The organism is Chryseobacterium sp. CBTAP 102 (assembly GCF_003201365.1).
GTDB lineage: Bacteria > Bacteroidota > Bacteroidia > Flavobacteriales > Weeksellaceae > Chryseobacterium > Chryseobacterium candidae.
The window spans coordinates 1-45,787 of record NZ_QICX01000005.1 but is presented as its reverse complement, the minus strand read 5'-3'; the positions used below and the strand labels follow the sequence as shown (position 1 = coordinate 45,787).

At 37.1% G+C, this 45,787-nt stretch carries 39 protein-coding genes, 1 tRNA gene and 1 pseudogene; 24 read left to right on the top strand and 17 right to left on the bottom strand.

Annotated elements, in window-relative coordinates:
* The 3 genes from C8D70_RS08505 to fmt all read left to right on the top strand — a co-directional run.
* Window positions 1–838, top strand: an 838-nt coding sequence (locus C8D70_RS08505) for an OmpA family protein (RefSeq protein WP_146212871.1), incomplete at its 5' end; no start/stop codon positions are given.
* Between the two features lie 78 nt (window positions 839–916).
* The gene (locus tag C8D70_RS08500; protein WP_110367038.1) at window positions 917–2,824 is read left to right on the top strand and encodes an ATP-dependent DNA helicase RecQ; all 1,908 of its coding nucleotides are present in this window, start codon (window positions 917–919) and stop codon (window positions 2,822–2,824) included.
* 128 nt (window positions 2,825–2,952) lie between these two features.
* Window positions 2,953–3,900, top strand: coding sequence for a methionyl-tRNA formyltransferase (fmt, locus tag C8D70_RS08495; protein ID WP_110367037.1), 948 nt, complete (start codon window positions 2,953–2,955; stop codon window positions 3,898–3,900).
* 77 nt (window positions 3,901–3,977) lie between these two features.
* Here the strand turns inward: fmt and C8D70_RS08490 are convergent, their stop codons facing one another.
* From C8D70_RS08490 to C8D70_RS08480, 3 genes are all read right to left on the bottom strand, one after another.
* Complete coding sequence (locus C8D70_RS08490) at window positions 3,978–4,559, bottom strand: Crp/Fnr family transcriptional regulator (protein ID WP_076595862.1); 582 nt, start codon at window positions 4,557–4,559, stop codon at window positions 3,978–3,980.
* Window positions 4,560–4,659: 100 nt separating this feature from the next.
* Window positions 4,660–5,781 carry a 3,4-dihydroxy-2-butanone-4-phosphate synthase gene (gene ribB, locus C8D70_RS08485; RefSeq protein ID WP_110367036.1) on the bottom strand — a complete coding sequence of 374 codons (1,122 nt, stop codon included), beginning with the start codon at window positions 5,779–5,781 and terminating at the stop codon, window positions 4,660–4,662.
* Between the two features lie 68 nt (window positions 5,782–5,849).
* Window positions 5,850–6,854: an LLM class flavin-dependent oxidoreductase gene (locus C8D70_RS08480; RefSeq protein WP_110367035.1), complete on the bottom strand. Its 1,005-nt coding sequence runs from the start codon at window positions 6,852–6,854 to the stop codon at window positions 5,850–5,852.
* A gap of 259 nt (window positions 6,855–7,113) precedes the next feature.
* Between C8D70_RS08480 and C8D70_RS08475 the strand changes: the two genes are divergently transcribed.
* Window positions 7,114–7,962 (top strand): M12 family metallopeptidase, encoded by an 849-nt coding sequence (locus C8D70_RS08475; protein ID WP_181416107.1) that lies wholly within the window; start codon window positions 7,114–7,116, stop codon window positions 7,960–7,962.
* A 37-nt stretch (window positions 7,963–7,999) separates the two neighbouring features.
* Here the strand turns inward: C8D70_RS08475 and C8D70_RS08470 are convergent, their stop codons facing one another.
* The gene (locus tag C8D70_RS08470; RefSeq protein ID WP_110367033.1) at window positions 8,000–10,126 is read right to left on the bottom strand and encodes a helix-turn-helix domain-containing protein; all 2,127 of its coding nucleotides are present in this window, start codon (window positions 10,124–10,126) and stop codon (window positions 8,000–8,002) included.
* Window positions 10,127–10,208: 82 nt separating this feature from the next.
* Here C8D70_RS08470 and C8D70_RS08465 point away from each other — a divergent pair, with 82 nt between their 5' ends.
* Window positions 10,209–10,661, top strand: coding sequence for a hypothetical protein (locus C8D70_RS08465; RefSeq protein WP_076595857.1), 453 nt, complete (start codon window positions 10,209–10,211; stop codon window positions 10,659–10,661).
* Window positions 10,662–10,833: 172 nt separating this feature from the next.
* Here C8D70_RS08465 and C8D70_RS08460 read toward each other — a convergent pair whose 3' ends face one another.
* A complete protein-coding gene (locus C8D70_RS08460) occupies window positions 10,834–11,370 on the bottom strand; it encodes a gamma carbonic anhydrase family protein (protein ID WP_110367032.1) in 537 nt (178 codons plus the stop codon).
* Window positions 11,371–11,532: 162 nt separating this feature from the next.
* Here C8D70_RS08460 and C8D70_RS08455 point away from each other — a divergent pair, with 162 nt between their 5' ends.
* The 3 genes from C8D70_RS08455 to hemH are packed head-to-tail and all read left to right on the top strand — an operon-like array spanning window position 11,533 to window position 13,994.
* Window positions 11,533–12,411 carry a NifU family protein gene (locus tag C8D70_RS08455; RefSeq protein ID WP_076595855.1) on the top strand — a complete coding sequence of 293 codons (879 nt, stop codon included), beginning with the start codon at window positions 11,533–11,535 and terminating at the stop codon, window positions 12,409–12,411.
* Window positions 12,412–12,422: 11 nt separating this feature from the next.
* Window positions 12,423–12,950, top strand: a complete 528-nt coding sequence (locus C8D70_RS08450) for an NADPH-dependent FMN reductase (protein WP_110367031.1) — start codon at window positions 12,423–12,425, stop codon at window positions 12,948–12,950.
* 15 nt (window positions 12,951–12,965) lie between these two features.
* On the top strand, window positions 12,966–13,994 hold the full coding sequence (gene hemH, locus C8D70_RS08445) for a ferrochelatase (RefSeq protein WP_076595853.1): 1,029 nt from the start codon (window positions 12,966–12,968) through the stop codon (window positions 13,992–13,994).
* An 81-nt stretch (window positions 13,995–14,075) separates the two neighbouring features.
* On the opposite strand, the gene C8D70_RS08440 is transcribed toward hemH, so the two are convergent.
* Both C8D70_RS08440 and C8D70_RS08435 read right to left on the bottom strand, forming a co-directional pair.
* Window positions 14,076–16,028, bottom strand: a complete 1,953-nt coding sequence (locus C8D70_RS08440; RefSeq protein ID WP_110367030.1) for a M4 family metallopeptidase — start codon at window positions 16,026–16,028, stop codon at window positions 14,076–14,078.
* Between the two features lie 346 nt (window positions 16,029–16,374).
* The gene (locus tag C8D70_RS08435; protein ID WP_110367029.1) at window positions 16,375–17,595 is read right to left on the bottom strand and encodes a DUF5103 domain-containing protein; all 1,221 of its coding nucleotides are present in this window, start codon (window positions 17,593–17,595) and stop codon (window positions 16,375–16,377) included.
* 70 nt (window positions 17,596–17,665) lie between these two features.
* Here C8D70_RS08435 and C8D70_RS08430 point away from each other — a divergent pair, with 70 nt between their 5' ends.
* Entirely contained in the window at window positions 17,666–18,304 is a 639-nt protein-coding gene (locus C8D70_RS08430) for an MBL fold metallo-hydrolase (RefSeq protein ID WP_076595912.1), read from the top strand.
* A 327-nt stretch (window positions 18,305–18,631) separates the two neighbouring features.
* Here the strand turns inward: C8D70_RS08430 and C8D70_RS08425 are convergent, their stop codons facing one another.
* From C8D70_RS08425 to C8D70_RS08415, 3 genes are read right to left on the bottom strand one after another with little or no spacing between them, the layout of a single operon-like run.
* Complete coding sequence (locus C8D70_RS08425) at window positions 18,632–21,061, bottom strand: TonB-dependent receptor (RefSeq protein ID WP_110367176.1); 2,430 nt, start codon at window positions 21,059–21,061, stop codon at window positions 18,632–18,634.
* Window positions 21,062–21,083: 22 nt separating this feature from the next.
* A complete protein-coding gene (locus tag C8D70_RS08420; protein WP_110367028.1) occupies window positions 21,084–22,565 on the bottom strand; it encodes a trehalase family glycosidase in 1,482 nt (493 codons plus the stop codon).
* A gap of 2 nt (window positions 22,566–22,567) precedes the next feature.
* Entirely contained in the window at window positions 22,568–23,797 is a 1,230-nt protein-coding gene (locus C8D70_RS08415; protein WP_110367027.1) for an MFS transporter, read from the bottom strand.
* A 123-nt stretch (window positions 23,798–23,920) separates the two neighbouring features.
* On the opposite strand from C8D70_RS08415, the gene C8D70_RS08410 reads away from it, so the two are divergent.
* Window positions 23,921–24,826, top strand: a complete 906-nt coding sequence (locus C8D70_RS08410; RefSeq protein WP_076595847.1) for an AraC family transcriptional regulator — start codon at window positions 23,921–23,923, stop codon at window positions 24,824–24,826.
* Between the two features lie 378 nt (window positions 24,827–25,204).
* Here C8D70_RS08410 and C8D70_RS08405 read toward each other — a convergent pair whose 3' ends face one another.
* Window positions 25,205–25,759: a thioredoxin family protein gene (locus C8D70_RS08405; protein WP_034694944.1), complete on the bottom strand. Its 555-nt coding sequence runs from the start codon at window positions 25,757–25,759 to the stop codon at window positions 25,205–25,207.
* Window positions 25,760–26,077: 318 nt separating this feature from the next.
* On the opposite strand from C8D70_RS08405, the gene C8D70_RS08400 reads away from it, so the two are divergent.
* The 4 genes from C8D70_RS08400 to C8D70_RS08385 all read left to right on the top strand — a co-directional run bounded on the left by C8D70_RS08400 (window position 26,078) and on the right by C8D70_RS08385 (window position 33,004).
* Window positions 26,078–26,674 carry a TetR/AcrR family transcriptional regulator gene (locus C8D70_RS08400; RefSeq protein WP_076595846.1) on the top strand — a complete coding sequence of 199 codons (597 nt, stop codon included), beginning with the start codon at window positions 26,078–26,080 and terminating at the stop codon, window positions 26,672–26,674.
* A gap of 363 nt (window positions 26,675–27,037) precedes the next feature.
* On the top strand, window positions 27,038–28,198 hold the full coding sequence (locus C8D70_RS08395) for an efflux RND transporter periplasmic adaptor subunit (RefSeq protein WP_110367026.1): 1,161 nt from the start codon (window positions 27,038–27,040) through the stop codon (window positions 28,196–28,198).
* Window positions 28,199–28,238: 40 nt separating this feature from the next.
* Window positions 28,239–31,421, top strand: coding sequence for an efflux RND transporter permease subunit (locus C8D70_RS08390; RefSeq protein ID WP_110367025.1), 3,183 nt, complete (start codon window positions 28,239–28,241; stop codon window positions 31,419–31,421).
* A gap of 170 nt (window positions 31,422–31,591) precedes the next feature.
* Window positions 31,592–33,004: an efflux transporter outer membrane subunit gene (locus C8D70_RS08385; RefSeq protein ID WP_110367024.1), complete on the top strand. Its 1,413-nt coding sequence runs from the start codon at window positions 31,592–31,594 to the stop codon at window positions 33,002–33,004.
* A gap of 258 nt (window positions 33,005–33,262) precedes the next feature.
* Here the strand turns inward: C8D70_RS08385 and miaA are convergent, their stop codons facing one another.
* Window positions 33,263–34,183 carry a tRNA (adenosine(37)-N6)-dimethylallyltransferase MiaA gene (gene miaA / locus C8D70_RS08380; RefSeq protein ID WP_110367023.1) on the bottom strand — a complete coding sequence of 307 codons (921 nt, stop codon included), beginning with the start codon at window positions 34,181–34,183 and terminating at the stop codon, window positions 33,263–33,265.
* Between the two features lie 160 nt (window positions 34,184–34,343).
* Here miaA and C8D70_RS08375 point away from each other — a divergent pair, with 160 nt between their 5' ends.
* From C8D70_RS08375 to nadA, 3 genes are all read left to right on the top strand, one after another.
* The gene (locus C8D70_RS08375; protein ID WP_076595841.1) at window positions 34,344–35,201 is read left to right on the top strand and encodes a YicC/YloC family endoribonuclease; all 858 of its coding nucleotides are present in this window, start codon (window positions 34,344–34,346) and stop codon (window positions 35,199–35,201) included.
* A gap of 81 nt (window positions 35,202–35,282) precedes the next feature.
* A complete protein-coding gene (gene gmk, locus C8D70_RS08370) occupies window positions 35,283–35,846 on the top strand; it encodes a guanylate kinase (RefSeq protein WP_110367022.1) in 564 nt (187 codons plus the stop codon).
* Window positions 35,847–35,950: 104 nt separating this feature from the next.
* The gene (gene nadA, locus C8D70_RS08365; protein WP_034694934.1) at window positions 35,951–36,970 is read left to right on the top strand and encodes a quinolinate synthase NadA; all 1,020 of its coding nucleotides are present in this window, start codon (window positions 35,951–35,953) and stop codon (window positions 36,968–36,970) included.
* Window positions 36,971–37,140: 170 nt separating this feature from the next.
* Here the strand turns inward: nadA and C8D70_RS20660 are convergent, their stop codons facing one another.
* From C8D70_RS20660 to C8D70_RS21185, 4 genes are all read right to left on the bottom strand, one after another.
* On the bottom strand, window positions 37,141–37,344 hold the full coding sequence (locus C8D70_RS20660) for a bacteriocin-like protein (RefSeq protein WP_076595839.1): 204 nt from the start codon (window positions 37,342–37,344) through the stop codon (window positions 37,141–37,143).
* Between the two features lie 84 nt (window positions 37,345–37,428).
* Window positions 37,429–37,554: a bacteriocin-like protein gene (locus C8D70_RS21190; protein WP_262484564.1), complete on the bottom strand. Its 126-nt coding sequence runs from the start codon at window positions 37,552–37,554 to the stop codon at window positions 37,429–37,431.
* A gap of 269 nt (window positions 37,555–37,823) precedes the next feature.
* Window positions 37,824–38,018 (bottom strand): bacteriocin-like protein, encoded by a 195-nt coding sequence (locus C8D70_RS08360; protein WP_076595838.1) that lies wholly within the window; start codon window positions 38,016–38,018, stop codon window positions 37,824–37,826.
* A 146-nt stretch (window positions 38,019–38,164) separates the two neighbouring features.
* Window positions 38,165–38,293 (bottom strand): hypothetical protein, encoded by a 129-nt coding sequence (locus C8D70_RS21185; protein WP_262484563.1) that lies wholly within the window; start codon window positions 38,291–38,293, stop codon window positions 38,165–38,167.
* 59 nt (window positions 38,294–38,352) lie between these two features.
* Between C8D70_RS21185 and thrA the strand changes: the two genes are divergently transcribed.
* The 7 genes and pseudogenes from thrA (at window position 38,353) to C8D70_RS08325 (ending at window position 45,501) form a co-directional block, all read left to right on the top strand.
* Entirely contained in the window at window positions 38,353–40,800 is a 2,448-nt protein-coding gene (gene thrA, locus C8D70_RS08355) for a bifunctional aspartate kinase/homoserine dehydrogenase I (RefSeq protein WP_110367021.1), read from the top strand.
* A 10-nt stretch (window positions 40,801–40,810) separates the two neighbouring features.
* Window positions 40,811–41,731, top strand: coding sequence for a homoserine kinase (locus tag C8D70_RS08350; protein ID WP_076595836.1), 921 nt, complete (start codon window positions 40,811–40,813; stop codon window positions 41,729–41,731).
* Between the two features lie 21 nt (window positions 41,732–41,752).
* Window positions 41,753–43,057: a threonine synthase gene (thrC, locus tag C8D70_RS08345; RefSeq protein ID WP_110367020.1), complete on the top strand. Its 1,305-nt coding sequence runs from the start codon at window positions 41,753–41,755 to the stop codon at window positions 43,055–43,057.
* 4 nt (window positions 43,058–43,061) lie between these two features.
* Entirely contained in the window at window positions 43,062–43,430 is a 369-nt protein-coding gene (gene folB, locus C8D70_RS08340) for a dihydroneopterin aldolase (RefSeq protein ID WP_076595834.1), read from the top strand.
* Window positions 43,431–43,465: 35 nt separating this feature from the next.
* Window positions 43,466–44,830, top strand: coding sequence for a DUF4403 family protein (locus C8D70_RS08335; protein ID WP_110367019.1), 1,365 nt, complete (start codon window positions 43,466–43,468; stop codon window positions 44,828–44,830).
* A gap of 101 nt (window positions 44,831–44,931) precedes the next feature.
* Window positions 44,932–45,372 (top strand): annotated as a pseudogene (locus tag C8D70_RS08330) (RDD family protein); the annotation flags it as partial.
* Window positions 45,373–45,430: 58 nt separating this feature from the next.
* Window positions 45,431–45,501: transfer RNA gene (locus C8D70_RS08325), tRNA-Cys, on the top strand.
* Window positions 45,502–45,580: 79 nt separating this feature from the next.
* On the opposite strand, the gene C8D70_RS08320 is transcribed toward C8D70_RS08325, so the two are convergent.
* Window positions 45,581–45,787, bottom strand: a 207-nt coding sequence (locus tag C8D70_RS08320) for a transposase (protein WP_146212867.1), incomplete at its 5' end; no start/stop codon positions are given.

The window sequence follows — 45,787 nt, the reverse complement described above, 5'->3', positions numbered from 1 at the left end:
TGGTACAGGTCTTAAATTTAAAGTCAACAGAAGAATTGATATTGAAGGCAGATTAATGTATGTGGTAACCGGTGATGATGAATTTGACGGTGGCGGAGATAAATACAGCGCTATCAACAAGCGTTCTGAGCAGGTTTCAGACAATTTCTTCAATGCTACTTTAGGTCTTTCTGTTAAACTTGGAAAGCACGAATCTCACTTAATGTGGCATGATCCGCTTCAGGAAATCTATTATAAACTTGATGTACTGGCTAATAAAAATCAGGATATCGAAGTATGTAAAAAAGGAGATGCTGATAACGACGGGGTATGCGACGACTGGGACAGACAGCTTGATACTCCTGCAGGTGCAAGAGTGGACGGTGCCGGAGTTGCACTTGATACAGACTTAGACGGTGTAATTGACCTTTACGATAAGTGTGTAACCGTTCCGGGACCTGTTGAAAACAACGGATGTCCTGTAGCTACAACCGGACCTGTAGTAGAAACAGAAACTAAATTGGAAGGAATTGAATTTGATTTAAATTCTGACAGAATTTTACCATCAAATACTCCAATTTTAAATAATGCTGTAAATTACATTAATTCTTCAAGCGGTTCTTACAATGTAATCGGAGCTACTGATACAAGAGGTACTGATGCTTACAACCAAAAACTATCTGAAAGAAGAGCAAACAACGTTAAGAACTATCTGATCAAAAACGGTGTTCAGACAGGTAAACTACAGGCAGTAGGAAAAGGTGAAAAAGACCTTAAATATCCTGAATGTGAACCGGCTACGAAGTGCCCTGAATGGAAAAACAGAGCCAACAGAAGAGTATACTTCGAAGCTAAATAATAAATATATTGATATATCATATAAAAGTCACGCACTGCGTGACTTTTTTTGTCCTAATTCTTTCCTTATTTTTACAACATGATTTCTCCGCAGGATTTTCAAAAGCTAAAATATGATACTCTTAAGTATTTCTGGGGTTATAACGACTTCAGAGATTCTCAGGAAGAAATTATCAATGCTGTCATCAACGAAAAAGATACCTTGGTTCTGTTACCTACAGGAGCAGGAAAATCTTTATGTTATCAATTACCCGCCTTATTGAAAGAAGGAACATGCCTTGTTGTATCTCCATTGCTTGCATTGATGAAAGATCAGGTCAATCAGCTTAAATCACGTGGGATAGAAGCAGAATATCTTTCATCTGAACTGGATGAATACGATGCCGAAACCATCTACGGCCGCTGCAAGGAAGGACTTACCAAACTACTCTATGTTTCTCCTGAGAGACTTACCAATACTCAGTTTATTCAAAACATGGAGGAAATTCAGCTGTCATTCATTGCAGTTGATGAAGCGCACTGTATTTCAGAATGGGGCCAGGATTTCAGACCCAGCTATCAGAATATAAAAGGATTCAGAAGTAATAATCCTGAAATTCCCTGTCTTGCTTTAACGGCAACAGCAACCCCAAAAGTGCTTGAAGAAATCAAAAATAAACTGGAACTGAAAAATCCTTTTGTTTTTCAAAAAAGTTTCAAAAGAGAGAACATTAAAATCTTTACTGATGAAGTAGCTGATAAATTTCAGCGTGTTTTTGATATTTTAAAATACAGCAATGACTCCGGAATTGTCTATGTAAGAACAAGAAAAGAGGCAGAATTGCTGGCAGAATTTCTGAAGAAAAATCAACTGAAAAATGTGGATTATTTTCATGCCGGCCTGACAACCAAAGAAAAGAATGCAAGACAGAATCTTTGGAATAACAGCGATAATCATGTTCTTGTTTCTACCAATGCCTTTGGAATGGGTATCGATAAAGACAATGTTCGTTTTGTCATTCACTATTCCCCTGCTGCATCTCTGGAAAATTATTATCAGGAGATCGGGAGGGCAGGAAGAGATGGAAAAGACAGTTTTGCTTTCATGCTCTGGAATAAACAGGAACTTCTTAATTTTGATCAGGTTTTAAAAAATCAGACCCCAAACAAAGCTGAGTTTTTGAAGATCATTAGCTACCTCTACTCTATTTTTCAGGTAGCAGAATTTGAGCTTCCGGAAAAAACATTTCAACTGAATAATCTTAGTATACAGAATTTCACCAAACTGTCGAAAGCCAAGATCAGCAATGTACTCAATTTTCTCCATAACCAGGAAATTATCTACTATAATGATTACAAAAGCCTGTCTTCAATCGAGCTGTTTATCAAAGCTGATGAGATAGACCTGCTGCCACAAAAGGACGCCTATTTTATAGAGCTTCTTTTCCGTAACATATCAGGGATTACCACCCACAAAGTAATGTTCAGTGAACAGCAGCTAAGCAACAAAATCAACATCAGTGTTCCTTTGATCAAAGAACGACTGAAAGAATTTCAGCAAAAGAACTATCTTGAATATATAGATGGAGCACTAGCCAGTATTAAATTCCTGAAACCCCGCGATGAAAGGGCAGTAAATAGTGCTTACTGGAAACTATTTGAACATATTCAGAGAAACAAAATTCAGAAATGGGAAGAGATGAAGTTTTATGTGGAAAATAATGACTACTGTAAAATGAAACTTATCCTGGCCTACTTTGGTGAAAAAAATTCAAAAAACTGTGGCCAGTGTTCTGTATGTGAAAAAAATAAGCAGTCTATCTTTGGAAAAAATATCTCCCAGCAGATCATTAATTTATTAGCTAAAAAATCAGCTACTATTGAAGAACTGTCTATCCAGCTCAGCTATCATTCCAAAGAAAATATCCTGGAAAATCTGATTTTCCTTTTGGATTCAGGAAAAGTAAGAATGCTCAACTTCAGAACATATGCGCTTAATCATGAGTAATGAGTAATGAGTAATGAGTAATGATAAACATTATGATCTCAACCTGCCTAAATCTCCTACTCTCAAACTATCCTACCCTCTAACTCCAATATCTTCCGACTCTCAGATCAAAAACTTATCTTTGCAGCATGAAATCATTGAAAGTCGTTTTTTTAGGGACTCCTGAGTTTGCAAAAACTTCTCTGGAGGCCATCCATCAATCTCACCATCAGGTGGTAGGTGTAGTAACTGTGGCTGATAAAGCAAGCGGACGAGGACAGAAAATTCACCAATCACCGGTAAAAATCTATGCAGAAGAAAACAATATTCCTGTTTTCCAGCCGGAAAAGTTGAGAAATCCAGAGTTTCTGGAAGAACTTAAAAAACTGGAAGCTGATGTCTTTGTAGTGGTAGCGTTCAGAATGATGCCTAAGGTACTTTTTGAAATGCCTAAAATGGGAACCTTCAATCTTCATGCTTCATTACTTCCCGACTACAGAGGTGCAGCTCCTATTAATTACGCAGTAATCAATGGAGAAGAAAAAACCGGAGCCACTACTTTCTTTATTAATGAAAAAATTGATGAAGGAAATATTCTTCTTCAGCAGGAAATAGAAATTTTACCGGATGAAAATGCGGGAAGCCTTCACGACAGACTGATGGAAATGGGTTCAGGACTTGTTGTTAAGACACTGGATGGTCTTGCTGAAAATGCTATTGAAGAAAAGCCCCAGCCACACGTAGAATATCCTAAAAACGCTTATAAAATTTTTAAAGAAGATACGAGAATCAATTGGGAACAGCCTTCAAAAACCGTTCATCAGTTTATTCTGGGAATGTCCCCTTATCCTGCAGCTTTCACCACTTTAAAAATTGAAAACGAAGAAAAAGGATTAAAAATATTCGGAGGGAAATTTGAACTTTCTGATCACGGAAAACCAGCCGGAAGTCTCGATATTTCTAAAAATGAATTTAAAATCTATACTCAGGACGGAATCTATTATCCTTTGGAACTTCAGCTGGAAGGTAAAAAAAGGATGATGGTAAAAGATTTTCTGAATGGCTTCCGGAATTTTGACGGAATTACATTAAACTAAAATAGATCTTTATCTGACATAGAAAAGTCCCGAAAGCGTTTACAGATAAACTTTCGGGACTTTTTATTTTTCAGCCATCAGCTTTTACTGACAATTTTCTTCCGGATTCTGCTTATAAATTCCGGTGTTACTCCCAGATAGGCCGCAATCTGAATATTGGTAAGACGGTGTGCTGTCTGTGGATAATCTTTTAAAAACTCAACATAACGTTCATCTGAAGGCTTGCTTAGATTATCAATAATTCTACGCTGCAATGCTATTATTGATTTTTGAAACTTAAGTCTCATTAATCTTTCAATCTCCGGCATTTCAGCATATAATTCTTCTTTTTCATTTTTGGGAATAAGAAGAATCTCGCTATCCTCAAGCGCCTGAATATTGAGCTTTGAAGGAATACGATTCACAAAACTATCAATATCGGAGATCCACCAGTTTTCAATTCCAAAATACAATATCTGTTCGGCTGCATTATGATGGGTATGAAAAACTTTAAAACATCCGCTTACCACGAATCCTTCAAATTCGCAGATCTCCCCTTCTTTTAAAAGAAATTCTTTTTTCTTTATTTTCCGAAGCATGAAGGCACTGCAGTATTTTTCAAGCTTTTCGTCTGAAATATCAATATATTCCCGGATATGTTTCTTTAAGGACTCAGTCATCGTTTAAAAATAAAAAGGTTTAGAAAAATCCTAAACCTTATATTTTGTATTACAAGCAGTTATTTATTGCGAAAATAATTCACTACTGCCCGTTCATTTTTTACAATTGCACCATTTCAGTAACCTCTACATCATATCCTCCAACCTGAGGTTTGATATTAGGGTTTTGAGTAATTACTTTGAACTTATTGATTCCTAAATTCTTCAGGATCTGCGTTCCGATTCCATAATCTCTGTAATTGTACGCCAGTGTAGGATGCTGCTCCTGGCCGTCCTGATAGTTCAGAAACTGCTGAAGTTTTCTCAACGTATTTTCAGAATTAGAAACGTTGTTGATGAAAATAATAGCGCCTTTTCCTGCCTCATTTACCATATTGGTTACCTTTTCCAATAGCGGTTTCTCACCATTATTTAATCTGGTCAATACATCAAAATAAGAATCTGAAGACTGTACTCTTACCAAAACAGGCTCATCTACTGTCCATGCTCCTTTTGTCAATGCAAAGTGGATCTGATCATTGGACGTTTCTCTGAAAGCATAAAAATCAAAATCACCGTAATGCGTTTTTACTTTTTTCTCTTCAAGTCTTTCTACCAGATTTCCTTTTTTAAGCTGATAGTGGATCAGATCTTCGATAGAAACGATCTTCATGTTATGCTTTTGAGCAAAAGTGTGAAGTTCAGGCAGACGGGACATGGTACCATCTTCATTCATGATCTCACAGATCACTCCTCCTTCTTTCAAACCTGCTAAATGTGTAAGATCAATGGCAGCCTCAGTATGTCCGGCTCTTTTCAATACACCACCTTTTCTTGCACGAAGCGGGAAAATGTGACCAGGTCTCATAAAATCTGTAGGTTTGGATTTCTCATCCATCAGTGCTAAAATAGTTTTTGCTCTGTCTCCTGCAGAAATTCCGGTAGATGTTCCGTTTCCTAAAAGGTCTACTGATACAGTAAAAGCCGTTTCTTTAGGATCACTGCTTCTGCTTACCATTACTTCAAGGCCAAGTTCATCACATCTTTTTTCCGGAAGCGGCATACAGATCAGTCCTCTTCCGTGAAGTGCCATAAAATTGATAATTTCCGGCGTTGTCAGTTCTGCAGCGCAAAGAAAATCGCCTTCATTTTCTCTGTCTTCATCATCTACTACTATGATTATTTTACCATTTTTAAGGTCTTCAATAGCCTCTGGAATAGTATTTAATTTAATATCGGACATTTTTACTTTTTATTTTTGCAAAGATACTCATAAAAATAAGCATCTGCCAACTAATTATGAATGGTTTATTAAGCTTTGGATAAGGAGTTAGCCGCCTCTCTGAAAATCTCGTAAGATCTCAATCTTTTCTGATGATCGTAGATATGTGAATTGATCATCAGTTCATCTACCTGGAATCTTTCCTGAAAATCTGTAAGCTTTTCCTGAATTTCGGACTGATCTCCGATAAAAGTATATCTCAGTTTCTGCAACACCATGGATTTTTCCATCGGTGACCAGATTTCATCCATATCATCCACCGGTGGAGCAAAAGGTTTTCTGTCGTTTCTTATAATATTGATGAATGCCTGGAATAAAGTCGTCGCGATTTTATGAGCTTCCTCAGAAGTTTCAGCTGCTACGCCATTAACACAGGCAATGATATAAGGTTTATCCAGATATTTTGACGGTTCAAAATGCTCTCTGTAGATTTTAAAAGCCATTTCCATCTGCTCAGGAGCAAAATGTCCTGCAAATGCATAAGGCAAACCAAGTTCCGCAGCCAGCCACGCACTGTCTGTACTTGATCCCAGAATATATAATGGAATATCCAGCCCTTCTCCCGGAATGGCACGAACCATTGCATCCGAATTTTCTTTTGAAAAATATCTTTGAAGTTCGAGAATTTGTCTTGGGAACTGTTCATTAATAATCGCAGGATTTCTTCCCAAAGCCTGTGCTGTGAGTCCGTCTGTTCCCGGAGCTCTTCCTAAACCAAGGTCAATTCTTCCCGGAAACAGAGATTCCAGAGTACCAAATTGTTCTGCAATAATCAGAGAACTGTGATTCGGAAGCATAATCCCTCCTGAACCTACTCTGATTTTTTTCGTTCCGTTGGCGATGAAACCTATTAAAACAGAGGTTGCTGAACTGGCAATACTTTCCATATTGTGGTGTTCCGCCAGCCAGAATCTTTTATAATGTAAATTTTCAGCGTAATTGGCTAGTGATAAGCAGTCCTGAAAAGTATCATGAATGCTTTTGCCCTGCTTTACCGGTGCAAGATCTAAAACAGAAATTTCAAAATTTTTCATGTTATGATGTTAATTTTTCTTTAGTTGAAAAACAAGGCAAATTTAAAACATAAAAACCTCATTAGTTACTTTTTGTAATTAATAAAAACAATTGATCAGTTCAGGGAAAAACTATTGGAATAAAATTTTTGTATACATCGTTTTGTCTATATGATTTTAAAATTAAATAATCATATTAAAAATGTATTTCAACAAAAACAATTCAATAAAAAGGGACATATTTATTATATTCGTATACCAAATTTTTAAAAACTTTAATATGAACAAAAAAACAAACAGCCTGTTCTGTAAGCAGATGCTGACAGGAAAAACTGTCTTTATGAGTTTTCTTATTGCTGCTACATTTTCCTCTTGCAGTAAGAACAATGAAGAAATTACTTCTGAAGCTCAAACGAATGCCTTCAACGCAGACAATGTAAAAAAGGGACAATTGAACGGCCAGGAAATTACCTATGAAAGAAAAAACGGAATGAATTTTTTCCAGGGAGATATTGTTCTTACTGATAAACAGTTATCCGAAGGAAATGAAGTTAATAAAGGGGGTGCCAGCTATTCAAGATGGCCCAATGGTAAAATTTATTATACCATTGCCAGCAATATGGGTTCTATCAATGTCAATAAAATCAACTCTGCGATCAGCGAGTATAATAATAAAACCAATACTCAGTGGATCTACCGTACCAATCAGTCCAATTATGTTGAATTTATTTTCGGAAGCTCATCAGGATCGGATGGTTGGGCTCATATAGGATATCGGGGCGGAAAACAAACGGTTTCTCTGGATCAGTACATTTCTGTAGGATCAGTGATTCATGAAATGGGACATACGGTAGGACTTTACCATGAGCATACGCGTAAAGACAGAGATCAATATGTAAAAATCCTGTGGAACAATATCCAAAACGGACAATCTTATAATTTCAATATCTATAATTCCGGAACAGATATAGGGCCATTCAATATTAATTCTGTGATGATGTACTGGCCAACCTCTTATTCTAAAAATGGGCTTCCAACAATTACCAGAGCTGATAATAGTAATTTCACTTATAACAGAACCGGATTCACAACCGGAGATATCAATACTATCAATGCGATGTATCCTTAAATTTTTAAGAATCGCTTATTAATCAAAAAAAGAACTCTTACGAGTTCTTTTCTTTTTTATAATTATAGTGATTAATTAAAATCCTGATTTCGTTAAATTCAAAATGACTTGGCAGTGCATTCTTCCACTCGGTTAAAGTTTCGTGTGGATTTTTGTAGAATTCATCTTCAAAAGCTTTGATCTTGTCTGAAGTAATGACTCGGGAGATATCCAGCAATCCCTGTTCTGCAAATTTGGCAAGGTGTCCGATAACAGTTTCTTTTACTAAACCTCTTTCCAAGGCAATTTCTCCGATAGTTTTCCCCTGTTCAAACAGCTGGAAGGTTAAAACCTGAGAAGGAACTTTAGCAATTTTAAGATTGATTTCCTTATCATTCTTTTCATCTAAAAGTTTCGTTTCCAGTAAGTGAATATCTCTCAGACTGTTCAGATACTCTTCAATGTCTTCAAGCCAGTTTTTAAATTCTTCGTTATATTGTTTTAATCCTTTAGCACCTTTTATCTCAGCATAAAATTCTTTTAAAGGATCGAAAATTTTATTTCTGATTTCTGTAAAGAAGAAGTTGACAGCTCCTTTTGATTTGCTTTCAATTTCAGACCATTCTTCTTTTTGTTCAATAAAATGATTAACCTTCTGAAAAATGATACGTTCCAGCTTCTCAAAAATTTTCCCAAGATTTACCGCTTCATGTTTCAACTGAAGATAAAGCTGTTTGGTTTTAACATGATCAATATTTTTAGTGACAATAGAAAGATTATTCCACTCTTCCACTTCTTTCAAAAACCATGTACAGTCTAATGTACGCAATACTTTTCTGATGCTGTAATCATATTTTTCCTGATTCAGAATTGCTTCAACATGATCATTGGCAATAGTATCCGTATGGAAATGCAGAATCCTGTTATCTTTGAAAATAACTTCAGGAGTAATTTTTGATTTCAAAACAATCCCTTCCAGTGTTCTGCAGCGGGATAAAGCCACATACACCTGACCGGCAGTAAAACTTTTCCCGGCATCAATAATGACTTTATCAAATGTTAATCCCTGACTTTTGTGAATGGTAACCGCCCATGCTAATTTTATAGGAAACTGTTCGAAACTTCCCAGCACTTCTTCTTTGATATTTTTATCCGTATCAAGGAAATATTTTTTCTGTTCCCAGGTTTCTCTTTTTACCACAATTTCCCTTTCACTTTCATCCAGAACAACACGGATTTCATTTTCATCCAACCCGATAATCTCGCCCAGCTTTCCGTTAAAATATTTCTTTTCTCCGGAAATATCATTTCGGATAAACATAATCTGGGCTCCTATTTTCAGTTCCAGAAACTGGTCATTAGGAAACTGGTTCTCTTTAAAGTCTCCTACCAGTTTAGCTTCATAAATCTGAGGATCAACTTTTATTTCAGCTAATTTTTCCTGATTAATCTCATCTGCCATTTTGTTGTGAGAACACAGATACACATAGGATTCTTTTCCCATATCAAAGTCAGGATCATACCTTTCGTTGAGATGATTAAAATCTATATTATCCACATCGCCGTCACGGATCGCATTCAGAATTTCCAGAAACTCTTCGTCAGATTGTCTGTATACTTTCGTCAGTTCAATGGTAACAATAGGAATTTCCTTAATGGCATGGCTGTCAAAAAAGAAGGGTGAATTGTAATACATTTTCAGGATATGCTCATCCCTTACCACCGGAGGAAGCTGAAACAAATCTCCTATAAAAAGCATCTGTACCCCTCCAAATCTCTGATTATTCCTTCTGATAAATCTCAAAGAAAAATCCATCATATCCAGAACATCAGCTCTCAGCATTGAAACCTCATCGATAATAATGATTTCAACCTCTCTCAGAAGTTTCAGTTTATCTTTGCGGTATTTGAAATGAGGCATCAGATCGGCAATATTATTGGCCAAACTGGTATCTATCCTTTCTGTAGTGGGAAGAAAGGTTCTTAACGGCAGCCCAAACATGGAATGGATTGTTACTCCACCTGCATTAATGGCAGCAATTCCCGTGGGAGCCACCACAATATGCTTTTTTTTGGTACGCCTTACAAAGTCATTAAGAAATGTCGTCTTTCCTGTTCCGGCTTTCCCGGTTAAAAAAACGCTTCTGTTCGTATATTCTATTAAGTCAAAAAAATGATTATTCATCTTCGTCAAAAATACGGAAATGAATTTGAATTTCTTACCTTGGCATAAGTTTTGAAAAATTATAAAAAAGAAAACGTTTATTGTGAAAAAATTACTCTTTCATATTCCGGCAATAGTACTGTGTACTACATTAACATTGGTTTCATGTAATACATCAAAGAATGCCAATACCAATCTTCCTATTGATATTGCAGACAGGCCTGCTGACGCAGAAAGTCAGAAATACGAACAGGCACAGCTGGATAGATTAAAAGCTTCCATTGAATCTGAAGTATCAGGAGAAAAATGTACGGATGCCAGTGAATGGACATTTGCTCCTATGGGGTCAAAATCCTGTGGCGGCCCTCAGCAATACATTGCCTATCCTAAGAAAATAGAAGAGACTTTCCTGCAAAGAGTGAATGAGTATACGGATAAAGTGAAAGCTTTTAATGAAAAGTATAATATTACGTCTGACTGTATGATGATCACGCCGCCTACGTCTGTCAAATGTGTCAATGGCAAGATCAGACTTATTACACCGGACAATAATTAACAATAAAACAAAGGTTCTATATCAAATCGAAAAAGCTCTGTTTCAGAACAGAGCTTTTATATTTATTTTAAATAGATCAATGGTGAATTTTGCTTCGCAAGTGAATAATGAAATGCAAACTTTCAAAATTGACAAGCGCAGCGAATTGACGATTCATTATTCACCAGACAACCTAAAACTGATGATCCTTCACATTCTCTTTATACCATGATGAATATTTCACGTAGTTATCTGCAATTCTGTTCACTTCTCCTTCCAGTAACTGCGCATTGATATCTTTGATTTTTCTTGCAGGAACTCCTCCCCAGACTTCTCCGGATTTAATGTGCGTTCCCTGAGTCACTACAGAACCTGCTCCCACAATGGAGTTTTCTTCTACCAGACAATCATCCATCACAATAGCTCCCATCCCGATCAGTACATTATCTTTAATGGTACATCCATGAACTATGGCATTATGACCTATAGAAACATTGTTCCCGATATTCAAAGGATATTTCTGATACGTACAGTGCAGCATTGCATTGTCCTGAACATTCACTTTGTCACCCATTCTGATGTAATGCACATCCCCTCGGATAACTGCATTATACCAGACACTGCAGTCTTTTCCCATTGTAACATCGCCAATAATAGTAGCAGTTTCTGCTAAAAATGTATTCTCTCCAATCTGTGGTGCTTTTCCTAAAAGTTCTTTTATTAGTGTCATAATATTAATTTGAAAATTTGAAAACGGGCCAATACGAAAATTAAAATATACTATCTTTTCTGATATCTAACTTCTAAATTACAGTGATAGCAAAAATCTAACTCTCAATACTCAGCTTCTAACTTCTAATGCGTATTTTTGTATCTCAAATTTAACGAAAAAATGCGTACCGTACTTATAGAACCTACTGAAAACCCAAAAGTGATGAAATTTGTAGCAGATTACAATCTCATCCCCGGGTCTTTGGAACTGGACAGAAATTCAGATATTTCAGAAATTCCTTTGGCACAGGAACTTTTCAACTATCCTTTTGTGGAAAGAGTTTTCATTACAGCTAATTTTGTAGCTGTGGCTAAACAGGATACCATAGAATGGGAACATGTTGCTGAAAGCCTGAAAAATGTGATTGAGGATGAATTACTGGCCAACCCGAGAATTTATCTTCAGAAGAAAAAAGAAATGTATCAGATCTATGCTGAAATGACTCCGAATCCCAATGTAATGAAATTTGTTTCAAGCAAATTACTGATGGATGGTTTTGTGGAAGTAAAATCGAAAGAAGCGGCTGAAGAAGTTCCTTTGGCACTGGCTATTTTTAAAGAGTTTGATTTTGCAACGGAAGTTTTCATTTCGGACAATTTTGTAGCCGTTACAAGAGATAATTCTGTTGAGTGGCATCAGGTAATGATGACTGTTCGTGCGCTTATCGCCGAATATCTTCAGAACGGTGGCGAAATTGCAAAAATAGAACCTCAGAAACATGAAAATCCTGTTGAGAAAATTATTAACAGAGATTATACTGAGGATGAGCAGAAAATTTCTGACATTTTAAATGAATATGTAGCTCCTGCCGTAGAAAATGATGGGGGTAAAATTTCTCTGATGGAATATGATCAGGAAAATAAAACCGCAAAAATGCTTCTTCAGGGTGCATGCTCCGGCTGCCCAAGTTCTACTGCTACTTTAAAAAACGGAATTGAAAATATTTTAAAACAATTCGTTCCGGATTTGGTAGAAAGAGTAGAAGCTGTAAACGGATAAAAACTACCGAAATGCCTCCCGGAAAGGAAATTATAGTGATTATTGGAAGTGCTTCAGCAAATTCCAGCAATCAGAAACTGATGGAACAGGTGCTGGAAAAGACAGACGATACAGACTTTCAGATATATGCTGATCTTTCTGTCCTTCCACATTTTGATGCCGCAGTAACGGATAATGATACTCCGGAAGAAGTTCTGAAGATCAGAGAGGCTATTAACAACTCAGCAGGGGTGATATTTTCCACACCGGAATATATTTTCAGTATTCCCGGAAGATTAAAAAATCTATTGGAGTGGTGCGTTTCCACAACAGTATTTGCTGAAAAGCCCGTTGCTGTGATCACTGCTTCTGCCAGCGGAGAAAAAGGACACGAAGAGTTGCTGTTGATTTTAAAAACTCTCGGAGCCATAGCGGATGATAAACATCAGGCATTAATAAAAGGGATAAAAGGCAAATTTGACGGCAATGGCTTACTGGAAAGTAATACCTTTGCCAAAGTATCAAAATTAGTAACAGATTTTATAACTTCTGTTTCATAATTAAAATTTAGAATATTGAATAAGAAAGGAATTTTACTAGTCAACCTCGGATCACCGAGATCTACTTCTGTAAACGACGTAAAGGAATATCTTGATGAATTTCTGATGGATGAAAGGGTGATTGATTACCGTTGGATCTTCCGTGCCCTTCTTGTACAGGGAATTATCTTGAAAACAAGACCTGCAAAATCTGCTGAAGCCTATAAAACGGTTTGGACAGATAAGGGTTCACCACTGATTGTCATCACTGAACAGATTCAAAAAAAGCTTCAAAAAGTGGTAGATGTTCCGGTGGAAATAGGGATGAGATATGCGCAGCCAAGCATTGAAACTGGTATTCAGAAACTGGTTGATCAGGGAGTCACGGAAATCGTTCTTTTTCCTTTATATCCCCAGTATGCAATGAGTACTACGGAAACGGTCATTGAAAAAGCCGAAGAAGTAAGAAAAAAGAAGTTTCCTGGTGTAAAAATTAATTATATTCAGCCTTTCTACAACAGGGATATTTATATTAACTGCCTGGCAGAAAGCATTAAAGAAAAGCTTCCTGAAAATTTCGATGCACTGCAGTTTTCTTATCACGGAGTTCCTGAGAGACATATTTATAAGACAGATCCTACAAAGACCTGTAATCTTAACGACTGTTGTTCCAGAGAAGATAATCCAAGCCATCAGTTCTGCTATCGTCATCAATGTTATAAAACAACACAGCTTGTTATTGACAAATTGAATTTACCTAAAGAGAAAACGATTGTTTCTTTCCAGTCTAGATTAGGAAAAGATAAATGGATTGAACCTTACACGGACGAAACATTGGAAACAATTGGTAAAAAAGGGATCAAAAACCTGGCTATTGTATGCCCGGCTTTCGTTTCCGACTGTCTTGAAACACTGGAAGAAATTTCAGTAGAAGGAAAAGAACAGTTCATGCATGGCGGCGGCGAAAACTTCCATTATATTCCATGTCTGAACGATGAAGACCGATGGATTGAAGTGGTAAAAACACTTTGTGAAGAAAAACTGAATGATTTCTATTTGGTATAATCTTCTTTACTCAGAATATACAAAAGGCCGCAGATCAATTCTTGCGGCCTTTTCGTTGAATATATTAAAAATTTGATTGAATTATTTTTTAATCAGGTTTCCTGCTTTTTCTCCGTTTACCAGTACAATATATACTCCCGGAAGAATATTGGCAGGTAGCTGGATGTTAAGTTTATTTACGCCATCAGCAATTTCAACTTTTTCAGAAATTTCTTTCTTGCCTGTCAGGCTTACCAGTTCTACAATTCCTTTTCCTGATTTTCCTTCAAAGTTGATGGTAAATCTGTCTGTTGCAGGATTCGGGCTAATGGTATACAACGCTGTTTGTGCTGCTGCCACTTTTCCTGCAGGAGAAGTTCCACCTCCTACACCTACAGCATTCCATGCATTTTTAACCTGAGTCACTTCATTGCTGGCTGCTCCGTATAAATCAGTAGCCGCCTGAATAGAATACGTTCTTGCATTCGCATACGTAGAAGAAGATGTCAGATAAGTTGTCAATGTTCTGTAGGCAATAGCACCTGCCTTATCAAGTCCGATTCCGGAAACATTATAGGCAAATCCTTTATCATTCGTACCTGATCCTCCTGTTACTAACAAATAATACCAGAAATTAAGTACTCCTGAATTGGTATGCACCCCGCAATAGTCATTAGACTGGCTTGGAGTAACACAACCGGAAGTGGTAGTTGTTTTCCAGTAGGTTCCCATATAGGTATCCGGCTGGCTGTATGCATTAGGATTAGCCATATTTCTGATTACATAATTGAAATCTTCTCCCAGTGTCCAGCTTGCCTGTGTAGGTCTCGCCCAACGCTCAATGGTATTTCCAAAGATATCTGAGAAGCCTTCATTTAACGCTCCGGGTTCTCTCTGATAGACAAGGTTAGCCGTTTTAGAAGTTAGCCCATGTGTAATCTCGTGACCGCATACATCTATAGCTGTTAAAGGTTTTCCGCCATTTGTTGCTGAGCTTCCATCACCATAAGTCATTCTGGAACCATCCCAAAATGCATTAAAATAATTGGTAGAATAGTGTATATAAGATTTAATAGCGAAATTATTATTATCAATACTCTTGCGTCCGTATTTTGTGTAAAAATAATCCACGGTCATTTCGGCTCCCCAATGGGCATCGGTAGCATATTGGTCTTTATTGGTATTGACATTATTCCAGTTATTGTCTGTATCTGTGAAGTCTACCGCAGAGGCATAGCTGGTTCCCTTTTTCAGATTATAGGTTTCCACTGAAGTTCCCCCATTTCTTCCTGTTTCTCTTAAGCGGTAACTTCCGTTATAAGAATCTGTAGTGATGTTGCGGGTTCCGCTATATCCTGTAACTGCTGTTCCCGGTGTGTTCACTTCATGGATGATAGCATCTACTCCCAGTACTTTTCCATTTTTAGCATCCACAAAAATATATTGTCTGCTTAATGGTTTTTCGGCATAGATATCAAATTTATAGGCTAGCCTTAAATCATTAAGCTTGTCATCATCAGGATTTGAATAATACACCAATTCACCTTTTGGGGCATAGCTTGCGTTGGGATCACCGGTTTCTTTTTTAAGAAAATCCTCTTCTTCTTTATTTTTCCATTTATAGGATTCTGCACCTACAAAAGACAAAGCGTTCTGTAAAGCAGCATTTTCAACAAGACTGGCAGTTTTGTCGAGACCTTTCGGAATTTTAATAATCCATTTTCCTGATTGTCCTACAATTTTACCGTCTTTTGTTTGTACCGCCATCATTCCATATTCTACAGGAATATCATTAACGGTCTGTTGAAATCTTTGAGTTTCAAAACCTAATGCATCTTTTTCCAGGCCTAGTTTACGAGCCTGCCCCGCAGAAAGTCTCTGAGACGCTTCGTCAAATAAAACAGGGCTTCCCTGGTAAGCAGGTGCATTTTTTTCAAATCTCATAAATTCAGCATGTAGTCCGCTTTTACCCGGAACCAATTTTGATGGTGTATTTTGCCCAAAGACAAAAGAGCATGCAGCAACGCTTGCTACTAAGATAAATTTCGTTTTCATATTAATTATAGTTGATTGTGGAAACGAATTTATAAACTTTTAACAATAAAACAAGATAAACAATGAATAAAATTCAATTGATATTATAAATCAATAAAGAAAACACAATGATGATTTTAAAACAAAGAAAAATATTTAAACAAAATTTTTCTGTAATATTAATTTTATGTTAAAATATTTAATTAAAATCAAAATTTTGTGAATTATTTTTTTTCACTATGTAGTGCATTATATTGTAAAAAATCAACCTTACTATAAGATTTAATTGATTAATTATTTTCAACATGAACAAAAATAGGACTACCTCAAGAGGCAGTCCTATTTTATATGTATATTTTACAACTATTTACCTTTTGTTGGCAATTGGTGTTCTGAATTCTCCATATCCCATTAAACCATCATAATTTCTTCCGAATGGTGCATAATAAAGAAAGGCCTGATAAAGGTTTTCCGTCTGCCAGAAATTACCGTTTATTTCTCCAAAGTTGAGAGAACCATTTCCTTCTTTAGTTGCCAATACATAGTTATAAAATCCTTGTTTCAGGAATATTTTCGCTACATATTGTCTGGTGGATGCATCATACTGCATCTGATTTTCCTTGCTGGGTTTATAATTATTAAATCCTCCCAGCACATAAATTTCTTTATCCACAGGATCAGAATCCAGATAGAAATGTACCCATGAATAGTCAGCTTCTCTTTCGGCATCTCTTTCTCTACCTAAATCATTTCTTCTGTAATACCATGCTCCATTCACATCCGGCTGATACTGATAATTTAAAGGGAACGCCCATACCGGATGAAGATACGTCTGGTTCACATCATCTTTTATTTCGGTAGCACGCACCATATCCGCGGCCATATTCATATTTTTACTATCGAAATAATAAAACTCATTATCTCCCGGAAAAACAAGATTCATCTGCTGGAACAAAACCTGATTTCCTAAAACACTGCTCGGTTTAAGATTGGAAATCACCATATTCGGGTTGTTATTCTGCATCACATTCATGGTAATTGAATTAACATTGGAAGAAATATCTCTGCCTTTCGGAGAAACATTCACTTCTACCCTCTGGTTAGCATTGGGATTTTTTGCATCTGCAAATCTTGAAATATTCAGCCCTACAGACGTTACATCTTCTACCAGATAAAATCTCTTTTTGAAAAGAGGCTGGTCTGCCGAATCTTTATAGACAATCAGTTCATAATTCCCTGAGACTTTCAGCTGGATTTTATCATTCGGGAAAACAAGTTTATAGTGGGTATAAGCCTGTAATGTATTGAATGAATACTGAAACTGGTCCAGCAGTGCATTCATACTCCCGGTAGCAAATTCTGTAAAAAACAGGTTATCTTCATTCCAGTTTCTGTCATAATGTTTGAAGGTATATCTGTAGATCTGACTGCCGTTTGTAAGATCATCAAAGCCTAAAACCAATTGTTCACCAATTTTAATTACAGGGGTTTCATCGTTGGTCTGAGGATTGAACAGCTGAACACTTTGGATATTTTGTCCAAAGACCAGTCCGCCCAAAGATAGTAAGAGTATTCGCAAAGTTTTCATTATGACGAAGATAACGAAAAATAGCCATTTTCTTAATAATATCGTATTTTTGAATAAAAAATATTCAGATATGCTTCAGATTCAAGGTTTCGTATTCAACTTTGCGAGTGAAAATACTTATATCATCTATAACGAAAATAAAAATGCCTGGTTAATTGATCCGGGAAATATGAATGCTCAGGAAACTCAGGCTATTGATCATTTTATCACAGAGAAAGAACTGAAGATTCAGAAAATTCTTTTAACCCATGCTCATATTGATCATGTATTGGGACTTCAGTGGGCTTTTGACAAATTCAATGTTCCTGTCAATATGCATCAGGAAGATCAGGAAGTGCTGGATATGCTTCAGGCGAGTGGTATGAGATTCGGAGTGCAGATCAATCCTGTAAAAGTGGATGTAGAGTACATCAAGGAAGGGGACGAACTTGATCTGGATGGCGAAAAGTTTAAAATTTATCATGTTCCGGGACATTCTCCGGGAAGTGTGGTGTATCATAATAACAATCAGAAATTCATGATTTCGGGTGATGTTCTTTTTGAAGGCAGTATCGGAAGAACAGATTTGTATAAAGGAAATTATGAGCAGCTGATTGAAGGAATTAAATCGAAACTTTTTATTTTAGATCATGATACCCAGGTTTTCTCAGGACATGGAAATCCTACATCGATTGGTTTTGAGAAACAGTACAATCCGTTTTTGAAGTAAAAGGGTCGGAGGATTTTAGGATTTGAGAGTCGTGTAAATGTCTTGAATCAAACTTAGATCTGACACTTAATATAAAAATCATTCTTGTCCGATTTAATTAAAACATCATTAACAGGTCGCTCCTCCGGAGCTTTATTTTACAGCGATTTCATTTTTTCTACTCACAGTAGATCCCGACGGGATCAAATCAGCTCCAAAGCTAACTGTTAATTCATATCCTAAATATTGATATTTTCAATGTATCTATACTTTTTATAGGACAGTAATGATAAAAAATACAAAACCGTCAGAAATTCTGACGGTTTTGCTGTTATAAAGAAATAGAATTTAGAAATCCAATGTGATTGAGGCTCTGGCGGCAGCTCCCATAATAGGTCTGGCCATGATGATTCCGTCTCCGTTTGGAGAACCTGCTCTTGGGTCACCTTCTGTGATTCCAATGGTATTAAAGATATTGGTTCCATCCACTGCAAAACGTATTCTTCCTAACTGGTAAGACATTCCCGCTCCAAATTCTGTGAAAGAAGGCAAGGTTTGCTTATTCAGCTCATCCTGGAAACGTTTTCCATAATAATTCATACTTACATATGCTCTCCATGATTTGGTAATATTGACAGCCGGTGAAATATTGAAGAAAAATTTAGGCATTCTTCTTACCACATTTCCTTCAAGCACGCTTCCGGCCTCAAGGTTTTTATATTTTGGACTCTGAATGGTCCCATTGAATGTTACTTCTAAAATATTATTGAACAAACGGACGAAACCTTCCACTTCAACTCCATAGTTTTTGGTATTGGCAAAAGTATTTTCGGATTTACCATCAGAGAAAACATCCGTAAATGAAAGATTTTTCAAGGTAGAATAGAACGGAATCACTGCGATATCAAAAGTACGCGAGTAATATTTATATCCTACCTCCAATTGGTTCGTTGTTACAGATTTTAACGGTTTATCAGGGTTTGGATTGGAGAAATAATTGTAATAAGCTTCTTCATTCGGAGATCTGAAACCATTGGAGAAACGGGCGTACACAGCATTTTCTCTATTGATCTTATAATTGGCAGCTAACGTAAAGGAAACTTTATCTACATTGTAATTCCAGTAAGTGTATTTATTTCCCAATACACTCATATTATCATCAGCAGTTGTAGTATTGAAACCGTGAGTTCCATCCGTTGTTAACCCTGAATTATTTAAATTAGCACTTGTTGTATTGGCAAAATTTCCTTTGTAATAATCATGGCTGTAGCGAAGACCTCCGTTCACACTTAAAGCATTGGTAATATTATAATCCAGGTTTACATAAAGATCATTCAAACTTCCCTGAGTCTGGGTATCTCTCTGCAAAAATGTCATATTGGTAACACCGTTATATGTTTTGGAATATCCAACATCTGACGGGCTTAAAGAAGTATCTACCAGATTCAGTAATTCAGGTCTGTCCGATGCTGTAGTCAGAATATTACTCCAGTTCCAGTATTGGTGAGACTTCCAGTTGGATTTATAAAAACCTGCCGTAACATTTCCTTTATCAAATTTATAATTGAACTGTAAATCGTTTACAAAGTTATTCATCTGCTTATCAATTGCCCAGAAGCCAAGCTTTTGTACATATTGAGGATCAACCACTCCTCCACTGCCTACCAATGAATACTGATAGTTATTTCCTGTAATTCCGTTGCTCTTAGCAAAATCGGCAGCCATTTGTGGTCCTCCTGCAGGAAAAATTCCCGTATAGTTCATATTGATATTGGTATATCTCGTTTTGTTTAAAACCGTGAAATTATTCCCAAGGTCATATTTAAACTCAGCACCCAATACATCTACTTTCGGATGGATTCCGTCTTCAAGATTTCTGTTGAAAAATCCGCCTCCGGCCTGTGGAATATTCAGCTGGCTGATGGCTCTGTAGCTGTATGTTCCATAGTTAGGATCAAAACCTGGGAATCCTTTCAGCTTATTTCCGTTTTGGATCAAAGGAATCGGAAGGAAGAATGTATTTCTGTCATCCAGTTTTTTATAATAAACTTTTACATAGCCTTTATCAAAGACATATTTCAGGTTCATTCTGATCTGGCCGCCGTTATTGGCTTTGAAACCTGTTTTTCTGATTCCGTCATCTGTTCTGTAAAAACCACCGACATTGAAAAATAATTTATCCTGAACCAAAGCGCCTCCTACATTAACATCGGTACGCATCAATCCATAGGTACTTGTCTCCAGTTTTGCCGTCCCTCTGAAATCATTGGTTCCTTCTCTGGTAATAAAGTTAATCAACCCTCCCGGAGAATTGGTAGCAAAAATAGACCCTGAACCTCCTCTCAAAGCTTCCATACGGTTGACAGAATTGTCTACACGGAAAAAGTTATCCGCATTAGCAAACTGAAGCGCTCCGTCTTCAAAAACCGGAAGACCGTCTTCCTGAACCTGTACAAATTCATAAGCCCCGGCAGAAGGGATCCCTCTTGCAAAAAGGTTGTTTCCTACTTCACCACCTGAGGTTTCCACAGCAAATCCGGGAACTCTCTGCAATAAAGCTGCAGCACTGATCGGGTTTTGCTTCTGGATTTCTTTGGAGCTAAAAGTAGAAATCGCTGTACTGGATTCTATTTTTTTCTTCGGATTTGAGTTTCCTGTAATGACAATCTGATCGATGGAAGAAACTTTTGCAGAATCCTGCGGTGTTTCCTGGGCATAAGCATTATTAAAATATAACGTAGCTGTTGCGGCGATTAAAAAGATCGATTTTTTTTTCATAGCCTTATTTTTATTGTTAGTTTCAGTTTTGTTGTAATTGTAAATACACTCCATTGGTCCAACCGAATCCGTCCTGATTAGGGTATTCCCCTCCGCCTGCTATTGTTTCTGTGTCTAATGCATTGTATTTTTCCATCAGTTTCCCGGTATTTTTGTAGACCCTTTCTACATTGGAACACCAGTTGTTTTTAATTTTTTCTGCCAGCTCATTAAAGCCGTAATTTTTCATCGCTTTAAAGCCCAGCCATTGATAAGGTGCCCACGCATTGGGAAGATCCCACTGCTGACCCGAGTTTTTAGTTGTGGTAACAAGGCCACCCTGGTAAAGAAACTTTTCATCAACAGCTTTAGCAACAGCCTCAGCCTGCTTCTGATCTGCAATGCCCAGGAATAAAGGGTAAAGAGCAGCAATATGTTCAGACGGTGTTTTTGTGTTTTTTTTTGTGTGATAATCTTTATAATTGTTAGTATTTCCATCCCAGAAATAGGTATTGATCATCTGTCTTCGGTTTGCTGCTCTTTCTGAAAAATAATTTTCTTTTTCACTCAGATCCAGAAGCGCTGAAGATTTCGCCAAAGTCATTTCCAAATGCCACAAAAGGCAGTTCAGATCAACCTGCGCCAGATTCAGCGTTTCTATTGTCTGTATATTTTCTCCGTCTGCAAACCATCTGCTGGAAAAATCCCAGCCGGATTCACAGGCGCTTCTTATATTTCTGTAAAATTCGTCTCCTGAAGCGGTCTCCTTGTCTTCAATATCGATCAGGTAACTTTCAGGGCGTGGTGCATTTTCTGCATCATAATAACGGTTCAGAATATCTCCGTTTGTAGTTTTAACCACCCTTTTTACACTGGATCCGTTTTCAAGCCATTCTTCTCCATTCATCCAGAAAGCATATTCTTTCTGCAGTGTTTCGTGGTATTTCGTATAAATCGCTTTATCTCCTGTGGTTTCAAAAAGAAGATCCAGCATTAATGAAAAATAAGGAGGCTGCGATCTGCTTAGGAAATGAGTTCTGCTTGCATTCGGGACAAATCCTACATTTAATATCAGATAAGAACAGTTTTCAATAATGTTTTCCATCATTTCTACTCTTCCGGAAACCTTTAATCCAAGCATGATAAAATAGCTGTCCCAGTAGAAAAATTCATTAAAACGGCCTCCCGGAACAATGTACGGCTTTGGTAATTTTAAAAGCGTTCCTTTTTCTTCATACGCTGTACGGGTCAGTTCATCCCATAACTTTTCAATATGTTCCCCAATGGGAAGCTGTTCTTCTCTGTGTACAGAAACTCTCGCACCTAAGAAATCAAAATGAGTCATCACAAAATCTTTCAGGTTAAAACCTTCCGTATTTCTGGATTTTTCGTAATCCTCATTAATCTTTGCAATGGGAAACAGAGGAACTGCATCCGTCATCATTTTCTGATCTTCAAAAATTTCAGATCTCTGTACCGCATCAAACAGACTTTGAATTTCTTTTATGTAAAGCTGATTACTCATTGTTATTTTTTAGGATTAATTTTTAATTTATTCATGAAAACCGCAGAGGTGATCAATAATGAAAGAGGAATCAGGGAAAGGTAAAATGCCTGCTGTCCGCTGAACTCCTGAAACACAAAACCTGTAATGATAGAACCTATCGTTCCTCCGATTGCTGAGAAAACAACGATCAGTCCTGACATTGCGCTGTGCAGATATTTCGGAATCGAAGCAAGAATTACAGAATTAATGCTTGGATAAATAGGTGCCAGCAAACCTCCCATCAAAGGAAATAAATACACGACCAAAGGGGCATTCATCCAGTTTGTATTCGTATCAATATGAATATTATGGGTAAGGGGTAAAACCAACAGTAAACTAATGGCAAAACCCACCACACAGAAAGAAACCACATAGATCCAGCTGAATTTTTTGGAGAAGAATCCCGATAAAAATCTTCCCAAAGCAAAAGCTCCTGCCAAAACCGCACCTGCCTGAATACTCATAGAGGTAGGCACTTTTAAAATTTCTTTATAAAAAGTAGGAGTCCATGTCTGAAAACTCTGCTCTACCAGTACAAAAAGGAAAGCACATAATAAAAAGCACAGTACTTTTTTATAGCTGAATAAGCTTACACTGTTTTTTAAATCTCCCAGGAGATCTGTTTTCTCACTTTTAGCTTCCTGTTCATTCAGTTTTGAAAAGAATAAGAATAAAAAAGATAAAGTTGAAAGTCCACCCAACACCCAATATACATTCAGCCATTCTGTGGATTTCGGATTGTGATCATCAATATATAAGCTGAATAAAATATTTCCTGCCAATACCCCGATCATGAAAAAGCCTTCCAGAAATCCCATAAAACTGGAATGTTCTTTATCTGTTTCCGTTACCAGCCCGATAGATGTAAAAACCGATATTTTAATCAATGCAAAGGAAACTCCTACGGTCGCAAATAATAATTTAAAAACCCAGAAGTCATTGGTAAACGGCATTACAAAACACATGCAGCTTACCAGTAATAAAGCAATCAACATTGATTTTTTGATTCCTATCTTCGGAAGAAATGAAGCCAGAATGAAAGAACATATGGCAATCGGAAGATCTTTGAAGCCTTCCAGAACACTGGCCGAAGATTTTGAAATCCCAAAATTCTGCTGTACCTGTAGAATGACTGTTCCTACAGAATTCAGAAGAATGGCGAAGACAAAATAGTTTAAAAATAAAACGGCCTTGATGTTAAGATTTTTCATTCAGGTTATTTCTTGTCGGCTAAGATAGAAGCATTTCTGTTAACGATAATTTAACACAGTAAATCAATATTTGAACTATATTAATATATTTAGTATTTTTAGCAATTAAATATGATTAATTAAATGAAAGTTACTTTTGAAAGGGTCATCCCTAATGAAAAGAGTTCATTCCGTACCATTCACAATAACTCTCCCATTTCAGAATTCAAATGGGAATACCATTATCATCCCGAAATTGAGCTGGTATGTGTCATTTCCGGGAATGGAACCCGCCATGTAGGCTATCATAAAAGTAATTATACGAATGGAGATCTGGTATTAATTGGTTCCAATATTCCCCACTCCGGATTTGGACTGAATTCTATTGATCCTCACGAGGAAATTGTGCTTCAGTTCAAAGAAGAAATCCTTCAGTTTCCACAGCAGGAAGTAGAAGCCAGATCTATTAAAAATCTGTTGGAACTTTCTAAATATGGGATTCATTTTCATCATAAAGTAAAAAAAGTAATGCTTCCCAAACTGAAGCTGATGCTTGAATCTGAAGGCTACAAAAGATATTTGTTACTGTTGGAAATTCTTTTTGAACTTTCAAAGTGTGAAGATTATGATCTGTTGAATAAAGAGATCATGCCCTACACCATTATTTCAAAAAATAAAACCCGCCTTGAAAATATCTTCACCTATGTAGAACATCATTACGACAAGGAAATCGATATTGAAAACGTTGCAAAACTGGCCAACCTTACTTTGCCTGCGTTCTGCAATTTCTTTAAAAAAGCCACTCAGATTACGTTTACAGAGTTTGTAAACCGGTACAGAATTAATAAAGCATGCCTGCTGATGGCGCAGGACAGATCTATTTCGGAATGCAGCTATCAATGTGGTTTTAATAATGTGACGTATTTTAACAGGATGTTTAAAAAATATACGGGGAAAACTCCTTCTGAGTTTATCAGGAATTACTCTGACAGCAACGTCAATATAGATATAAAGACTGAAAAGGAGATTAAAGCTAAAGTAAGTTTTTGATAATTTGCCAGGACTCTTATCAACAATTCGTGCGGTTATACTAAGCGTTGTGTTTGTACATTCTGTAGGAATCCAGGTTTAGTTACAGAAATTTTGTAAGGGCTTACAATAAAAAATGAGGGTTAGACTCCTACGGAGTGACAAAGTGAATGAATAGACAATGCTTTCGTATTTGTCATTCCGTAGGAATCCAACTTACTTCTGAAAATTTCGCAGGTACTTACAATAAAAAGATCAGTTGTGCCGAGACTCCTACGGAGTGACAAACTGTGTGGATAACAGGTGAACTATGTTGCGATCAACAAAAAAGCCACTCCAAAAGAGCAGCTTTGTATTATCGGGTAAAAACCAGTAACTCAATAAATCAGCAACCAGCAATTATTTCCATTTAATATTGCATCCCATACTTGGTCTTTGAATTTCTTCCTGAGCTTCCCCAGCCAAAAGATTTTCAAAAGCAATAATCAGATCTTCTCCGGTTACATCTTTATTATTTCCCGGTCTTGAGTCATCCATCTGGCCTCTGTATACAAGATCAAGCTTATCATCAAAGAAATAAAAATCCGGTGTACAAGCGGCATCATAAGCTTTTGCTACAGCCTGACTTTCATCAAACAGATAAGGGAAATCAAATCTTCTTTCAATCTGGAATTCGATCATTTTTTCAGGAGAATCTGCCGGATATTTTTCAATATCATTAGCATTGATAGCGATGAATTCAATTCCGCGCTCGTTATAATCTTCATATAATTCATTGATCTTATCGATCACATGAAGAACAAACGGACAGTGGTTGCACATGAAGATCACCAAAGTACCTTTTTCTCCTTTCAGCTCATCCAAAGACTGAAGTTCATTCGTTTTTGACGGGTTAGGAAGTTCAAAAAACGGCGCTTTTGTTCCTAATGCCAACATATTTGAGGGAGTATTCATATCTTTATTTCTTTACCGGCAAAGATAATTATTTCTTTTATTAATTGAGCCGAGTTCTGAAACAGACATTTTATTTTTAATAGAGTAAGGAAGCTGGAAGCTGGAGGGAGGAAGATATTTACCACCAAAAATAGTTATAGTCAAATTCTATTAATGGATTTTTTTACCCCAAATCAACTTCCAGCCCCATTCTTCCAGCTTCCAGCCTTTGCTTAATTTCTCTTTCAATAGGAGGCGAACTCATAAAACTCACAATATCCCTTGGAAGTTATAGTAAAAAGTTTGTAGTTTTGCTAACGCTGTTAGTAAATAAAAATCATGGGTCTACATGAACGCCGTCAACGAGAAAAAGAATCCATCCGTGCAAATATTTTGCAGGCTGCTTTTACGTTGGCTAAAACTGACGGCTGGGCATCGCTTTCTATGCGTAAGATAGCAGATGCTATTGAGTATAGCGCTCCCGTTGTATATGATTATTTTGAAAATAAAGAAGCTATTCTATTTGAAATTTCTTTAGATGGCTTTCACAAGTTACATATAGAACTATTAAAAGCTCAGCAAAAACACGATACTCCGGAAGAGCAGCTTGTTGCCATTGTGGATGCGTACTGGAACTTTGCTTTTAAAAACAAGGAATATTACCAGCTTATGTTTGGTCTTGGAATGCAGTGCTGCGGAAAAGGTCAGATGAAAAAGGAATTCTCATCATTTCAGGAGCTTATCTATGAATGCACCTATGAGATTATTAAGAAAAACGGATCTAATCCGGACAATGCCTGTCATATGTCTCACGCTCTTTTTTCTGCCGTACACGGTATGATCTCTATTATGATGATGCGTACAGCGGATATTCCTTCAACAATGAATAAGACTACATTGGACGAAACTGTTTCGGCTTTTATTAAGTCTTTATAGTTTTTTTTGAATTAAAAATTAACACCGTTAGGAAAATTAACACTGAATTAATATAAATAATTCTTGTTACTCCTGATTAAAAACTCAATCATTTATGAAGCCATTCATAGTTTTCAGTTGTTAAAATTAGTCATTTTTTGCCTATAAATTAACACTGTTAGTAAAATTAACACACCTTACACCATCATTATACACTTCAATACATTAAAAACAATTTTCAATTATGGAAACAATCGACTTTATCGGACATTAAAAATTCTGTATTTTTTTTGAACAAATTATTAACACTGTTAGGAAAAAATACAGCATTTATTAAAACATTTTACTTACCTCTAACACTTCATTAAAAAAATTAAACCAACAATGAAATTACCTGGAAAAACAAGGTTTATTGTACTTATTGCAAGTATAATTCTTTTACAGAGCTGCACAAAAGCCGCAGAAGGAACCAATGCCGCACCTCCAGCTCCAGAACTTCCGGTTTATACCGTTATCACTTCACCCGCTACTACATATCAGGAATTCCCTACTGCTCTGGAAGGGAAAAACAACGTAGAAATCAGATCTCAGGTAGACGGATATCTGGACAGAATCTATGTAGAAGAAGGAGCTTATGTAAGAGCAGGACAACCGTTATTTAAAATAGATTCAAGAAGCTACGGCGAACAGATGAATATGGCTCAGGCCAATCTTCAGGCTGCCAATGCCAATATCCAAAAAGCAAGAGTGGAAGTAGACCGACTTCAGCCACTGGTTGCTGCAAAAGTAGTTTCTGATGTACAGCTTAAAACAGCAAAAGCCAATTATGAAGCTGCGGTTGCTGCAGCCGCTCAGGCCAGAGCCTCTGTAGGAAGCGCGAGAATCAACGTAGGATTTACCACCATTACAGCTCCTGTAAGCGGTTATATCGGAAGAATTCCTTACAAAAAAGGAAGTTTGATCTCAAGAACAGATGTAAATCCATTGACATTATTATCTGATATCAGTGAAATCTATGCCTACTTCTCTTTAAGTGAACTTGATTTCATTGCTTTCCAAAACAAATACCCTGGAGCAAGCTTAGAAGAAAAGCTGAAAAATATGCCGATGGTAGATCTTGTCATTGCTGATAACAGTACTTACCCTGAAAAAGGAAGACTAAGTATTGTGGACGGACAGTTTGATAAAACTACCGGAGCCATCAGTGTACGTGCCGTTTTTCCTAATGCCAACGGAACTTTAAGAACCGGAAACACAGGAAGAGTGCGTATGCCACAGCTGATCTCGAATGCTGTGGTTATTCCACAGGAATCCACATTCGAAATTCAGGATAAAACCTATGTTTATGTAATGGGTAAAGATCAGAAGGTAATGGGGAGACCTATTAAAATTTCAGGAAAAACGGATAGCTATTATTTTATTTCTGAAGGGCTTAAGCCTGGAGAAAAAATTGTATTCACGGGAATTGGAAACCTGAAAGACGGTGCTTCCATCAAGCCGAAAAATATTTCTTCTGACAGCTTGTTAAAAGCAAAACCATTATAGTCCTTTCCGAATACAGAAGACTTAAAAAAATAAACTTCTTATGTTAAAACAATTTATAGAAAGACCGGTCCTTTCAACGGTCATCTCCATAATACTTTTATTATTGGGAGCTTTGTCTCTCTTTAATTTACCGATTGCCCTCTTTCCGGATATCGCTCCACCAAGCGTTCAGGTAACGGCATTCTATCCTGGAGCCAATGCTGAAGTTGTAGCACGTTCAGTTGCGACTCCTATTGAAGAAGCAGTGAACGGGGTTGAAAATATGACCTACATGACTTCCAACTCCAGTAATGATGGTACCATGACACTTAGCGTGTACTTCAAACAGGGAGCAGATGCCGACAATGCAGCAGTAAACGTACAGAACCGTGTATCAAAAGCGATGAGCCAGCTTCCTCAGGAAGTAGTACAGGCGGGAATTTCAACCCAGAAAGTTCAGAACAGTATGATCATGTTCATGGGGTTAACCAGTGAAGATGAAAAACAATATGATGAATTATTCCTTCAAAACTACCTGAAAATTAATGTTATTCCACAGATACAGCGTATTCCCGGGGTAGCACAGGCTCAGGTATTCGGAACAAGGGATTATTCCATGAGAATCTGGCTGAAACCGGATCGTCTGGCAGCCAACAATCTTTCTCCTCAGGAGGTTTTGGGAGCCATTAAAGACCATAACCTTGAAGCTGCTCCGGGTCGTTTGGGACAGGGAAGTAAGGAAACTTACGAGTATATCCTTAAATATAAAGGAAAACTGAATAAGGGCGAAGACTATGAGAATATTGCCATCAAAGCAAACAGTGACGGCTCTTTTCTAAGACTGAAAGATGTTGCACGAGTAGAGTTCGGTTCTTACACCTATACTGCGACCAACAGAGTAGACGGGAAACCGGTTGCCGGATTTGCTATCTTACAAACCGCAGGTTCGAATGCCAATGAAATCCTGACTGAAATTGAAAAGCAGGTGAAAGTAATGGAAACCACTCTTCCAAAAGGAGTGAAGCCTATTATCATGTATAATTCCAAAGACTTTTTGGATGCTTCTATCCATCAGGTTGTGGAAACGCTTGTTATTGCTTTCGTGTTGGTATTTATTGTAGTATTTATCTTCCTTCAGGATTTCAGATCTACTTTAATTCCGGCTATTGCCGTACCCGTTGCGATTATCGGAACATTCTTCTTCCTTCAGCTATTTGGCTTCAGTATCAATATGCTTACCTTATTTGCATTGGTGCTCGCCATCGGTATTGTGGTGGATGATGCGATTGTAGTAGTAGAAGCCGTCCATTCCAAAATGGAACAAACAGGAATGCCTGTAGAGCATGCTACGATGCACTCGATGAGTGAAATTTCAGGAGCCATTATTTCCATTACACTGGTAATGTGTGCCGTGTTTATTCCGGTCGGGTTCATGCAGGGACCTGCAGGAGTTTTCTACAGACAGTTTGCCTTCACATTAGCGATTGCGATTTTAATCTCAGCAGTGAATGCATTAACATTAAGTCCGGCATTATGCGCGATGTTCTTAAATGATCCTCAGGGAGAACATGGGGAGCACGGCCATAAAAAAGGTTTTGGAGCAAGATTCTTCAATGCTTTCAATGCGAGCTTCAACAGCATGACCAGAAAATATATTTACAGCCTTAAGTTTTTAATCAAAAACAAATGGGTGGCGATAGGCGGTCTTGTTGTCATTACAGCAGCCAGTGTATTTTTAATCAAGAAAGCGCCGTCAGGATTCATTCCTACGGAAGACCAGGGATTCGTATTGTATGCAGTGAATACTCCTCCGGGAAGTTCACTGGAAAGAACACACAGAGCTACGGCACAAATTGATAAAATTATCAATGGTGAAAAAGCAACCAATCACCTTTGGGTAGCGGATGGGATGAACTTCATCAGTAATGCCAACGCTTCACCCTATTCTGCAGGTTTCATTAAGCTTAAAGATTATGACAAACGTGGTGACATGAAAGATCCTGACCAGATTGCAGCAACGTTGACAGGTAAGGTAAGCCAGGTGAAAGATGCGAATGCATTCTTCTTCAACTTCCCTACGGTACAAGGTTTCGGTAATGTTTCCGGATTTGAATTCATGCTTCAGGATAAAACGAACGGTTCTTTTGAACAGTTGGGAACAACCACTCAGCAATTCATTGGTGAATTGATGAAAAGACCTGAAATTGCTTTCGCCTTTACAACTTATGCAGCAGGAAATCCTCAGTATACCATTGATGTAGACACAGATAAAGCCAATCAGCTGGGTGTTTCTGTAACAGAACTGATGCAGACGATGCAGATTTATTTCGGAAGCAGCTTTGTATCGGATTTCAACAGATTCGGAAAATATTACAGAGTAATGGCACAGGCCGATATTCCTTACCGTACAGATGTTAATTCACTGGAAGGAATTTATGTAAAAAATAAATCAGGAGAAATGGTGCCGGCAAAAACATTGGTGACATTAAAAAGATCTTTCGGTCCTGAGACGGTAACAAGAAATAACCTTTTCAATGCAGTTACGATTAACGGAACTCCAAAACCTGGGTACAGTACCGGAGATGCCATCAAAGCGGTAGAAGAAGTGGCTCAGCAATCACTGCCAAGAGGATATGGATATGAATGGACAGGGATTACCCGTGAAGAAATTAAAACAAGCGGACAGACTGCTTTTATTTTCTTCTTAAGTATCCTATTCGTTTACTTCTTACTGGCAGCACAATATGAAAGCTACATCCTTCCGTTTGCTATTATTCTTACTATTCCAACAGGGATTTTCGGAGTATTTGCCTTCACAGGATTAGCTGGAATTGATAACAATATTTATGTTCAGGTTGGATTGATCATGCTTGTGGGACTATTGGCTAAGAATGCCATCCTGATTGTGGAATTTGCCGTACAAAGAAGAAAAGCAGGTAAAACATTGATAGAATCTGCTCTTCAGGCATCAAGATTACGTTTAAGACCAATCTTAATGACCTCTTTTGCCTTTATCGTTGGAATGCTTCCACTGGTATGGACGCAAGGTGCTTCTTCAAAAGGAAACCACTCCATCGGTTACAGTACCGTAGGCGGAATGCTTACAGGAGTAATCTTCGGGATCTTTATCATTCCGGTAATGTATGTCATATTCCAGTATCTGCATGAAAAAATGCCAAGCAGAAAAAAGAAAAGACTTCTGAAAAAACAAATGGAGGAAGAACTTTTAGCTGCTACACACTAATAAAAAATGAATGACAAAAACTTAGAGAAAATTTTAAGATCATAGGTTTACCTATTTACCTGCCTGATCTTAATGGTTTAAAAAAGCTAATTATTTTCTCCTACTAAAGACAATTTTTGCCTCTACAGAAACCTCTCTAAGTTTTGGATTCAATTAAAAGTTTAAAAACTATGAAACGAGTAAAAAATATTATTCTAACATTTGTGCTGGCCATCGGCTCTGTTTCGTGTGTGTCTAAACTGGCATACACGGAGCCTGAGCTTCCACTTCCGGAAAAATTCCAGTACACCGCCACTGCAGACACTGCCAGCATAGCCAATCTGGAGTGGAAACAGTTTTTCAGTGATCCTATTTTACAGGGATTGATTGAAAAAGGAATTAAAAATAATTATGACCTTCAGATTGCCCTGAAACAGGTAGCTGCTTCACAGGAAAAACTGAAACAGGCAAAATATATGCAATATCCGGACGTTGGTTTCGGAGTAAGCGGGCAGATTTCAAGACCTTCTAAAAACAGCATGAACGGACAAAGCTTAAATTTATTTTTAGGCTCAAGCCATGTTGAAGACTATAATGCGGCCTTCAACCTTTCGTGGGAAGCGGATATCTGGGGAAAAATCAAAAACCAGCAGGAAGTTTCAAGAATGCAGTATCTTCAGACCTACGAAGGTTCAAAAGCGGTTCAGACTCAGGTAGTGGCTGCGATTGCTCAGGGATATTATAACCTGCTGATGCTTGATAAACAACTGGCTATCGCAAAATCCAATCTTGAACTAAGCAGCAAAACCTTACTGATGACACAAAAAATGTGGGAAAGCGGTGATAATACTTCTCTTGGTGTTCAGCAGGCAGCAGCACAGAAACAGGCAACAGAACTTTTGATTGCCCAGCTGGAGCAAAATATCGCTATCCAGGAAAATGCATTGAGCATTCTTGTGGGAGAAGTTCCTAATAAAATCAACAGAACTATTGAAATGTCTGATACTTCTTTACCTCAGAATATTTCTGCAGGACTTCCGGCAGCTATGGTAAGCCGCAGACCGGATGTGCGCCAGCAGGAATTGGTTTTATTAGAGTCTAATGCGATGGTAGGAATTGCTCAGGCTAATATGTATCCGGCATTGAAAATTACAGCCAACGGAGGAGTAAATTCATTCAAATTTGACAACTGGTTCCAGATTCCGGCTTCGTTATTCGGATCAGTTTTAGGAGGAATTACCCAGCCCATTTTCCAGAAAAGACAGTTGAAAACAGATCTTGAAGTAACAAAAATTCAAAGAGAGAAAAATGTGTTGGCATTCCGTCAGTCGGTATTGAATGCTGTGGGAGAAATTTCTGATGCTTTGGTTTCCAATGAAAACTTAAAAGTTCAGGAACAGAAAGCCACGGAACAATCTACCACGTTAAAAGACGGAATTAAAAGTGCACAACTTCTTTACAAAGGAGGTTCAGCCAATTACCTGGAAGTGATTACAGCACAGGGAAATTCCCTGCAGGCAGAGCTGAATCTGGCTTCCATTAAAAGACAGAGATTAAGCAGCATTGTAGATTTATACAGAGCGCTGGGCGGCGGTTGGAAGTAGTAAATTAAATTATATTTGTTTTAAGATGCGGTTCTTTTTGGAGCCGCATTTTTTTAATATTAAAAGCCCCTGATTAATTATTATCTGTACTGTCATTCTGAATGGAACAAAGTGGAATGAAGAATCTTTAAAAACAATCGATGAAATTCTTCCTTCGTCAGCATGACAACTAAGCGCTTAGTTTCTCCGCACACTATGTCATTCCGTAGGAATCTATATTTTCAAGGCTTCCAGAGCTACTTAATAATGTGAAATTATTTATTCCTGAAATTGTTCCGCAATCCATTTCAGCAAATCTTCATATTCTTTGTCAGAATATCCCAACTGTAAATAATGAATATCATCCGCCTTTCTGTACCACGTCAGCTGACGTTTTGCATATCTTCGGCTGTTCTTTTTAATTTCTGAAACCGCAAAATCAAGATCCCACTCTCCGTCAAAATATTTGAAAAGTTCCGCATATCCTACGGTATTTAAAGCCGTCAGCCCTTTGAATTTTTCAAGACCTTTCACCTCATCCAGCAACCCGTTATCCATCATCATATCCACCCTGCGGTTGATTCTGTCATAAAGTTCTTCTCTAGGAGCTTCAATTCCGATTCTGATGACATTAAAATCTCTGGAATCCTGAGAAACCGAAATATGTTCTGAATATTTTTTATCTGTTTGCCAAATAATATCAATGGCTCTCAACAGCCTGCGGTGATTGTGAATATCTACCACATTGAAATATTCCGGATCGAGTTCCTGTAAAATTTCCTGAAGCTTTTCTATTCCCTCCTGCTCCATAATAGCCTGAAGTTTATCCTGATTTTCAGCATTGGCCTCCGGCAGATCATGCAGACCTTCTATCACCGCTTTTTCATACATCATACTTCCGCCAACAAGAATGGCAGTATCATGAGTTGTAAAAAGTTCATTAAGTTTTTGAAGGGCATCTTCTTCGTACTGTCCTATAGAATAATAGTCTTCCACTGAAAGATTTCCGATGAAATGATGAGTTGCTCCGGCCAGTTCTTCTTCCGAAGGAGCAGCCGTTCCTATTTTCATTTCTTTAAAAAACTGGCGGGAATCACATGAAATAATCTCCGTATTGAAATGCTGAGCCAAATCAATAGCCAATCTCGTTTTACCAATTCCGGTAGGTCCTACTACAGAAATTAAATTTTTCTTTTTCACCGCGCTAATTTACGAAAATGAGTTTATTTAATTTGCTGGAGGATGGAAGTTAAAATTAGATCTATAACAATCTTCCTGCTTCCTGCCTTCATCTTCCAGCCATTTAACATTAGCCAAACTATAGACTTAAATGTTTATCTTTGTAGAACAATAAAAAACTATGATTTTATCAATGACCGGATTCGGTAGAGCCGAAGATGTTTTTGAAGGAAAGAAAATTACTATAGACATTAAATCTCTGAACAGCAAGAGCTTTGATTTAAATATTAAAATTCCTTTACGTTATAAAGAAAAAGAATTTGAAATCAGAAAAATTCTTAATGATAGAATTATCCGTGGAAAAGTAGACTGCTACGTTAATATTGAGAATCTTGAAGAGTCCAATGATGTAAAAATCAATAAAAACTTAATTGACTCTTACATCAATGAACTTAAAAACATAGCTTCTGACGGTCCCAATTTCGAATACCTTAAAATGGCAGTAAGACTTCCTGATGCCATTACATCAAGACCTGACGAATTAACGGAAGGCGAATGGGAAGCTTTGGCTAAGATTGTCAACAATGCCGTAGACAGATTTGAAGAATTCAGAAAAACGGAAGGCAGTAATCTGCATGAAGAATTAAACAGGAATATTCAGAATATCGACAAGTATCTTGCAGAAGTGATTCCTTTTGAAGAAGAAAGAATTGTAAGTGTAAAAGAACGTTATCAGAAATCTTTGAAAGAATTTGAAAATGTTGATGAAACACGTTTCTATCAGGAGATGGCCTATTTCACTGAAAAACTTGATATTTCTGAAGAAAAGGTAAGACTTGCCCAGCACCTGAAATATTATAAAGAAGTAATGGACAATGAGTCTTTCAACGGAAAAAAACTGGGATTTATTTCTCAGGAAATCGGAAGAGAAATCAATACTTTAGGTTCTAAAGCCAATCATGCAGAAATCCAGAAACTGGTGGTGATGATGAAAGATGACCTTGAAAAAATTAAAGAACAAACGTTAAACGTATTGTAATGACAGATGCGAGGTACGAGATGCGTGGTTGTTCTAAGAATGGATCACCAAACTCGAAACTCGTAACCCGAAACCAAAAAAATGGATAAAGTAATTATATTTTCAGCACCATCAGGTAGCGGAAAAACTACACTGGTAAAGCATTCACTGGAAACATTTCCTGAACTGGAATTTTCAATCTCATGTACTACAAGACAGCCAAGAGGAAGTGAAGTACATGCAGTAGATTATCATTTTCTGACACCGGATGAGTTTAGAAAGAAAATTTCCGAAGATGCTTTTGTAGAATATGAAGAAGTGTACACGGACAAATATTACGGTACTTTAAAATCTGAAGTAGAAAAAATCTGGAGTCAGGGAAAAGTAGTTATTTTTGATGTAGATGTAAAAGGAGGAATTTCGTTAAAAAAATATTTCGGTGATAAAGCACTGTCGATTTTTATAGAACCGCCTTCCATTGAAGAATTGGAACGAAGATTGATTTCCAGAAACACAGATGATGCAGAAACCATAAAAACCCGTGTTGCAAAGGCAGAAGAAGAAATGACCTACGCCAGCGGATTTGACAAGATCGTTATTAATGAAGATCTTGATGCAGCTAAAAAAGAAATAGAAAGTTTAATAAAAAGTTTTATCAGTAATTAATGGCTGGAAGATGGAAGAAGGAGGATGGGAGTAAAATATTACACTCAAAATCTAACTTCTGATTTCTAACCTCTAGCTTCTGATCGTAAAAAATTGAGGTTAATATGAGTACCGAAACATTAGAAAAAGCTAAATCTGCAATTCCTGTCAGAGGATTTCTGGATATAAAAGATATTGCTATTCCTCAGGGGGAAGAATTGGTGAAAGCCATTCTTAAACTTAAAGAGGAAAAAAATGCTGTAATTCTTGCCCATTATTACCAACCGGGAGAAATTCAGGATATCGCAGATTTCCTGGGAGATTCTTTACAGCTGGCAAGACAGGCAAAAGATACCAATGCTGACATGATTGTATTCTGCGGAGTGCATTTCATGGCGGAAGCCGCTAAAATTCTGAATCCAACTAAAAAAGTAGTTCTGCCGGATACCATGGCCGGGTGCTCCCTGGCAGACGGTTGTTCCGGAGAAGGACTGAGAAAAATGCGTGAGCAGCACCCGAATGCTTTAATTGCCACTTACATCAACTGTAACGCAGAAACTAAAGCTGAAAGTGATATCATCGTAACCAGTTCAAATGCTGAAACTGTAATAGAAGCTCTTCCGAAAGACAGACCCATCATCTTTGCACCGGACAAAAACCTGGGAAGATATTTATCTAAAAAAACAGGTCGTGATATGATCCTTTGGGACGGAAGCTGTGTAGTACATGAAGCATTTTCAATGGAAAGAATTGCTCAACAGCTGGCAGACAATCCGGATGCAAAACTGATTGCACACCCTGAAAGCGAAGAAGCTGTTTTGAAACTGGCTCACTTTATTGGTTCCACTTCCGCCCTGCTGAACTATGTGGAAAAAGATGACTGTCAGAAATTCATCATTGCAACAGAAGAAGGCATTCTTCACGAAATGAGAAAACGCGCACCTCATAAAGAACTGATTCCTGCATTGGTTTTTGATGAAAGCTGTAACTGTTCGGAGTGTTTCTATATGAAACGCAATACAATGGAAAAATTGTATTTATGTATGAAATATGAACTTCCTGAAATTCTTATTGATGAAGAATTAAGGTTAAAAGCATTGAAACCTATTGAAGCCATGCTTGACCTCTCTAAAAGCATAAAATAAATTAAAGAGGTTGTCTCAAAAGTGTCATTCTGAACGAAATGAAATGTAATGAAGAATCTCATATGTTTGTTTATCAATGAGATTCTTCCTTCGTCAGAATGACAAAAGCCAGATTGTTTGACTTTTGAGACAGCCTCTTTTTTATTGTTATTAAAACAGATATACTATTTTTAAGACACTCCTCCGCTCATACACGACATATCAACAATAACACACATTTTACAACGGTCAGGAAGCATATTAAAAGCCTCGCAAGATGCATCACCGGGATTATTTCCATAAGTTGTATTCTTAGGACATCCTATACATGTTAACGAGCCTGCTCCGTGCAAAGTTTGAAGTTGTTTTCTGTTTAATTTCTTTAGATTTTTCATAGTATTTTAAATTAAATTGATTTCTATCTTTTTATTCAACGCTACAGCACAAGTGCGTAACACATTCCTCCCGGCTTGCCAGCATCACCAATTTCTGCCTCCACGGAAACAAACAAAATGCCCTCCTCCGCATGCTTCAATCTGAATAACAGTGAAACCACCATTGATATTTTTCTTGTCTTCTCTTGATAATTTTTGAATTGTTTTCATAGCATTTAACTTTAAAGTTATCAAAGTTCTTTACACTTTACAAAACCACAAAAGTCACAAAAGGCTTCATTTTTAAAACACTTGGGTTCACTTAAGTAAGTTTAATGGGATACCGCAGAAAAGTTCACATAAGAGTAAAATCAAAAATTACCGCAAAACTTAGGTGTACTTATTAAGCATATGGCATAGTTCTGAAAAACTTTTGTGTCTTTTATGGTTAAAATAATGATTATAAAGTTTAAACAACCTCATCATTAAAAGTTTTGAAATCAATACAGATCAAAACATTCAAAGCTCACAAGCACTCTACCCTTACAGCATTCCGGCAAAGCGTGATAATCAGCACAGGATCTTGGCTCGCCTGGTCCGTAAGGTCCGGCAGGGCAGTTCTCGAAACAGTTATTCACATCTCCTCCACTGATTGATTTCAGATGCCGGCGGTTTAATTTCTTTAAATTTTTCATGATTATTGCATTATCAGTTAATATTATAAATGTAAGGTTTTTAATCAATTACACCAAATATATCTCAAAAAAAGGAAATATGTTTTTATTATGTTAAAAAGTTGGCTGTTTCAAAATAATTCGTACATTTGTTCCGTTACAATGAATTATTTAAGAAACATATCTGATATTTCTGCCCTGAAATCACCTATTTCAGGCATATCTTCTGTTTCTTCATTCACAACTACAACAATTACCCCATAACGGGGTAGATTTTCACATATTATTCCCGTCACCTGTGCTCTTTTTTTAAAGAGTAGTTAATTCTATTTACCCAATTTCAAAAAAATACTTGATGAAAGTTTTAAAATTCGGCGGAACATCAGTCGCCCATTCTCAGAATATATTACTGGTGGAAAAAATCGTAAAAAGTGAATCTTTAAAAGGCAAAGTTATTGTCATTGTATCAGCTCTTCACGGAGTAACAGATCAATTGATTAAAGCAGCAGAGCATGCTTCTGTAAAGGATGAAAACTATATTCAGATTGTTCAGAATCTTGAAGAAAAACATATCAGTCTGGTCAAAGAACTTTTCCCAATTGCGGAACAAAGTTCATGGCTAAGCTTTGTAAAAAAACATTTTAACGATATCGAAGAGCTGTGCAACGGAATTGCTGTTCTTGGTGAACTTACCAATAGAATTAAAGATAAAATTGCTTCTTACGGAGAATTTCTGTCCTCAAAAATTATAGCTGCAAGATTACGGCATGAAGGATTGGACTGCGTTTGGATGAACTCTGCAGAACTGATCAGAACAGACAGTAATTTTACCCATGCAAAAGTAGATTTCAAATACACCGATCATAATGTTGCCCGTTTTCTGAGTGAAAATCAGAACCGCATTACCGTAGGACCAGGTTTTATTGCGAATGACGAGAAAAATAACGCCACAACATTAGGGAGAGGCGGATCAGATTATACGGCATCTATCATTGCAGCAGCTGTTCATGCAGAAGAACTCCAGATCTGGACTGATGTAAGCGGAATGATGACAGCCGATCCGCGTCTGGTTTCCAATGCTAAACCTATTTCAGAAATATCTTATCATGAAGCGATGGAACTGTCACATTTTGGAGCAAAAGTACTTTATCCGCCTTCCATTCAGCCTGTAATGATAAAAAATATTGACCTGATCATCAAAAATACCTTTGATCCTGATGCACAGGGAACTTTAATCTCTCATCAACTGAAATCTTCAGACGATGAAAAACAGATTGCAGTAGGAATTTCCAATATGAACAGTATTGCCCTGCTTACACTGGAAGGCAGCGGAATGGTAGGGATTCCTGGAATTTCTGCAAAACTTTTCCAGTGTTTAAGTCAGGAAAAAATAAATGTCATTCTTATTACCCAAGGATCTTCAGAGCATTCTATCACCATTGCTATTGAAGAAAAAGAAGCTTTACGTGCTGAACACGCGATCAATTTTTCTTTTGCTGATGATATCAATCTAAAAAGGGTATATGCTGTGAAAATTGAAACAGGACTTTCCATTGTAGCGCTTGTAGGAGAAAGCATGAAAAGCAGAAGCGGTGTGAGCGCAAAAATGTTCGGATGTCTTGGAAATAACGGGATCAATATAAGAGCAATTGCGCAGGGATCTTCAGAAAGAAATATCAGTATCGTTATTTCAGAAAAAGACAGTAAAAAAGCAGTGAATGTACTTCATGAAGAATTCTTTGAATCTGAAATAAAGCAAATCCATCTTTATATCTGTGGAACAGGAAATGTAGGTTCAAAACTGATTCAACAGATTTATAACCAAAATGATTATTTAAAAGAAAACTTTTTGATCAATCTCAGAATTGCCGGAATTTCCAACAGCCGTCATATGATGTTTTCTGATCAGGGAATACCACAGGAAAATTATCTTAACTGGAATCAACTGGGTGAAAAAGCTTCTGCAAGGGAATTTGCTGATGAAATTATCCGCAGAAACCTTAGAAATTCTGTTTTCATTGATGTAACAGCAAGTTCTGACGTTCCTGAAGTGTATGAAAGTTTATTAAAAAGAAGTGTAAACATAGTAGCTTGTAATAAAATTGCAGCATCTTCAGATTTTAAAAGCTATAAAACCTTAAAAAACACAGCAAGAAACCACAGCTGCAATTTCTATTTTGAAACCAACGTAGGAGCAGGACTTCCGGTAATAGGAACCATTAATGACCTCATCAAAAGCGGAGACCAAATTCAATCCATTAAAGCTGTATTGAGTGGAACACTGAATTTTGTATTTAATGAATATGACGGAAGCAGAACTTTTTCTGAAGTTGTAGCCCAGGCTCAGAAAGAAGGATACACAGAGCCGGATCCAAGACTTGACCTGTCCGGAACAGATGTAGCAAGAAAAATTTTAATTCTGGCCAGAGAGGCAGGATATCCGCTCCAGTTTGAAGATATTGAAAATATAGGTTTTCTGCCTGAAGAATGCATGGAGGGAAGCGTTGAGAGTTTTTATGAGAAACTTTCAGTATATGAAGAACATTTTAAAAGCTTATTGAACAATGCTAAAAAAGAAGGCAAAATATTAAAATACGTAGCAGAATTTGAAAATGGAAAAGCAAAAGTAAGTTTACAGCATATTGCTCCGGACAGCGATCTGTTTCATCTATATGGCAAAGACAATATTGTCATTTTTAAAACTCTGAGATATTCCGAACAGCCTTTAGTTGTAAAAGGTGCCGGTGCCGGAGCTGATGTAACGGCAAGCGGAGTTTTTGCAGATATTATCCGTTCTATATAAAAATACAATTATGAAAAAAGTAAAATTAAAAGTACCCGCTACTGTTGCCAACCTGGTTTGCGGATTTGATATTTTAGGAATGGCAGTTCATGATCCATATGATGAAATGGAGTTAAGACTATTGGAGACTCCTGATATTATTATAAGACATACAGACTCTTTCGGGCTACCTGAAGAACCTTCCGGAAATGTTGCCGGAATTGTTCTCTTAAAAATTCAGGAACACTTTAATCTGAAAAACGGCTTTGAGGTCATTATCCATAAACATATAAAGCCCGGAAGCGGGCTCGGCTCCAGTGCGGCAAGTGCCGCCGGAGCCGCCTTCGGAGCCAATGTATTATTAGGAAACAAGTTATCAAAGGAAGAAATGGCTCATTTTGCCATGTTTGGAGAAGAACTGGCTTCCGGGGTACGCCATGCAGACAATATCGCGCCATGCATCTATGGTGGAATTACGCTGGTAAAGTCTACCAACCCGATTGATATTATTCCACTTAACAGCCCTGATTTATTTGTGACGGCAGTACATCCGCAGGTAGAAGTCAAAACTTCGGATGCCAGACAGATTTTAAAGAAAAATATTACTTTAAAAAGTGCCGTGGAACAATGGGGAAACATAGCCGGGCTGATAGCAGGAATTCAGAAAAATGATTTTTCATTGATTGGAAGAAGCCTCAAGGATGTCATTATAGAACCTGTCCGCAGTATTCTGATTCCGAAATTTAATGATATCAAGATGAAAGGCTTGCAATTGGGAGCTTTGGGAGGCGGAATTTCCGGTTCAGGGCCTTCTATTTTTATGCTGTCTGAACAAAAAGAAACAGCAGAGAAAATCGCTCAGATGATGGAATCAGTGTATAATGAAATTGAAATAAAAAGTTTTGTCTACATTTCAAAAATAAACCCGGCTGGTATCCAAATCGTTGAATAAGCTTACTCATAAAAAACAGAAATGAAATATTATAATTTAAAAGACCATCTGGAAAAAATTGATTTCAGAGAGGCGACAATAAAAGGTCAGGGAAAAGAAAAAGGATTATTTTTCCCTGAAAACATTCCCCATTTTGACGAAGAATTCATTCAAAATCTTCATCAGTATTCCAATGAGGAAATTGCGTACAGATGTATGAAAGACTTTGCAGGAGATGAAATTCCATCAGAAATACTTAAGGAAATTGTTGCAGAAACTGTAAGTTTTGAGATTCCTTTAGTCAAAATCAATAAGCACATATCCATATTAGAGCTGTTTCATGGTCCTACCCTGGCTTTTAAAGATATCGGGGCAAGATTCATGAGCCGCTGTCTTTCCTATTTTTTGAAAGACCGGAATAAAAAAGTCACTGTTCTTGTCGCTACTTCAGGAGATACGGGAGGAGCTGTTGCCCACGGATTTTATAAAATTCCACAAATCAATGTGGTCATTCTTTATCCTAAAAACAGAGTCAGTCCGGTTCAGGAAAAACAACTGACCGCGTTGGGCGAAAATATTTCAGCATTGGAAGTAAACGGAAGTTTTGATGATTGTCAGAATCTTGTTAAACAGGCTTTTTCAGATGAAGAAGTCAACAGTCAGTTATTTTTAACCTCTGCCAATTCTATCAACGTTGCAAGATGGCTTCCTCAGCAAATTTACTATTTAATTGCCTTAAAACAATGGATGCAGGAACACAAAGAACAGCCCGTAATCTGTGTACCCAGCGGAAACTTCGGAAATATCTGTGCCGGGCTTCTGGCTCATGTCAGAGGTTTGCCTGCCAATCATTTTATTGCCGCCTGTAACTCCAATCATGTAATTCCTGATTATTTTATAACTCAGAAATACCAGCCACAAAAAGCAATTGCTACCTTATCCAATGCCATGGATGTAGGAGATCCGAGTAATTTTGTACGAATTCTGGAGCTTTTCGGGCATCAGTTTGAAATCGTAAAAAATAAAATTTCAGCTTATTCCGTTGATGATGAACAGACCATAAACACCATCATGGAAGTCTACGAGAAACACGGATATATTCTGGAACCTCACAGTGCTGTAGCATTTGCTGCAATGGAAAAATATCTGAAAGAAAATCCTGAACAGAAAGGATTTATTCTGGGGACTGCCCATCCTGTAAAATTCCCCGATGCTGTGGAAAAAGCCATTCATGGTCAGATTGAAATTCCTGAATCGTTGAAGGGGCTCATGAAAAAGGAGAAAAAAACTGTAGAAATAAATTCAGATTTTGAAGAATTAAGACGATTTTTGCTTCATAAAATCTGAAGCAATGAGCAAAATATATCTTGAAGATGTAAGAATATATGCATACCACGGTGTACTTCCTGAAGAAAATATCATCGGTACCTATTATATTCTGAACATAGAACTTCATACTGATCTGTGGAAAGCAGCAGAATCTGATGATTTACATGACACTATAAGTTATGCAGATATCAATGATATCCTCCACAGCGAAATGAAAATAAAGTCCAGATTACTGGAACATGCAGCGGGAAGAATGATTACAAAAATTCACAACAGTTTTCCTCAGATCGATTATATTAAATTAAAAATCACCAAAACAGCTCCGCCGATGCAGGGAGAAATGAAAGGTGCAAGTATTGAGTTGGAAAAGAGCTTTAAACCGGAAAATTAAAATTCTTATTTTCGTTCATTAAAAAAACATACAAATTGAAATTCGTTACAATATTATTTTTAGTCGCAGGGATCAGTACTTTTGGCCAGACCAATGTTGATAATCAACTTGCAGCCTACAACTTTCCGAAGATTAAGTCCAGTATTACGATGCCGGTGACCATTCCCCTTTCGGAGCTGAGCAATATGATCAATACTTCCGTGAAAGATCTGGTATATCAGGATGACTCTTATACTGATAATAATAATGATCAATTTAAAGTAAAAGTTTGGAAAACGAGACCTATCCGCCTTGTAGGAGGAATCAGCCAGAATCTGCTGATTGAAGTTCCTTTAAAAATATGGGCAGAAAAAGGAATCGGTACTTTAGGAGTTTATACGTATCAGAATACCACCTTCGAAACCGTAATGTCTTTCAATACTACCGTTACTTTCAAAAATAACTGGACCATTATTACAAACACGCGGCCGAACGGCTTCAGATGGGTAACTAAACCTGTACTTGATTATGGAAGAATACAGATTCCTATTACCTCTCTTGTCGAAAAAAGTTTAAAAGAACAACAGGAAAAATTCTGTAAAACAATTGATCAGCAGATGGCTGCACAGCTGAATTTCCAGCAGTATGCCTTGATGGCCTGGAATACTTTTCTTCAGCCCTTCAATATTTCTGAAGAATATAATACCTGGCTGAAAGTAAGTCCTGTAGGGGTTAATATCACTCCTTTAAAGTTCTATGGAAACAAGATCAATGCTACCCTTGGTGTGGATATCTTTTCTGAAACTTTTACAGGGAATAAACCTGCCGCCTCTTCCCCGGTAACCAGTGTTGCCAACTTTAATACAACTCCTGCAGTTGCTGATAAGTTTATTTTGCAGACCACAGCCAATATTCCTTTTACTGAAGCAAGCAGTATGGCGAGAAAAACTTTCCTGAATAAGGAGTTTGATGTGCGGGATTCTAAAGTAAAAGTAACCGATATCAGAGTGTACGGTGTTGATGACAGAGTGGTTATTGAAGCGCAGACTGATGGTTATATAAAAGGGACATCCATTATTTCAGGGATTCCGGTGTATGATGAAATAAAAAGAAAAATTGTTCTGTCAGAAACGAAATTCAAGCTGAAAACTACCAATATTCTGCAGAAAACCGCTTCTCTCCTATTTCAGGGGAAAATCGTAAAAATGATTGAAGAAGAATATGGTATTCCCACTCAGGAACTGGAGGAAACTTCAAGAAAAAGCATTGAAGAAGCCTTTAACAAAGAATATTATAAAGGATTAAAGATGAGCGGAAAAGTTTTCAATCTTAAACCTAGTAAAATTTTACTCAGCAATACGGGAATCACTGCCGTTATTGATACGAACGCCTCATTAAAGCTGCTCGTCAATGGATTCTAAAATTTCAAACTTAAAACTAAACTAAAAAACTAATAATTTTACATATGAAAAGAATTCTAAATGTTGTTGAATATAATAAAGCCTCATAATGGGTTAGACTTGCCAATTATTTTCTCGATTTTATAATACTATCTGTTATTAATTACCTTCTTTCTATTCTCGCTAATTTTCTTTACGAAGTAACTTCAATTGAGTTTTTCTACTTATATAGTAATGGAAATATATTATGGCAGTTCTTTATTGGAAATTTCAATTATTGTCTTTATTATTTTTTGATGGAAAACCATTTAGATGGAAGAACAGTTGCAAAGTATATTACAGGAACCCAAGTAATCAGTACAGATGGTACAAAACCAACCACCCAGCAAATTATTTACAGAAGTCTTTCCCGAATTGTTCCTTTTGATGGGATATCATTTCTTGGTATAAATGGCTGGCATGACAAATGGAGTGAAACAAGGGTAATTAACATGAAAAATTATCAGGCTGAAATTCAAGCAAAAAGCGAAATTGAGGATCTTGGAAAGAAAGAAATTGCTTAAAAACTTTTGTTCATAAAGAAATTTTACTATATTTGCACACCTCAAAAATGGTAAAAATGGTACTTTGGCCGAGCGGCTAGGCAGTGGTCTGCAACACCATCTACAGCGGTTCGAATCCGCTAGGTACCTCAGAAAAAACCTCTATGTTATTTAGAGGTTTTTTTGTTTTTATGTCTCGTCACGTCCTGAAATTTTTTTTTCAATGATATTATGGATCAAGCGCAAAAGTTGGGGGCTCGGCAAAAAGTTTAGTCAACCTGAATAGGAAGAAAGTTCTGTCTTTTACACCTCTGAGCTGCATTCTGAAGTTTTTTATTTTGGCATTGAAGGATTCAGCAGCAGCATTGGTGCTTCTTTGATGAAAATAGTTTAAAATATCCCTGTAATGATTCATTATTGTTTTTCTTAAGGTAGA

Bases quoted from the DNA above. Each gene is read 5' to 3' on its own strand.
- C8D70_RS20660 (WP_076595839.1), bottom strand. From the start codon at position 37,344: ATGAAAAATCTAAAGAAATTAAACAGAAAACAACTTCAAACTTTGCAC.
- C8D70_RS08460 (WP_110367032.1), bottom strand. From the start codon at position 11,370: ATGACACTAATAAAAGAACTTTTAGGAAAAGCACCACAGATTGGAGAG.
- thrA (WP_110367021.1), top strand. From the start codon at position 38,353: ATGAAAGTTTTAAAATTCGGCGGAACATCAGTCGCCCATTCTCAGAAT.
- C8D70_RS08350 (WP_076595836.1), top strand. From the start codon at position 40,811: ATGAAAAAAGTAAAATTAAAAGTACCCGCTACTGTTGCCAACCTGGTT.
- C8D70_RS08395 (WP_110367026.1), top strand. From the start codon at position 27,038: ATGAAATTACCTGGAAAAACAAGGTTTATTGTACTTATTGCAAGTATA.
- gmk (WP_110367022.1), top strand. From the start codon at position 35,283: ATGGATAAAGTAATTATATTTTCAGCACCATCAGGTAGCGGAAAAACT.
- C8D70_RS21190 (WP_262484564.1), bottom strand. From the start codon at position 37,554: ATGAAAACAATTCAAAAATTATCAAGAGAAGACAAGAAAAATATCAAT.
- C8D70_RS08450 (WP_110367031.1), top strand. From the start codon at position 12,423: ATGCCTCCCGGAAAGGAAATTATAGTGATTATTGGAAGTGCTTCAGCA.
- thrC (WP_110367020.1), top strand. From the start codon at position 41,753: ATGAAATATTATAATTTAAAAGACCATCTGGAAAAAATTGATTTCAGA.
- C8D70_RS08480 (WP_110367035.1), bottom strand. From the start codon at position 6,854: ATGAAAAATTTTGAAATTTCTGTTTTAGATCTTGCACCGGTAAAGCAG.
- nadA (WP_034694934.1), top strand. From the start codon at position 35,951: ATGAGTACCGAAACATTAGAAAAAGCTAAATCTGCAATTCCTGTCAGA.
- C8D70_RS08435 (WP_110367029.1), bottom strand. From the start codon at position 17,595: ATGAAAACTTTGCGAATACTCTTACTATCTTTGGGCGGACTGGTCTTT.
- C8D70_RS08375 (WP_076595841.1), top strand. From the start codon at position 34,344: ATGATTTTATCAATGACCGGATTCGGTAGAGCCGAAGATGTTTTTGAA.
- C8D70_RS08420 (WP_110367028.1), bottom strand. From the start codon at position 22,565: ATGAGTAATCAGCTTTACATAAAAGAAATTCAAAGTCTGTTTGATGCG.
- ribB (WP_110367036.1), bottom strand. From the start codon at position 5,781: ATGTCCGATATTAAATTAAATACTATTCCAGAGGCTATTGAAGACCTT.
- C8D70_RS08470 (WP_110367033.1), bottom strand. From the start codon at position 10,126: ATGAATAATCATTTTTTTGACTTAATAGAATATACGAACAGAAGCGTT.
- C8D70_RS08410 (WP_076595847.1), top strand. From the start codon at position 23,921: ATGAAAGTTACTTTTGAAAGGGTCATCCCTAATGAAAAGAGTTCATTC.
- C8D70_RS08405 (WP_034694944.1), bottom strand. From the start codon at position 25,759: ATGAATACTCCCTCAAATATGTTGGCATTAGGAACAAAAGCGCCGTTT.
- C8D70_RS08455 (WP_076595855.1), top strand. From the start codon at position 11,533: ATGCGTACCGTACTTATAGAACCTACTGAAAACCCAAAAGTGATGAAA.
- C8D70_RS08390 (WP_110367025.1), top strand. From the start codon at position 28,239: ATGTTAAAACAATTTATAGAAAGACCGGTCCTTTCAACGGTCATCTCC.
- C8D70_RS08415 (WP_110367027.1), bottom strand. From the start codon at position 23,797: ATGAAAAATCTTAACATCAAGGCCGTTTTATTTTTAAACTATTTTGTC.
- folB (WP_076595834.1), top strand. From the start codon at position 43,062: ATGAGCAAAATATATCTTGAAGATGTAAGAATATATGCATACCACGGT.
- C8D70_RS08440 (WP_110367030.1), bottom strand. From the start codon at position 16,028: ATGAAAACGAAATTTATCTTAGTAGCAAGCGTTGCTGCATGCTCTTTT.
- C8D70_RS08385 (WP_110367024.1), top strand. From the start codon at position 31,592: ATGAAACGAGTAAAAAATATTATTCTAACATTTGTGCTGGCCATCGGC.
- C8D70_RS08475 (WP_181416107.1), top strand. From the start codon at position 7,114: ATGAACAAAAAAACAAACAGCCTGTTCTGTAAGCAGATGCTGACAGGA.
- C8D70_RS08490 (WP_076595862.1), bottom strand. From the start codon at position 4,559: ATGACTGAGTCCTTAAAGAAACATATCCGGGAATATATTGATATTTCA.
- fmt (WP_110367037.1), top strand. From the start codon at position 2,953: ATGAAATCATTGAAAGTCGTTTTTTTAGGGACTCCTGAGTTTGCAAAA.
- C8D70_RS08430 (WP_076595912.1), top strand. From the start codon at position 17,666: ATGCTTCAGATTCAAGGTTTCGTATTCAACTTTGCGAGTGAAAATACT.
- C8D70_RS08500 (WP_110367038.1), top strand. From the start codon at position 917: ATGATTTCTCCGCAGGATTTTCAAAAGCTAAAATATGATACTCTTAAG.
- C8D70_RS08400 (WP_076595846.1), top strand. From the start codon at position 26,078: ATGGGTCTACATGAACGCCGTCAACGAGAAAAAGAATCCATCCGTGCA.
- C8D70_RS08425 (WP_110367176.1), bottom strand. From the start codon at position 21,061: ATGAAAAAAAAATCGATCTTTTTAATCGCCGCAACAGCTACGTTATAT.
- C8D70_RS08360 (WP_076595838.1), bottom strand. From the start codon at position 38,018: ATGAAAAATTTAAAGAAATTAAACCGCCGGCATCTGAAATCAATCAGT.